This window comes from Actinophytocola sp. (assembly GCF_009379765.1).
GTDB lineage: Bacteria > Actinomycetota > Actinomycetes > Mycobacteriales > Pseudonocardiaceae > Actinophytocola.
Genome location: NZ_WHTD01000049.1, coordinates 1 through 47560 on the forward strand (window position 1 = coordinate 1; position 47560 = coordinate 47560).

The window sequence follows — 47560 nt, forward strand, 5'->3', positions numbered from 1 at the left end:
CAGCCGCGCTGTTTCTGGGGAGTGCTGTTCGGGCAGCGGTCTCCCGGACGTCTCGATGCCGGTGAAGATCAGCACGCCGGTGGCCAGGGCCAGCGGTGCGGCCGTCAGCAGTGCCGCGGTGCCGAGCAGGGGGGCGCTGGACAGGAGCAGCGGGCCGATCATCCCGCCGGCCTTGCTGGCCGCCGCGGCGACCCCGCTTCCGGTGGCGCGCAGTTCGGTGGGGTACTGCTCGGTCGAGTACGGCGACAGCATCGCGATCATTCCGGCCGACGTGGACAGCAGCAGGGCCACCAGCGCCAGGATCATCCAGTCGGCCTTGCCGACCACGGTGAAGCAGCCCAGCACCGCGACGGTGAGCACCGAGTACAGGATCATCGACCCGCGGCTGCTCCACCGGCCATACAGGTAGGCGGCCAGGAACGTGGCGGGCACCGCCGCGAGCGACGCGGTGAACAGCAGCGAGTCGGCCGAGTCGCCGTAGCCGGCATGCCGCAGGAACGTCGGCAGGAACGTGATGAAGCCCCAGTTCACGACGCCCCAGCCCAGGCCGTAGCACACTACCGAGACCGACCGTCGCAGGTAGATCCCGGCAAACAGGGTGACGAACGGCGACTGTCTGGCGACCGGCTCGGCGGCGACCGGCTCGGCGGCGGCCGACGGCTCGCTGTTCGCATCGTCGGTGACCGCGGTGATCCCGTACTTCTCCATCACCGCAACGGCTTCCTCGCCCCGACCGGTGGCCAGCAGGAAGCGCGGCGACTCCGGGATCCACCGGCACAACACCAGCAGCGCGAACCCGGAGGGCACCCCGAGCAGCCACAGCACCCGCCAGCCGAACAGCGGAATGAACAGCGCCGCCGCGCCGCTGGCCACCAGGTAGCCGAAGGTCGCACCCAGCCCGCTCTGCAACACGATCAGCGGACCACGCCGCTTCGCCGGGACGGACTCGGCGGTCAGCGCGTACACCGTCGGCAACATCCCACCGGCCGACGCCCCCATGAAAAAGCACATCACCAGGTTCCCGGTGAAGCTCGGCATGAACCCGCAGATCGAGGTGCCGATGAAGATCACCCCGGAGAACATGAGCGTGGCCCGCCTGCCGATGATGTCGGCGAGATAGCCCCACACCAGGGAACCCACCACCGTGCCGGCGATCGCGGTGAACGGGAACATCGCGGTCTGCTGGGTGCTCATCCCGTACTCCTCCGACATCCCGGGCACCACGAACCACAGCGTCGCCGGCTTCATCGTGTCGATCACCAGACCGATCGTCAGGATGGAGATCAGCACCCAGTGCGCACGGGTCAGCCGGGCGCCGTCGATCGACCGGAACCGCGCGTCTCCCAGTAGGCCGATCCGCGCGCCGGCGGGCCGCCTCGAGGGCAGCACGGCCCAGCCCGCCATGCACACGCCGACCACGATGAGCACCATCCCCACCATCATCTGGGCGGACATCCCCATACCGGCCATCATGACCATATCGCCGTGGCGCTCCGCCATCAGGAAGTCGGGGAAATGCAACAGGACACCCACCACGACGGTTAAGGCGCCCGCCCAGAACACGGTGCTCCGGCGAGTGGACATCTCTGACCGTCCTCAGTGGACCGGTGGGGTGGCGGTGGTGTCCCGGCCGTCCTGGTCGGCGAAGTAGCGCTCGCACAGCCGCTGCCGCCGGGCATCCCAGACCATGTACGTGCCGAGCAGGAGCTGGGTCAGGCCGCGCGGCACGTCTGCCCAGCGATCGCGCAGTCGCATGAGCGGCAAAGACACGGTCGGCACGCCGATCGAGGCCGACCGCGGCAGCAGCAGGCACGGGCCTCGGTTGGGCATCGACCGGGTGTGTGCCGCCGAGGAGAACAGCGCGAACCGCCGCACCGTCTCCCGGGTGACGGCACGCATCACGACCGGCGCGAGACCGCGGGCCGGGCACGCCCGGTTGGCCACGACCCCGAACGGGATGTGGTTGTAGTCCTGAGTGGACGACTCGGCCCACCGGTCCGGGTCGAACCGCTCCGGGTGCTCGTACCCGGCCTGGTGGAACTCCGGGTAGCTGAAGCACACCACCGACCCCGCGGGGATCGCGGCGCCGCCGTCGAGCTCGACGTCGGCCGAGGTGATCCGGTGCGCGATGCCGAACAGCGGCCACCGCCGCAGCGTCTCGTCGAGCACCCGGTCGAGGTAGTCCGTGGAAGGTTCCGCCACCAGCTCCGCCACCACGTTCTGCTGCACCTCCCGGTGCGTGGCCAACGCCATCAGCAGGTGCGCCATCGCCTCCGACGACTGCACCACGGCGGTGTTGAAGAACGTCCCCTGCAGGTAGTACGCCTTGTCCTGCAAGGAGAGTCCGGCCGGCAGCCGATGCGGGACCGCGCCGTCCTCGATCTTCGCGACCAGGAACCTGGTGAGCCGGTCGCGCCGGTCCATGTGCCGCAGGCCGCAGCACTTCAGCGCCGTCGCCACGTCGTCGGCGTTGTCCACGATGAGGGTCCTGGCGCCGGCTGGGCATCGCTCGCCGAACACCAGCTCGTAGTAGAACTCCGCCCAGATCGGCATCATCAGGTCACGCAGTCGAACCGTGCGCGCGCGGCGCACGCCGAGCTCGTTCAACACCCGCGCCGCGCAGTCGGTCGCCAGCCGGTGCGCCCGCGCGTGCCCGGCGGCCAGGATCCGCCGCGTGGTCCTGGCGACCTCCAGGTACCGCTCGCCTGGCTCGAGGTGTTCCTGGTGCACGTGCGGGCCGGGCGCGAGCCAGTACCAGAACAGGTCCGACAGCGCGGCGCCCCGGCTGCGCCCGTTGGTCGCCGGGTGCTCGTAGAGCCGACGGAACCGGGTGATGTCAACAAGATCACCGGGAACGGGGATACCGTCGGCGCCGTTGATCCGAGTGAAGATCCGCATCCGCAGGTTGACGACCAACCTCGGCAGCCAGTACGGCAGGCTGGCCAGCACGACCAACGCGGGCAGCGCGACAGTCACGACCACCATGGTTGCTCCGCCTTTCGGACGAGATCGGGAGTCAGCTCCCCCGGCGAGTCACACCCGCACAGCGCCAGTGCGCTGTCCAGCTCCCGGCGCAGCGTCTCCAGCACCCGGCGGACTCCCGCCTCGCCGCCGGTGGCGAGGCCCCACAGGACCGACCGGCCGACACCGACCGCACTCGCGCCCAACGCGCAGGCTTTGACCACGTCGACACCGCGCCGCACGCCGCCGTCGAGCAACACCGGCAGCGCACCGCCGACCGCGTCCGCGACCGCCGGCAACAGGTCGATGGTGGGCGCCACGGTGTCCAGCTGGCGGCCACCGTGGTTGGACACGATCAACGCGTCAGCACCGCACCCGACGGCCAGCCGCGCGTCCGCAGGGTGCAGCACGCCCTTCAGCACGATCGGCAGCTCGGTGACCGACCGGAGCCAGTCGAGGTCCGCCCAGGACAGGCCCGGATCGAACTCGATGTCCCGGGCCGGCCCCCACCCGCCGGCCGGCGAAGGCTCGCGCAGGTTCTCGCACTGGACGCCGGCCGGCAGGTCGAGAAAACCGTTGCGCAGGTCCCTTTCCCGGTGGCCGAACACCGGTGAGTCGACGGTGACCACCAGCGCCCGGCATCCGGCCGCCTGGGCCCGGCGGACGACGGACGCGGTGAACCCGCGGTCCGGCTGGATGTAGAGCTGGAACCACAGCTGCGGCGCCGGACCGGCGACCGCCTCCCGCGCCGCCTCCGCTATCCGTTCGATGGCGACGGTCGACGCCATGCTCACGATCATGACCACACCGGCCGTCGCGGCGGCCCGCGCGGTCGCCGCCTCCCCGTCCTCGCATGCGAGCCGGTGGAACGCGGTCGGTGCGAGCAGGACCGGCATCGACATCGGCGCGCCGAGGACCGTGACACCCAGCTCACGCATCCCGCCGCCGCGCAGGACGCGCGGCACCAGACCGAGCCTGGCGAACGCGGCGGTGTTCTGCCGCAGGGTCACCTCTTCGCCGGCACCACCGGCGAAGAAGTCGTACGCAGCAGGGTCGAGGTGGTCCCGAGCCTCGGCTTCCAGCTCCGTCGGGGACAGCGCGTCCATCTGCCGTCATCCGGCGGTCGCCGGCACTGCCGCCAGCACCAGTTCGCGCTCGAAGAACGCGCGTAGCGGATCGCGGTGCGCCCGTGCGGAGGTCCACTCGTTCTCCAGGTTCTCCGCGACGTGATGCTCGGCGAGCAGCGTGCCCTGCCGGAAGTGCCGGACGACCGGATGCAGGTAGGCGGCGTCGTACGCGGTCTCGGCGTCGTTCTGTGGCACCCTGTGCACCGTGATGTCGAACGGGTCGATCTTGTCGTGGTCCGGGCCGTACTCGAGGGTGACCGTGAAGTAGTCCGAGCCCGCCGTGAGGTCGCACCCGTGCGCGTAGTCCACCGCCAGCTCCTCGTAGTATGCGGCCGGGCCGTGGGGACCAACCACGACGAGGTCGCACAGGTGGCCGAACTGCTGCCACAGCGCGGAGGTCCGGTTCACCCTGGCCAGCACCGCGTCGCTCAACGCGGCCGGTTCGGCAGGCAGGCCGACGCGCGGCCAGGTCACGCCGTGGTAGCGCTGCTCGAGGATGCGGTGCAGGGACCTGACGGAGTAACGGAAACCGTGGATGAACCCGCTCGTGCCCCGCTTGAAGTCGCGTACCTGCATCAGGGTGCCCGCGAAGTACAGGCCGGGCACGGTGGTCGACTCCCACGCGGGCGTCTGTGCCGGAAAGCGGTCGTCGATCACCAGCTCCGGCCGGCAGTCCTCCGCGAAGATCGAGTGGTCGAACCGGAAACCGGTGCACACGATGACCCGGTCGTAGCGCAGGTCCTTGGTGACCTCGTCGGCCCTGGAGAAGCTGACCGTGACCAAGTACCCGTCCTCGGTCCGCTCGATGCCGAGAATGTGCCCGTCCAGCAACGCGTTCTGCGACTTGAGCTGGTAGGTGTCCAGAAAGTTGTTGTTGACCGCCCGCAGGTGGCCGACGTAGTGGCTCTGCCACGCCAACCTGATCGAGCTCGGACCGGCCACATGGATCACCGCAGCCGTCTCCACCAGGTTGTCCGCGGTCTCGAAACCCGAGTTGCCCCTGCCGATGATCAGTACCCGCTGGTTGACGAAGTCCGCGGGATCCACCGGGACCTGGTCGTAGCGCTCGGCCGTCTCGATACCGGGAATCGCTGGCAGGTAAGGCTTCGACGGCCCGGTCGCGACGACCAGCCGGAGTGCCTCGAACACCTCGCCACGCTGGTCCACCACCCGGAACAGGTCGTCGTCGCCGCGGGTGACCTCGACCGCTCGGGTGCCGTAGCGGACGCGCAGCCCGGTCGACTCGGCGAAGTCGGTGAGGTACCGGACCATCTCGTCCGCGCGTGGAAAGTACCGCTCGGAGTACCGGGTGAACAGGAGGCCGTCCTCGTCGGACAGCAGGGAGTTCCAGTCCATCCGCAGGTTGAACTCCGGATCGTCGGTGCCGGTGTACCGCTTGTTGTTCGAGATCAGCTGACGGTGCCGGGGGAAGGTCCGGAAGAACGTGCCCGCGCTCGCACCGGCCTCCATGATCAGGTAGTCACGGCCCGCGCGATCGAGCAGGTAGCCGAGTTGCAGGCCCGCCGGCCCCGCGCCGATGACCAGATAGTCCACGCTGGTGGCCAAAGCATGCCTCCCCAAGGTCGCTGGTTTCGCCAACCGGGCTTTACGCGCCGCGGGCCGGAACGGTTCACCAGTGGTCGGATCCATTTCGCGCCGGCCGTTGTGGGATGGTTCGACGGTGGAGATCCGACCTGTCGCCCACGGCGAGGGCACCCTGCTGCGCGAGTTCCGGCTGCGGGCGGTGCGGGACGCACCCGAGGCGTTCTACCTCCCGCTCGACGAGGAGGAGAAGGCGACCGTCGACGTGTGGGAGCGGTGGGCCACGAGCGGCGCGGAGACCGCCGACCGGGTCATGTTCGTCGCGGCCGAGATCGGCGACTGGCTCGGCATGGCCGGCTGCTCACTGCGATCGGACGGCAGCGGGGTGCTCGACGCGACCGGTATGTGGGTGGTGCCCACGGCACGGGGACGAGGGCTCGGAGAGCTACTCATCGACGCCATCGTCGACTGGGGCCGGCACCGGGGCGCGGTTCGGATGGAGTTCGCGGTCACCGAGTCCAACGCGGTGGCGATCCGCCTCTACCGCAGGTTGGGTTTCGAGCCGACCGGCAGGCGTCGGCGACTCGAGTCCAACTCCGGCCTCACCGGCATGTTCATGACCCGGGCGCTGTGAAGACGCTTCGCATCGGTGCTGTCCGCCGTGCACGGTCGCGGGAGCGCGGGGTCGCCGGGGTCCGCCGCGCGGAAGGTGCGGCCGGCCGGTGCGAACGGCTCGACATCGATGCTTCCTTCATGGGATGACGCTCGCTCACGTGGTCTCGGTCGGGATGACACGGATCGCGTGCCGAGACAGCGTCACGTCCACGTCGGCGCCGAGCGGTGCGGGCAGGCGATCGAGGTCGCGGTGCAGCATCAACGCGGTGATCGGCGGATTGGTGTTCAGCCGCACCCGGGCGAGGGGCAGGGTGGGCCGCACCTCGAGAACTTGGGTCCGGACGCGGAACGCGGGCGGGGAGTGGTCCGGCACGTTGACGAGGACGTCTTCGGGCCGGTAGTACGCGGTGCCGGGCGAGTCGTCGACCGTGCCCGAACTGATCGGTATGTCGCCGACGTGGACTCCGATGGTGTCGCGGTGGGTGGGACCGAGCTCGTGCCAGCCGAGCAGGCGGGCGGCGACGGCGTCGCCGGGATGCCGCATGAGCTGGGCGGCTGGGCCGGTCTGGCGCAGCGTTCCCGCGGAGATGATCGCCAGGTCGTCGGCGAGGCTGAGCGCTTCGTCGCGGTCGTGGGTGACGTGGATGGCGGGCACGGCCAGCTCGCGGAGGGTGTCTCGCAGTACCTCGCGGAGCTCTTCGCGGACGGGTTGGTCGAGGGCTGAGAGAGGTTCGTCCAAAAGCAGGGCGGCCGGCTGTGCGGCGAGTGCCCTGGCCAACGCGACCCGCTGGCGTTCCCCGCCGCTGAGCGAGCGGGGTGCCCGGTCGGCGAGGTGAGCGATCCCGAACCGGTCGAGCAGATCGTCGACCTGGGAGCCGCGGCGGCGCAGGCGCGGTGCGAAGCCGACGTTGTCGCGCACCGACAGGTGCGGGAACAGCGCGGCGTCCTGGAACACCATCCCGATCCGGCGTTGCTCCGGCGGAAGTGTGGTGATGTCCCGATCGCCGAGGCGAACGTGGCCGCGTCGCGGGGTGCGGAAACCGGCGACGGTGTCGAGCAGCATGCTCTTTCCGGCGCCGGAAGGCCCGAGCACGACGAGGACGCGACCGGCGGGCACGGTGAGGCTGAGCGGGCCCATTCGGAAGGAGCCCGCCCGGGTGAGCAGTTCGGAGACCGTGAGCACCCGGCTACCTCCGGAGGCGTTCGGCGCCGGCGAGGAGTCGCCCCGAGGCCAGCGTGCGCAGGACCAGGAACGTGGCCAGCGCGACGAGGAGCAGCAGTACCGCCGCGGACGCGGAGGCGGTGAGCCCGGACGACAGGAAGAGGTTGTAGATGGTCACCGGTGCGGTGGCGGGGTAGTAGGCGAGGATGACCACGGCGCCGAACTCGCTGATCGAGCGGGCGTAGACCAGCACGGCACCGGTCAGTACACCCCGCCAGGCCAACGGAATGCTCACCCGCCGGAACGTCTGCCCGGGTGTCGCACCGAGGCTCCGGGCGGCGCGTTCGACGTTCGGGTCGAGCGCCTCGAACGCGACCCGGGCGCTGTTGACCGCGAACGGCGCGCTGACGAACAGCATGGCCACCACGATGCCGGCGTGGTTGCCGTAGAAGGAAAGTCCGGTGGTCTCGAGGGGCGCGCCGATCCAGCCCGTGCGTCCGAAGACGAACAGCAGGGCGATCCCGGCGACGGTGTGCGGGATGGCGAGCGGCAGGTCGACCACCGCCTGGACCAGGGCGTGGCCGGGGAACCGGTGGCGAGCGAGGAGGTAGGCCAGCGGGACCCCGAGCACGGTGGCGATCGCCGCGGTGATCGCGGCGTCCTGGACGCTGACCAGCAGTGCCTGGCGGATCTCCGCGTCGGCCAGGGCGGCGTCGAGGCTGCTGGGCGAGCTCGTGGACACCAGCCCGATCACCGGCAGCAGGATGAAGGCCAGGAGCAGCCCGCTCGCCAGCCACACGGCCGCCGGGAACAGTCCGGTCGACAACCGCGTGGCGGTCCGCCGGCGCCTCGGTGGGTCGTCGACCGCGCTCCTCATTCAGCCTCCGGGCAGCGCGGCCGGGGCGGCGAGCGGCCGCAGCGAGGTGGGCAGGGACTCGCCACCGGCCACCGCCGGGTCGAGCACGGTGAACCCGTTGTCGCTCATGATCTTCTGGCCGTCGGAACTGAGGACGAACTCGACGAACCGTTGCGCCGCCGCGGTGTTGGGCGCGTTCGTGGGGATGGTGAGCGCGTAGACGATCGGCTTTCCGGTCCGGGTCCCCGAGGCCGTCGGCACACTCGCGGACTCGTAGGCGTCGGCCTGGGCGGGATCCGAGAGGTCGATCTGCGGCGGGAGGTCGATGAACCGCAGATCGTGCTGCAGCGCATCGGAGCGGTAGATCCCCAGGTAGTCGATCTGGCCCGACACCAACGCCGGCAGCAGGTGGGTCTCGGTGTCGACCATGGTCTCGCGCGGCGAGTTGGCGAGCACCTCGGCCGACAGCTTCGGCTCGTCGTAGTAGTCCTGCGCCAGCGCGAGCATCTGCAGTGTCTGGTAGCCCGACGGGTCGGTGTCCGGGTTGGACCGGCCGATGCGCACTCCCGGCCGCGACATCACCTCGCGCCAGTTGTCGGTGGTGAGCTCGGCGGCGCCGTTGCTCTGGTCGGTGTAGGCGAAGGTGATCCGGTTCGAGACGAACCCGATGTACCAGTCGGCGAACCGGGGGCCGCCGCCGGCGCCGAACATCATCTCGGGGATCAGCGAGTAGTCCGCCACTCCCAGCACATCGACGGGCATGTCCAACTCGGTGATACCGCGAACCACCTCGACGCTGCCCGCGAACCGGGACTCCACCGTCACGTCCGGGTTCCGCGTCGTGAACGCGGCGATGACCGCTTTGAACGGTCGAGCCAGCGTGCCCGCCCCGTTCACGATCAGCGTGCCCGACGCGGGCGCGTCCTCGCCGGAAGCGGGTCCGGCCGATGTGGGGGATCCGCAGGACGCCACCAGCGCGCTCACGGCCGCGAGTGCCACCCCGAACCTGGTGCCACGTCGCATCGTGACTCCTTCTGTAGTATGACAGAGTCGTACAAGGCTAACCGGCCACGCATCCTCGAGGACAGCCCGTGACCCGCTACCTCGAACTCAGCACCCACATCGCCCGAGCGGTCCTCGCCGGAGAGCTGGCACCCGGGGCCGAGCTCGCGAGCGTCCGTGACCTCGCTCACGCCCGGGCCACCACGGTCGCCACCGCCAGCCGCGCCTACCGCCACCTCGCCGAGCACGCGGTCATCCACCTCGAGCCGCGGCGCCGGGCGAGGGTTGCCTCGGACGGTCCCGTCGCCGCCCAGCGCCTGCTGGGCGGCGAGTCCGTGTTCCGACTCGCCGGCAGCGACGATCCCGCACTGGACCTCCTGCTGCGCCACATCGGCGACCCCGTCGCCGTGGTCGCGACCCGGGGCAGCCTGCACGGCCTCGCCGCCGTGGCCACGGGAAGTGCCGACGGCGCCACCGTCCACCTGCGCCACCACTCCGGCGTCTTCAACGCCCCGTTCGCCCGAGCGGTCCTGCGTGGGAGGCGTCCGGCGCTGGTCCACCTGTGGCGGCGCGAGCAGGGTCTGCTGCTGCCTTCGGGAAATCCCCGCGGCATCACCGATGTCCGGCAGCTCCGCGGCCTGCGCATCGCCAAACGCGGTTCCGGCACCGGAACCCGCGTGCTCCTGGACCACGCTCTCACCGACGCCGGACTCGAACCCGACGACCTGGCCGGCCCGGAGCTCGGCTCCCACCTGGAGGTCGCGCTCGCCGTCGCTGCCGGCGCCGTGCACGCCGGGCTCGCCGTCCGCGGCGCGGCCGCCGACCTCGACCTCGACTTCCTGCCCCTCGTCCGGGAGGACTTCGACCTCGTCCTGTCCGCCGACACGCTGGGCGCCGCCGCCCCGATCATCGAAGCCGTGCACGACTCCTCGGTCCGGGACGCCATCGCCAAGCTCGGCGGCTACGACCTGTCCCGAGCAGGTGTCGTCGACCAGCTCATCTGACTCTCTGCGTCGCCGGTGCCCGACCCGGCATGCCGCCGGGCTCGGGTCGGCACGCGGACGCATCCTCACCAGTGCGGAGCTGGACCGGGTGGCCGGGACCAACAACTACGGACGCAGCGTGCTGCGCCAGCGGCGCGAGGAAGGCCGTATTCAGCCGGTGGACAGAGACCGGGCGCAACGGGCACCCGTCTTGTTGTCGCGCCCTCGGACATAGACCTAGTGAACGTGGCGCGGCCCGCTCCACCAACCTGGGGGTCACTTGGGAGCGGGCCGCCACCGGTCAGTGTATCGCCGCACCGCCCAAACGGTCGGGTTCAGTACGGCCGTGATCTTCGCCGGATTCCGCCGTGCGGACGACAGCGCGTAGGAGTAGCCCCTCCGGATGGCGGTAGACCCCAGTCGGGCGGTTCTCCTAGATTGGTAACGAACCGCGCACGGTCGATCACTGTCGGGGTCGCTGCAGAGGGTCACGTAACGGAGGCCATGACGCAGGGTGATGTTGAGCGGCTATTGGAAGCGGGCTGGGGTGGGTTGCCGGCATGGGCTGCCGCTGGTGTGCGCCGCTCGCCCGTGCTGTGAGGGATCACCATGGGAGGAACGTCGAATGCTCGTCATGGACAACCGGTACGCGCCAGGCATGCGGAAGTGGAACCTACGGTTCGGTCTGACTTCACGCTGCAACATTCGTTGTCGGTACTGCCTGCCGGCGGGACCGCAGGGCGTTATCACCCAGCCGTCCTTTGACGAGGCCGTTGAGGTACTTCAGGCTGGCTACGACATCGGTATCCGGAGGGCGCATTACACGGGAGGTGAGCCGACCACCCGCCGTGACTTTGTCGATATCCTGCGGGCTGCGAAAGAGATCGGGTTTACTCAGCAGATCGTCACGACCAATGGCTACCGCCTACACAGGTTCATCGAGGAGGCTGTTGACGCCGGACTTACTCGGGCAATCATCAGCATCGACACACTCGACGCCCAGAAGAACATGTTCATTACTCGGGCGCATTTTCTCAATGACACGCTGCGCAGCATCGAGCGTGCCGCTGAACTCCTGCCCACGATGACGAAGCTGTCGTGCGTCACGATGCGAGACACGCTGAACGAGCTGCCTGCCTTCGTGGCGTTCGTCCAGGATCTCAACAACCGTGGGTGGCCTGGCCAACTGGCGATCAAGCTCAATCAGTTCTTCCCGTCCAACCCCGCCCAACTCTCCGATGACGGCGAGAAGTTCTGGAAAGATCAGTTTGTTGATGAGGCGACTATCCTCGATGCGCTTGCCAAGGCGGGCGAGTTGCGGCCTGTGGCGCGCGAGTCGATCGAGGGCGACAACCCGAGTTACAACTACTACGAAATCGGCGACACCGGCGTCAAGGTCGCCGTCCTTGCGATGTTCTCCTGGGATTACCCGTGTGGCGGCTGCTGAAAGCTGCGTATCAGTCCGCAAGGGCTTGCCACAATCTGTATCAGCCAAAAGAATCCGCCCGTGTTGTGGGGCATGAGTCTCGATGAGAAGCGCGAGACGTTTGCGCGGATGACCGGTTACCGGGACAGCCCACAGTTCGACATAGACTTTCCCAACCGCCGGCATTATCGGCCACAGTTGGGCGAACTTCGTTTCGACCGGGTAGTCGGCGAGCAGAAGCAGATCGCCCATTTTCGGACCATCCTCACGCGCCAACAGATGGAAGCGCAGCAGCGAGGCGTCTGAACGGTGGGCGTGGACCGGTTGTGCTTCGGTACGAGCACCTTCGTGTCCGGTCGGTTGCGTCCCGGCAAGGACCCCGCGCCGGGGATTGCCGCCCTGCGCTCGGCCGTCTCGGCTGGAGTCCGCCTGGTCCACTCCAACCCGAAGCTGGGCACCCAATGGGCTATCCGTTCTGCGCTGGACTCGGCGCGGGCCACGAGGATTCGCCATCTCGTCAAGGCCGAGTTGCCGCTTGACGCCAACGCTGCCACCGTGCGGGCAAGCGTCATGCGCGCCGTGGATCAGAGCTGCGACACGCTCGGCGTTCAGCGGCTCCACGCGGTCACCGTGGAGATCGACCTCAAGCGCACCCACGATCACGCCATGCTGATGGACTCCCAGGCGGTTGCGGCGTTCTACACGGCCGTTGCCAGGGAGGCTCTCCGGTATGGGCGGGTCGACCGGGTGATCGCCTACTGCCACTCACCAGCTCACCTGACCGCCGCTCTCCAAGCCAAGGGCCTGAGCGGTGTAGCGGCACAGTACAACGTCGCCGAGCCGTGGCCCGCGTTGTTCCTTGACCGCATCGAAGGCCGCGGGCTCCCGTTCGTGGGCATGTCTCCGCTACGCCGAGGCGCGCTCGTGCGCCCGTCCGGGCACGACGAGTCAAATTCGGCCCGGTCACTGCCGGCCGTCCGGTGGGCCGCTGCCGATCCTCGGGTGGCCACCATCGTGACCACCATGTCCTCACCGACGCACGTATCGCAGGTCATCAGTGCATTGCGGGACCCGCTACCGCTCGCGTCGGTTCGGCATCTGGCTACGGCGTGGTTGGCGGCGGCTTCCCCGCGTCCGTTACCCGAAGGAAATGGCTGGTCACCCCTGGATAGGCTGGAGCCCTTCTGTCTACCAGCCCAGGAGGGACCCTCGTGATTGACATCGCCGTGCTTCGGAACGATCCCGATCTCGTCCGGCGCTCGGTGTCGTCCCGTGGCTCCGACGTTGACGTGGACAACCTGATCGCGGTCGATGCCGACCTGCGCCAGAAGATCGCCCAAGCGGATCAGCTCCGCGCCAAACAGAAGAACCAGCCCAAGGGCGGCGACATCGACATCGACGCCGCCCGCGCGCTCAAAGACGAGCTGCGCAAGCTCACCGAAGAAGTCCGGACACTCCAGGACCGGCGCGACGACCTGTGGGCGCACCTGCCCAACCTGCTGGCCGAGGACACCCCACCCGGCGACGACGACGAGAGTAACGTCGAGCTGCGTCGTGTTGGTGACCCGGTGCCCGCCGACGAGGATCGCTCGCACGAGGTCATCGGCGGCCGGCTGGGCATCTTCGACATGAAGCGCGGCGCCGCTGTGGCCGGCTCGGGCTTCTACTACTGGCGCGGCGACGGCGCCCGCCTGGCCTGGGCGTTGTTCTCCTACACCCAAGACCTGCTGGTGCAGCGTGGGTTCACCCCGATGCTCACGCCGCTCGTGGCCCGGGAACACGTGTTCTTCGGCACCGGCTACCTGCCGTTCTTCGCCAAGGAAACGTACAAGATCGAGGACAGCGACCTGTCGCTGATCGGCACGTCCGAACAGACGCTGATCGGCTACTACGGCGACACGATCATCGATGCGGGCGACCTGCCGATCCTGGTCAGCGCGTTCTCACCGTGCTTCCGCACCGAAGCCGGCGCCGCCGGCCGCGCGAGCCGTGGCGGGTACCGGGTGCACCAGTTCCACAAGGTCGAGCAGATCGTCATCTGCGACCCCACCGAATCCGAGCACTGGTTGGACCAGTGCCAGCGCAACGCCGAAGACCTCCTGACCAGCCTGGAACTGCCCTACCGGGTCGTCCGGGTATGCGTCGGCGACCTCGGCGCACCGGCGTTCAAGAAATACGACACGGAGACCTGGTTCCCCAGCTTCGGCGCGTACCGCGAGACCCACTCCAACAGCAACCTCACCGACTACCAGGCCCGCCGGTTCAAGATTCGGTTCCGGGGCGACGGCGGGATGGTCTTCCCGCACACGATCTCCGCGACCGGCATCACCGACCGGGCCGCGCTGGCGATCCTGGAGAACAACGTCCAGCCGGACGGTTCGGTCGCCGTGCCCGAGGTGCTGCGGCCCTACCTCGGCGGCACGGACCGCATCCAGGCACCAAGCAGGTCGTGAACGCACCGGTCCTCGGCGTCAACTTCGGTACGCACGACGCGGCAGCCGCCGTTGTGGCCGAGGGCCGGGTCCTCGCCGCCGGTGAAGAAGAACGGTTCACCCGGACGAAACACACCAAGGCGTTCCCCGAACAGGCGATTAGCTACTGCCTCGCCGAGGCCGGCATGGACACGCGGGACGTGGGCACGGTGGCCCTGTTCGTCGACCCCCGCCGGCATCTGCTCCTGCCCCTGGTCAACCTCTACCACGGGTTCCCCGCGTCGTTCGGGTCGCTTGTCTCCGACATCGGCAAGTACCGACAGCGCAACGCCGCACCCCGCCGAATCCGTGCCTCCGGCCTGTTCCGCGCGGACTGCCGGGTCGTGCCCGTGGTGCACCATCGGGCGCACGCGGCCAGTGCGTACCTGCTTTCGCCATTCGATGACGCGGTGGTCGTCACCATCGACGGCCGCGGAGAGTACGAGACCGCGTGCGTCTTCGAGGGCCGCGACGGCACCCTCGTGCGGCGGCACAGCATCGTCTACCCGCACTCGATCGGCTATCTCTACAGCATGATCACGCGCTACCTGGGCTTCCGGCCGCAGCGAGACGAGTACAAGGTCATGGGCCTCGCCGCCTACGGCTCACTTGCCCAGGTCGCGAACGTCAACCGGCTGGCCCGGTTCGACGACCGGACGGGCCGGTTCCGCCTGGACCTCTCCTACTTCGACCATCACTGCCGGCCCAGCTGCAAACGCCAGCTCTACAGCCACCAGCTCGAAGCCCTGCTCGGCCCATCCCGCCGACCCGACGATGAGATCACCGACCGGCACCGCGACATCGCCTACGCGCTTCAGCAGCTCACCGAACGGCTCATCAGCGGCTACCTGGACTTCGCCCGGCGCCTGGTCCCCTCGCGCAACCTGTGCCTCGCCGGCGGTGTGGCGCTCAACGGTGTAGCCAACGCCGCCGTGCTCGACTCCGAGCGGTTCGACCAGGTGTTCATCCAACCCGCCGCCAACGACGCCGGAACCTCGGTCGGTGCCGCGCTGCTGGTCGCCAGCAGCGGCGAACGACACCGGCTAGTTGACACGTTCCTCGGCCCCAGCTACGACGAGCGCACTATCCGCGCCGCGTTGGACCAGCTTCCGCGCGACCACCGCACCCGCCGGTCCGAACACGCCCATCAGTGTGCCGCCGAGCTGGTCCATGCCGGCAAGGTGATCGGCTGGTTCCAGGGCCGTATGGAGTTCGGACCGCGAGCGCTCGGTGCCCGAAGCATCCTCGCGACCGCGACCGACGCCGGCATCGCCGACCGGATCAACGCGCTGATCAAACGTCGTGAGCTGTTCCGGCCGCTCGGCCCGGCGGTCCTGGCCGAGAACGGCGCGGACTACTTCGACATCCATAGCGCGGGCCGGTGGGTGTATCCGTTCATGCTCGCCACCGCACCCGTCAAGCCCAACAAGCGCACGATCATTCCCGCCGTCGTGCATATCGACGGCTCGGCACGGGTCCAAACGGTCGAGCGCGAGACCAACCCTCGTCTGTGGTCGGTGATCGACGCTTACCGGGCGCTGTCGGGTGTCCCGGTCGTGCTCAACACCTCGTTCAACGGGGCCGACGAACCGATCGTGTGCACTCCCGATGACGCCGTACGCACCTACCTGGCGTGTGGTCTCGACGCCCTCGTCATCGGCCCTTATGTCGTGGACCGTCCGTGACCAGGCCGGCTGACAGCGAGTTGCTCGTCATCTACAAACCGGAGGGGCTCCGCCGGGTCTGCACCGACGACGAGGCCCGCCACCTCGTGCTTGCCTGGACGTCCGTGCTGCGCTGGCTCCGGGGAGCCGATCCCGACGAGTTACCGGAGTCCGCACTCGTCGGGCACGTCGCACGCAAGGCCGCGCTTCGGATACCTCGGTTCCCCGAGTACGACGTTCGGCTGTGGGCCGAGCACGCACGCGGCCTTGCGCACCTGCCGAACGGCAACCAGGCTGCTGGCCCGCTCGCCGGGGTCGTAGCCGGATTGCTGACGAGCATCCACCTTCAGCGGACATGCCAGGAGCGGTGCTGGCTCAACCGCGTGGCGATCGAACACCTGTACGGCGGGGTCGCTTCATTCGAACCGCACCGCCAAGTCCTCATTCCCCGACTGCTCGACGGGCCGGTGTCGATCGAACGGTGGACCGGTCAGCGCCTCGAACTCGCGCTGGCCAGCAAGTTCCTCGTTCGCCGTGCTCTGTCGGCGGAAGCGGTCACCAACCTGGTCCACGTCGAGATCACCACGGCGGACCGTGCCGCCAACCTCCTGAAGGCCGTTGAGATCCCGGCCATGCTCGTGGACGAGTCGGGCTGCATGCGGTGAGGGCGTGCTGCGCCTACCGGTCGAGCTGCCCTTCCCGGATGACGCTCACGAACCGACGAAGGTCAACTCCCAGGGTCGGGCCCTCGGGGTTCTTGGAGTCACGGACGGCCGCAAGATCGTGCGACACCTCGACGCACGCGCTGCCGTTGCTGCTGAAGCTCGCCTTCCGCCACGACACCTCGACGCAGTTGGCGCCGTTGCTGCTGAAGCTCGACGTCCGCCACCGGGGGGGACGCGGTGCGGTGTCCATGGGTCGTTCCTTCCACGATCAATCGAGCGCCGCCAGCCGCGCGGTGATCGCGTCCACGGACCGCGGCTGCGGCAGCGCTACGGAGCGCAAGAGTTCCGCGCTCCCAGTGTACTTCTCGACCTGGTGCTGATCTTGAATGTAGACCGAGTCATCGGGGATTCCGACGTAGCCGATGGACTGCGCCTGCTTGTGGCCCTCCGTGTCGAGGAAGTGCAACACAGTGAACTCACCCTCCAGGCCGTCGTGGCGTCCGATGGCGGTCGGCAAGACCAGGATCTCGACATTGTCCCGCTCGGACAGGTCGAGGAGGTGGCGGAGCTGGCCGCGCATGACGGCAGGGGCGTCGTCGCCGCCGATCGGACGGTCGAGGATCGACTCCTCGATCAGGGCCATGAGCTGGAGCGGCCGGTCCTCGGCGAACAGCCGTTCCTGGCGCTCCATGCGCAAGCCGACCAGCCGCTGCTGCTGGTCAGGCCGCACCCGAGCGCTCGGTGCGGTGACGCCGGCCGCGTACTCTCTGGTCTGCACCAGGGCCGGTAGCACCAGCGGCATGTAGTAGATGACATGTGAGGCCAAGCCTTCGAGGCCGACATAGGTTCTGAGCCAGTCGGGGATGATGTCGTTCCAGCGCGCCAGCCAACTGCTCTGGTCGGCGCGGCCGGCGAGCACGGACAGGCGCTCGACGTCGTGGTGCGGTGCGCCGTACAACTCCAGCAGTCGGGTGATCTGCTCCGGGGCCGGGAAGTACCGACCGACCTCGTAGTGGCCGATCATGCCCGACGAGATGCCGAGCGCCTTGGCGGCCGCGGACTGGGATACGCCGGACTGCTTGCGGTAGTTGGTCAGCTCCACGCCGATCAGCCAGCGCAGCGCCGGAGGATCGCTTCGTTCCGCCACTGACCTGCCTCCTTCGTCCGATGCCCGGATCGATCACGGGCCCACAGTCTGCCGGGTGATCACGGCTGGTGACACGTGCCTTCACCCAAATTGATTATCGCGCAAGCTAGTGTCATAGCCGTGACGTGTGCTGTACTGCTCGTACAGAAGGCAGCTAGATGAGACAACACGATACGGCACGAGGTGAGCACGGCGGCCGGAGGCCCCGACTCCTCCGGCCGCATCGGCTAACCGACAGCGGGAAGGACCATCGGCATGCCTTGCGCCACGACAGGCGACGCCACCACGACCCGCATCCCCTGCACGGACGGCTTCGACCGGGTGCGCTCGGTTGGCGTGTGGAGTGCGCCGAGTCGGGGACGAGTCGTGCTCGTCGCCCCACCTGCTGAAACGACATTGCTGACGCCCGATCAAGCTCGCCCGCAGGCCATGCCGGTCCGGCATGGGTCTGAGCCGTGGACGCGGAAGCTCGATCCGCGAGCTTGCCGAGGCTCACAAGCTGGCCTTCGGCACCGTACGCACGCTGTTGATCGAGACCGGCGTGACCTTGCGATCGCGAGGCGGACCGAACCGGGCGCAACAAAAACCGAGGCAGGAGCCGCGGACATGACGATTCAGCCGACCCGCGGCGTATGAAGCGTGGCGCCCGGTGCAGTGACTTGGAACTCCGGCACCGGGCGCCAACCACCTATCCCCGTAGATGAGGAGAGATGCACTGTGAGTGTACGTAACACGCTGTCAACAGACCCGGTCATCGTGACGAGCAGGACGGCGGGCGACGACTTGGCCCTGTTCGCGTCTGGGGCCGTGGATGCCCTGGTGGCGATGACACTGCACCAGCGGGCACCGGATGACGATGCCGTCTCGATCCTGTTCGGCAAGGAGCGGGTCACCCTGGAGTTCTATGACGTCGAGAGTCTGGAACGGCTGCGGGACCTCGCGGACGAGGGAGCCCGGCGGCTGGGGGCGGCAATCGAGGCGAACGCCCGAGCGAGCGCCACCGGGGACGATGCGGTGGCTGCCGACCGGTCCGGCGAGCTGGTCGGAGGTGGCGTCCGGTGAGCTGGACATCGGGAAGCTATGACGTGGACACCACGACCAGCCTGACGGTCGGACGCGAGGTCGAGATCGGGTTCCTCCTGAATCCGCTCTGTCCGAACAGCATCACGCTCGTGATCGGCGAGTCCATCGCTGAGGTCAGTTTCGACCCGTCAACGGTCGAGACCCTGCGCGACAAGGCGGACAAGGCGCTCCGCGAGCTGAGGGAAGCGGTCGCCAAGCGCAAGGCCGACGCAGCCGCTCAGCGTGAGCCAGCCGCGCTGCTAGGCGCGGCCGGAGTCGTCCCGTGAAGTTGCCGGATGGCCAGCGAGGTTGACCGTGATGGCGACATCCGATTCACCGTATGTAGCTCTGTCAACGAGGCCGACATCGTGTGTGAACCGGCCGCGCTGCACCGGTTCGCGCAACTCGCCTCGGGAAACGGGCAGGTGTCGGCGGCGTCGCCCGCCGGGGCGTGGCCGCCGCGACGGGTATCGATCGGTCTCTGTGACCGCGCTGGCCTAGCATTGCCGGGGTGCAGACTGCGGCGGGCGTCGTGCTTGCGGGCGGGCGTTCCACTCGGATGGGCGAGCCGAAGGCCGGACTCGAATGGCATGGCTCGACCCTGCTGTACCGCGCCTCGGCGATCCTGGCCCGGACGGTCGACGGCCCGGTGATCGTGGTGGCCGCGCCGGGGCAGGAGCTGCCGGAGCTGCCCGCCGGGGTCGCGGTGGTGGAGGATCCCGTCGAGGGGCTGGGCCCGATGCAGGGGCTGGCCGCCGGGCTCGCCGCCGTGGCCGACCGGGCCGGCGTGGCGTTCGTCTGCTCCACCGACATGCCGTTCCTGCACCCGGCCTTCGTCCGGCGGGTGCTGCGCGGGTTGACCGGCGGGGTCGACGTGGTCCTGCCGGTGGCGCGGGGCTTCCGGCAGCCGTTGGCGGCCGGGTACCGGACCGGGCTGGCCGGGTTGGTCTCGGATCTCCTCGCGAAGGGCAACCAGCGGCCGGGCATGATCTTCAAGCACTGTGCCGTCGTGCAGCTCGACGACGCGCAGCTGCTCGACGACGCCGCGCTGGCCAGGCTCGATCCGGGGCTGGAGTCGGTGGTGAACGTCAACACTCCCGAGGACTACGCGGCGGCGCGGCACCAGAAGCCGCCGGAGGTCGTGGTCGAGCGGTTCGGCGCGCTGGCCAAGGGCGGCGGGCACCGGCCGCACGGCGTGCGGGCCGCGACGATCGGGGAGGCCGCGGAGGCGGTCGGACTCACCCTGGACCGGCACGTCGTGGCCGCGCTCAACGGCGACCAGGTCACCAAGGACGGGCGGTTGCCGCTCGTCGCGGGGGACACCGTCGCCTTCCTGTCGGCGGACGCCGGCGGCTGAGGCCTACAGTCGGGATATGGCGCCTGGTGGTTTCTTCGGACGAGCGCTGGTCGTCGACGTCGGCGGTCGGGCGGCGACGGGCACCCCGTTCGAGCTCGGCGAACGGGTACTGCGGTCCTACCTCGGCGGCGTCGGCCTGGGCACCTGGCTCATGCACCGGCTCGCCCCACCGCGGGTGGACCCGTTGGCGCCGGAGGCCCCGCTGGCGTTCGTGTTCTCCTCGCAGGTCGGGACTCCGCTGACCACCAGCGCCAAGTTCGCGGTCGTGGCCAAGTCGCCGTTGACGGGGTTGCTCACCGACGCGCTCGCGTCCAGCCAGTTCGCCATCTCCGGCAAGCTCACCGGGCACGACGCGATCGTGATCCGCGGCCGCGCCGACGAGCTGTCGGTGCTGCTCATCGACGGTGACGGCGTGCGCCTCGAACCCGCTCCGGAGCTGGCCGGGCTGCCCGCCGCGGACGCGGAAACCGCGGCCAGGCAACGGTTCGGACGCGGCTGGCGCACCGCGGCCATCGGCCCGGCCGGCGAGCGTGGCGTACGGTACGCGACCATCAGTCACGACGGTCGGCACGCGGGGCGGGGCGGGCTCGGTGCCGTGCTGGGTGCGAAGAACATCAAGGCCGTGCTGGTCAAGGCGGCGACCAAGGTCGGCGTCGCCGACCAGGCCGGTGTCCTCGCCGCCGCCCGTGACCTGCGCAAGCGCAGCTTCGGCCCGGCCACCGCCAAGTACCGGGAGCTGGGGACGCTCGCGAACCTGTTGGCGTTCAACGCGGTCAGCACCCTGCCCACGCGCAACTTCACCGCCGCCACGTTCGACGGCGCGCCCCGGCTCGCGGCCGAGGAGCTGCACGAGCTGCGCGGCGTGGCCCGCAACAGCTGCGCCTCCTGCTCCATCGGCTGCGAGCACATCTACGCGCGCAAGGGTGGCGGCAGCCAGCGCATGGAGTACGAGAACGTCTTCGCCCTTGGCCCGTTGTGCGGGGTGTCCGACCCGGACGACGTGTTCGCCGCGAGTGCGCGCTGCGACGAGCTCGGGATCGACACCATCTCCGCGGGGGGCACGATCGCGTGGGCCATGGAGTGCGTCGAGCGCGGCCTCATCGACGAACCGTGGCTGAGGTTCGGCGACGGCGCGTCGCTGCTGCGGGCGCTGAACGAGATCGGCGGCCGGACGCCGGGGCTGGGGGAGCTGCTGGCCCAGGGGTCGCGCCACGCGGCCGGCGCGGTCGGCCACGGCTCGATCGACTTCGCGCCGCAGGTCAAGGGCATGGAGATGCCGGGCTACGAGCCACGCAGCCTGCAGTCGATGGCGCTCGGGCTCGCGGTGAACGCACGCGGCGCGGACCACAACCGGTCCGGCGCCTACGAGGCCGACCTGTCCGGTGACCTGGACCGGTTCGACGGCGGCTCGGCCCATGTCGCCGCCGCGGTCGACACCGAGGACCGCGCCGCGGTCATGGACTCGATGATCTTGTGCAAGTTCCTGCGCGGCGTGTTCGCCGACCCCTTCACCGAGTGGGCCGGTTTGCTCGGTCTGGTCACCGGGTGGCAGCTCGACGCCGACGAGCTCCGGGTCGCCGCGCGGCGGATCGTGCGCGCGAAAAGAGCCTTCAACCTGCGGGAAGGTGCGACCGCCGCGGACGACACGCTCCCGGCGCGGATGTTGGCGACGCCGCTGGAGCTGGGCTCCGGCCGCAGCGCCACGCTCAGCGCCGACCGGCTGCGTTCCATGATCGCCGGCTACTACCGGGCGCGGGATTTGGACGAGGGCGGCAAGGTCGCCCCGGAGGATCTGGCGGATCTCCTGCTGGACGCCTAGCGTCGGCGCTGCGACGCGCGGTCGTGTGACTGAGAAGTGTATGTTGTATGTGGTATACCACTCGAGTGACGGGACTGAGATGACGACTCTCGAGGAGCCTGTCACGTCCGTACGGACCGTGACGGCCGAGATCGACGGCCAGCCGGTGACCGTGCCGGACGGCACCACCATCTACGACGCGGCGAGACAGGTCGGCGTCGACATTCCGGTGCTGTGCCACAACGAGCGCTACGACCCGGTCGGCGTGTGCCGGATGTGCGTGGTCGACACCGGCGGGCGAGTGTTCGCGGCCGCCTGCGTGCGCCCGTGCGAGGACGGCATGGAGGTCAGGACCAGCACTCCGGAGCTCGAACGCAACCGAGCCACGTTGACCGAGCTGCTGATCTCCGACCAGCCGCCGCGCGCCGAGGACCCGAAGCAGACGACCACCGGCGACAACATGCTGCTGGACCTCGCCGACCGGTTCGACGTGGCTCGCGAGACCACCGATCTGCCGTGCGGCTCCGGCCGGGGCCACGACTCGTCGAACCCGGTCATCGAGGTCAACCACGACGCCTGCATCCTGTGCGACCGCTGCGTCCGGGCGTGCGACGACATCCAGGGCAACGACGTCATCGGCCGTTCCGGCAAGGGGTACGCGACCACGATCGCGTTCGACCTCAACGACCCGATGGGCGCCAGCTCCTGTGTGACCTGCGGTGAGTGCGTGCAGGCCTGCCCCACCGGCGCGCTGACCAACAAGGCGATCAACAACATCCCGATCCAGCCGCGCGAGCAGCTCGACGCGGTCGACAGCGTGTGCCCGTACTGCGGCGTCGGCTGCGCGCTCACCTACTACGTGGACCGGTCGCGGGACGCGATCGCGTTCGCTGAGGGCCGCGACCAGCCGGGGTCGAAGAGCCGGCTGTGCGTCAAGGGCCGCTACGGCTGGGACTACGCGGCCTCCCCGCAGCGGCTCACCATGCCGCTGATCCGCATCGACTCGGCCTACCCGAAGGGCCCGCTGTCCGCGGACGTGCGCGGGGACACCAGGGGAGACACCGAGAACGACCGCGGTCGGGGCGGCGCCGGCGGCAACCGCAGCGGTGGCGGGCGGAGCGAGAAGAAGAAGGGCCGCGACGGGCGCCGCAAGCCCGGCGGGCTCGTCGACTACGACGAGGTCATGCCCTACTTCCGGGAGGCCACCTGGGAGGAGGCGCTCGACCTCGTCGCCCGGCGGCTCAAGGAGATCCACGCGACGGGCGGGCCCGGCGCGATCGCCGGCTTCGGCTCGGCGAAGTGCTCGAACGAGGAGGCCTACCTCTTCCAGAAGCTGATCCGGGCCGGGTTCGGCACGAACAACGTCGACCACTGCACCCGGCTGTGCCACGCCTCGTCGGTCGCGGCCCTGTTCGAGGGCGTCGGCTCCGGCGCGGTCTCCACCACGTACGGCGACGTCGCCAACGCCGACGTCGTGATCATCACCGGGTCCAACCCGACCGCGAACCACCCGGTGGCGAGCTCGTTCTTCAAGCAGGCCCGCCGGCTCGGCACGAAGATCATCTATGTCGACCCGCGGGCCAGCACGGTCGCCGAGCACGCCGACTACCACTGCCAGGTCAAGCCGGGCACCGATGTGGCGTTCTACAACGCGATCATGCACGAGGTGATCCGGCTCGGGCTGATCGACCGGGACTTCATCGCGGCCCGCGTGTCGAACTACGAGGAGTTGGCCCGCACGGTCGCCGACTACCCGCCGGAGCGGGCCGCGCAGATCACCGGCGTGGCCGCCGACGAGATCCGCGAGGTCGCCCGGGTGTGGGGCGAGGCGAAGAGCGGCGTCATCTACTGGGGGATGGGCATCTCCCAGCACACCACCGGCACCGACAACGCCCGCTGTCTGATCGCGCTGTGCTCGATCACCGGCAACGTCGGCCGGCCCGGCACGGGACTGCACCCGCTGCGTGGGCAGAACAACGTGCAGGGCGCCTCCGACGCCGGGCTGATCCCCATGTTCTACCCCGACTACCAGGGCGTGGACGCGGACGCGACCCGGCAGCGGTTCGAGCGGGCGTGGGGCGCTCGGCTGGACCCGAACCGTGGCCTGACCGTCACCGAGATCATCGGCTCGGTGCTCAAGCCCGGTGGTGTGCGCGGCATGTACATGCTGGGGGAGAACCCGTTCCTGTCCGACCCCAACATCAACAAGGTGCGCAAGGCGTTGGCGGCGCTGGACTTCCTGGTGGTGCAGGACATCTTCCTCACCGAGACCGCCGAGTTCGCCGACGTGATCCTGCCGGCGTCGTCGTACCTGGAGAAGGACGGGAGCTACACCAACACCGACCGCCGGGTGCAGTTGGGCCGCAAGGTCATGGACCCGCCCGGTCAGGCGCGGGTCGACTGGGAGATCGTCCAGGACATCGCGCGGCGGATCGGGCTGGACTGGTCCTACTCCTCGCCGAGCGAGGTGTTCGACGAGATGGTCGCGCTCATGCCGTCGTACGAGAACCTGCGCCACGACAACCTCGGGCTGTCCGGAAAGCTCTACCCCAACGCCGATCCCGAGCACTCCGACGGGACCGTGGTCCTGTTCGACGAGCGGTTCAACACCGACGACGGCTTGGCGCACCTCGTGGCGGCGCAGTGGCTCCCGGCCAAGGAGCTGCCGGACGCGGAGTACCCGCTGGTGCTCAACACCGGCCGGCTGCTCGAGCACTGGCACACCGGCTCGATGACTCGGCGGTCCTTCGCACTGGACACGATCGCGCCGATCGCCGAGGTGTACATGCACCCGAAGGACGCCGCCGACCGCGGCCTCGCGCACGGCGAGCTGGTCCGGGTGCGGTCCCGGCGTGGCGTCATCGACCTGAAGGTGCGCATCTCCCATCGCGAGCAGCTGGGCAACGTCTTCATCCCGTTCCACTTCCGGGAGGCGGCGGCCAACCTGCTGACGATCGACGAGATCGACCCCGTCGGCAAGATCCCCGAGTTCAAGTTCTGCGCGGTCGAGGTCGAGGCGCCGGGCGCGGCGCACGCGAGGTCAACGGCAACGCTGGGAGCGGCGGAATGACCCTGAGTTCTGAGCGGGCCGCGCAGGTGCCGGCCCGCCGGGTGCCCGGTGTGGAGGCGCGGAACGGGAAGTTCCCCGGGCCGTCGCTGATCCCGGCGCTCAACGCGATCCAGGCCCGGCTGGGGTGGCTGCCTCGCGAGGAGCTGGAGGAGCTCGCGCGCGACGTGCGGCGGCCGCGGTACGAGATCGAGGGTCTCATCTCGTTCTACCCGCACTTCCGCACGACGCCGCCCACGAAGGTCGCGGTGCACGTGTGCCACGACCTGTCGTGCTGGGCGAGGTCCGCGGACGACCGGATCGCCGAGGCGAAGGCCCGCTACGGGGACGACGCCGATGTCGAGCTGGTCGAGGTGTCCTGCCTCGGGCGCTGCGACGTCGCGCCGGCCGCCGCGGTCAACGAGCACCCGGCCCCGGTGTCCGATGTGGACTCCCTGGTGGCGGCGGCGCGGGCGGACGGGGTCGGCGAGGCCACCGTGTCGGGTCGGACCGAGCCTTGGCCGAACGACCCGTACCCCGCTGACTCGGGGGTCGCGGGGCGGTACACGTCGTTGCGGGCGTTGCTGGCCGGCGAGCTGAGCGCCGACGCCGTGGTGGCCACGCTCTCGGAGTCGGGGCTGCGTGGCATGGGCGGCGCAGGGTTCCCCACGGGCAAGAAGTGGGAGCTGGTCGCCGGTACCGACGATCCCGTCAAGTACGCGATCTGCAACGCCGACGAGTCCGAGCCCGGCACGTTCAAGGACCGCCAGATCCTCGCCGACCAGCCGCACCTGGTCCTCGAGGGGCTGCTGCTCGGCATGGCCGTCGTGGGCGCCGAGCAGGGCTGGGTGTTCATCCGGCACGAGTACGGCCCGGAGGAACGCGTGCTGCGCGCGGAGATCGACGCGCTGCGCGAAGCCGGCGTGGTCGGCCCGGACGCCTGCGGCAGCGGGCGCCGGCTCGACCTGGACGTCTTCGTCTCGCCGGGTGGCTACATCCTCGGCGAGGAGACCGCGCTGCTCGAGTGCATGGAGGGCCACCGTGGCGAGCCGCGGAACAAGCCGCCGTTCCCCGGCACCTACGGGCTGCACGGCCGTCCGACGCTGATCAACTCGGTGGAGACGTTCGCCGACGTGCCGGTGATCCTGCAGCGCGGCCCGGGCTGGTGGGCCGAGCAGGGGCGCGGCGAGTCGGTCGGATGGAAGTTCTTCGCCGTGTCCGGGCACGTCGAGCGTCCCGCGGTGTACTGCGTGCCGATGGGCACCACCGTGCGGGAGCTGATCGACCTCGCCGGCGGCGTGCTCGACGGCGCCGCGGTCGGCGCGGTGCAGCCGGGTGGGGCGTCGTCGAACTTCATCGGCCCGGACCAGCTCGACCTGGCGCTGGACTTCGGCACGCTCGCCAAGGCCGGCACCATGCTCGGCTCCGGCGCGCTGGTGGTGCTCGCCGAGGGCACCGACCTGCTGGCCGCGTCGACGAACGTGCTGCGCTTCTTCCGCAACGAGTCCTGCGGCAAATGTGTGCCGTGCCGGGTAGGGTCCACCAAGGCCCACGAGCTGCTGCGCGGGGTGCTGGACGCCGGCACGTCGTCCCTCGACGAGGCGCAGCACGGGCGGATACTGCAGCTGGAGGAGGCCATGCGCAAGACCTCGATCTGCGGCCTCGGCCAGGTCGCGCTCGGACCGGTGGTCTCGGTGCTGGGACTGGACAAGGGCGCCGCCGCGGCCCGCCCGCAGCCCCGGCCGCAGGGCTCGGCGGAACAGCCGGACCGGTGACCGGGCGGGAGTTCTTCACGGCCCGCACCGTCGCCGAGGCCCTTGCGGGGTTCCGGCCCGCGCACCGCACGTCCGCGGCGGACGTCCCGCTGTCCGCCGCATTGCACCGGGTGCCCGCAGGCGCCGTGCCCGCGCCGGCCGCGCTGCCCGGGTTCGTTCGCTCCACTGTGGACGGGTTCGCGGTCCGCGCGGCCGACACCTACGGCGCCTCCGACGGGCTGCCGTCCTATTTGGACCTGCTCGGGGCGGTGCGGATGGGTGCGGCGCCGGCGGTAGCGGTCCGGCCGGGCGGGTGTGTCGCGATGCCGACCGGGGGCGTGCTGCCCGACGGTGCCGACGCGGTGGTGATGGTCGAGTACACAGCCGAGACGATGCCCGGCACCATCGAGGTCACCCGGCCCGTCGCGCCGGGCGGCGGGGTCGTGCGTGCCGACGAGGACGTCGCCGCCGGCGCGGAGCTGGTGCCCGGTGGTCGCCCACTGCGCGCGCCCGACCTCGGACTGCTCGCCGCCGCGGGGGTCACCACGGTGTCGGTGCACGCCCGGCCGCGGGTCGCGATCATCTCGACGGGCGACGAGGTGGTGCCGCCGGACACGGCGTCGCTCGCCCCGGGCCAGGTGCGGGACGCGACGGCGTCGGCGCTGGCCGGGCTGGTGGCCGACGCCGGCGGCGAGCCGGTCGTCGCCGGCATCGTCGACGACGAGCCGGGCGCGCTGAAGAACCGGCTGGCCGAGGTGCTGCCGTCGGCCGACCTGGTGGTGGTCTCGGCGGGCTCGTCGGTCGGCGCGCGGGACGAGACCGCGGGTGCGGTGGCCGCCGTCGGCGACATCTGGTGCCACGGGCTCGCCATCAAGCCCGGCAAGCCCACGCTGCTGGCCGACTGCGGTGGCACCCCGCTCATCGGGCTGCCCGGCAACCCGTTGTCGGCGTTGGTCGTGTTCGGTCAGGTCGGCGTGCCGCTGGTGTGGCGGCTGGCCGGCTGCGACTCGCCGCCGCCGTCGCCCGGTGTCCGGGCCCGGCTCTCGCGTGACCTCGCCTCGGCCGCCGGCCGGCTCGACGTCGTCCAGGTGCGGGTGCGCGACGGCGTGGCCGAGCCGCTGTTCGGGCCGTCCGCGCTGCTGTCGGTGCTCACCCGCGCCGACGGGTACCTGGTCGTCCCGGAGCCGGCCACCGGGCTGGACGCGGGCAGCGACGTCGAGGTCGTCCTGTACCCATGAGCCCTGTACCGATGGGTCCGGCGAGCCCCTTCGTCTCCGACGTCCCCGCGGCGCAGGCCCTCGCCGCCTGGCGGGAGTCGCGGGCGGCGGCGGGCTGCCCCGCCCGCGTCGACGCGGTCCGCGTGCCGGTGGGGCAGGCGGTGGGGCGGGTGACGGCCGAACCGGTGTGGGCCGCGCGATCCTCGCCCGCGTTCGACTCGGCCGGCATGGACGGGATCGCGGTCCGCGCCGCCGGCACCGTGGGCGCGGCCGAGACCACCCCGGTCCTGCTCGGCGCCGAGGACTTCGAGGTCGTCGACACCGGTGACCCGCTGCCGGCCGGCTACGACGCCGTGGTGATGCGCGAGCACGTGCACCACACCGGTGACGGCAGGGCCGAGCTGCGCGCGGCCGTCCCGCCCTACCAGCACGTCCGGTCGATCGGCGAGGACATCAGCGCGGCCGAGCTGCTGCTGCCGGAAGGCCACCGGCTGCGCCCGGTCGACGTCGCCGCCTGCGCCGCCGCCGGCGCCACGGAGCTGGCCGTCCGGCGTGCCCCCGTCGTGGTGATCGTGCCGACCGGCGACGAGATCCGGCCGATCGGCGCCGAGCTCGGGCCCGGCGACATCCTCGACACGAACTCGATGATGCTGGCCGCCCAGGCCCGTGAGGCCGGCGGCGACGCCCGGGTCACCGACATCGTCCCGGACGACCCGGCGGCCATCACCGCCGTGCTGTGCGCGGCCGCCGCCGAGGCCGACCTGGTGCTGCTCGTCGCGGGCTCGAGCGCCGGCCGCGACGACTACACCGCCCGCGTGGTCGCCGCCGCCGGCTCGGTCGCGGTGCACGGGGTCGCCGTGCGCCCCGGCCACCCCGTCGTGCTCGGCACGGTCGAGGCGACGCCCGTCGTCGGCGTGCCCGGCTACCCGGTCTCGGCCGCGCTCACCTTCGACATCTTCGCCGCCCCGGTGCTCGCCGAGCTGGAGGGCGCCGCGCCCCGCGAACGCCCGTCGACCACCGCGCGGCTGGCGCGGAAGCTGCCGTCCGTCGTCGGCATGGACGACTGGGTCCGGGTCCGCCTCGGCCGGGTGCGGGACCAGATCGTCGCCACCCCGCTGCCGCGCGGCGCCGGCGTGCTCACCTCGCTGGTGCTCGCTGACGGGCTGCTCGTCGTACCGTCCGGAGTGGAGGGTCAGCACGCCGGCGCCGACGTGCGGGTGGAACTGCTGCGCGGCCTGGGCGAGATCGGTCGCACCATCGTGGCGATCGGCTCGCACGACCTGGTGCTCGACCTCGCCGCGTCCGCGCTGCGCGCCGCCGACCCCCTGATCACGCTCGCGTCGTCGAACGTCGGGTCGCTGGGTGGACTCGTGGCTCTGCGCGACGGCCTGTGCCACGTCGCCGGCTCGCACCTGCTGGACCCCTCGACCGGTGAGTACACGCTGCCCTATGTGGACAAGCTGCTGGGGGACGCCGACATCGCCGTGATCCGGTTGGTCCACCGCGACCAGGGCCTCATCGTCGCTCCCGGCAACCCGTTGGGCCTCACCGAGGTCGGCGACCTGACCCGGCCGGGCCTGCACTACGTCAACCGCCAGCGCGGCGCGGGCACCCGAGCCCTGCTCGACCACGAGCTCACCCGCCGCGGCATCGACGCCACGGAGATCCTCGGCTACTCGCGTGAGGAACACACCCACCTCGCGGTGGCCGCGGCGGTGGCCGCGGGCCGCGCCGACGCCGGTATGGGCATCCTGGCCGCCGCGCGCGCGTTCGGCCTGGACTTCGTCGCGGTGGCCCAGGAGCCCTACGACCTGGTTCTGCGCACCGACACCTGGTCCGACGAGCTGCTCGCCCCGCTGTGGGCCCTGCTCGAGCGCGCCGACTTCCGAGCCGGCGTGGAAGCACTGGGCGGCTACTCCTGCACCGAGACCGGTCGCCGCATCCGATGAGCCTCGACCTGGTTGAGAGAACTGCGCAGGATCAGCTCCGGACTGAGGTACGCGTGCGCGCCAGCCGGAGTCTCCCGCGGGTTCCGATGGTTGATCTCCCGGCCGGCCGGTCAGCGGCCGAGCGCGGCACCCAACCGGCGAATCACCTCGGACTCGCCGACCTCGCCGGGGCCGCCGGAGGGCGCATGCTCCGTGATGGCCGCACCGACCACGTTGTCCAGCCGGGAGACCAGGTCGACCAGCCGTTGCGACGGCACCCCGTCCGGTACGGGATAGCAGGTCGAGCCGAACTCCGAGGGGTCGAGGACGTCCAGATCGATGTGGACGTACACCGGGCCGGTGAGACCGTCGAGCACTCTGTCGAGGTCCTCGACGCCGCGCGTTCGGAGGCCGGCCCTCTCGATGTACTCGTACTCCGTCGCGTCGCCGGTCCGGAGTCCCGCGAGGATCACCTGCTCCGGCGCCAACGGCCGCTCCGGAACGAGCGGTGCCGCCCCGTCGCCGAGCAGGGTACGCAGCACCATTCCGTGGAACGAGCCGGACGGCAAGGTCTGCGGGGTGTACACGTCCGGGTGCGCGTCGATCCACAGGACCGTCAGCCGGTCGCCGTGCCGCTTGCGGGCGGCGGCGATCGGTGCCAGGTCCACCCCGCAGTCCCCGCCGGCGGTGATCACCACGTCGTCGATGCCGGCCAGGGCCTCGTGAGTCAGCCGCAGGTTCTCGAGCAGCACGTCGAGCGCGCGCACCCCGGCCTTCATCTCCCCATCCGCGTCGAGCACCGGGACCGTGACCCGGGCGTCGGCCGGGATCAGCTCGGCGGTCCGCCGGGCGCCGGCCACGAGCCGGGGCGCTCCGCTCGAACCAGACCCTTGCCACTGGGGCACGCACAGCACCGTCGTCACGCGACAGCTACAAGCCGCGACAGCCACACCGCCAACGGTTTCACGCGTGGACAGAACGCGAGCCGGCAGACGTTGGCCATCCGGGGTTGGGATACCCTCCACCGAGGCTAATGGCCATTAGCCACATGAGGGAGGCGTCATGGCAACGCCGGGGCTCGACCTCGCCGCGCTCGCCGGGTACGTGCCGTCGGCCGGGCCGCTGCGCGCGCGGCTCATCGCCGGCGGCAGGTCCAACCTCACCTACGAGGTCACCGACGGCACCGGCACCTGGATCGTCCGGCGGCCGCCACTCGGCGAGGTGCTCGCCTCCGCACACGACATGGGTCGCGAGTACCGGGTGCTGACCGCGTTGCGTGACACAGCGGTGCCGGTGCCACGCACCTACGCGTTCTGCGCCGACCCCGGGGTGATCGGCGCCCCGTTCTACGTGATGGCCAAGGCCGAGGGGGTGCCGTTCCGCACCGCCGCCGAGCTCGCCCCGCGCGGGCGGGCCAGGGTCCGCCGGATCAGCGAGGCGATGGTCGACACCCTCGCCACGCTGCATGCCGTGGACCCCGACGCCGTGGGGCTCCACGGGTTCGGCAGGCCCGAGGGCTTTCTCGCGCGGCAGGTCCACCGCTGGCGCGTCCAGCTGGAGCACAGCCCCGATCGGGCGGCGGCCGACCAACTGCACGCCCGGCTCGCCGCCGCCGTACCCGCGGAGTCCCGGCACTCGGTGGTGCACGGCGACTTCCGGCTCGACAACCTGCTGGTGGACGAGCACGACCGGATCACCGCGCTGCTCGACTGGGAGATGGCCACGCTCGGCGACCCGCTCACCGACCTCGCCCTCCTGCACGCCTACGACTGGATCGCGCGCAACGACCGCGCCGGCGCTCTCGGTGACGCCCCGGCCGCCCCGGGGTTCCTCGACCCGCACCGGATCGCCGCGAGGTACGGCTGCGACCGGGACCTCGGCTGGTACCACGGGCTCGCGTTCCTCAAGCTGGCCGCCGTCTTCGCGGGCATCCACCACCGCTACGTCAACGGCCAGACCGTCGGCGACGGCTTCGCGACCGCGGGCACGCTCGTGCCCGGCCTCCTGGCGGCGGGCCTCGACGTGGTCAGCGCGCCGCGCGGCCGCCGCTGATGTCGTGGACCGCGCCGGTGGAGAAGCCGCACTTCTCCGAGGCCGGCCAGGCGGCCAGCTCCGCGACCTCCTCCGGCCGGCCGAGCCGCGCCATCGGGATCCGCTCCACGAGGTACTCGACCACGGCGTCGTCGGTGGCCCGGCCATCGGCGACGCGACCACGGTCGGCGCGATCGCGTTGACCAGCACGCCGGTGGTGGCGAGCTCCTTGCCCAGCGACTTGATCATTCCGATCCCGCCGACGGTGCCGCCGCCTGCGTAGTGACCACTGTGGACCGTGGCCGAGTTGGCCTGGTGGTACCGGCGGTCGCGAAAGCCTTGGCGCGGGCCGATCTGGCGTTGTCCGATGTGGACCTGATCGAGCTGAACGAGGCCGTCACCGCCAGGTCCTGGCGGTGACGGCCGAGTGGCGGCTGACCCCGGCCGACTTCGACCGTCTCACGTGAACGGCTCGGGCATCTCGCGGGGGCACCCGATCGGCGCGACCATCCTGGCTACCCTGCTCCGCGAGCTGGACCGCAGCGGCGGCCGATCCGCCGTGGAGACGATGTGCATCGGCGGTGGCCAGGGGTCAGCCGGCGGCGTCCACCATCCGCAAGGCCAGATCGCCGTAATGCCAGGCGATCTCGTCCTCGGAGAGCTCACCGTCCTCGCGGTACCAAGCGGCGACACCCATGCCGAGGTCGAGAATGGCGTAGGACGTGAGCCGGACCGAGGGCACGTCGAACCGTCCGGCGCGCACACCGTCTTCCACCAGTGTGCGGAACCGGTGCTCGTAGTCGGCGCGGCTGGCCAGGACCGCCGTGCGGTGCGGCTCGTCGAGGCTGCGGATCTCGCGGTTGCCGACGAACGCCTCCGGACGGTGCCTGGCGTGGTAGCGCACATGCGCCTCCGCCGCCCGGCGCAGCCGCACGGCGGGATCGGTGCTGCCCCGTACCGCCACCTGGTGTGCCTCGCGCAGTTCGGTCATGGTGTCGAGCATGATCCCGGCCAGCAGGTCCTGTTTGGACGCGACATGCTTGTACAGGCTCGGGCCGCGTATCCCCACGGCGGCGCCGATGTCGGCCATCGTGGTCGCCTGGAAGCCGTTGTGCGCGAACAGTTCCAGGGCGGCGTCGCGGATCGCCGCGAACCGCGACGTGGTGCCCGCTTCACCGGCCATGTCCCTCTCCTCGCACTGTGAGCTATCCAACGGTAGCCGCACGAGCACTCTACTGCCGGGATGTGCGTCACTGAGCTAACCTCGAGCAAGCTAATGATTATTAGCCGCAGCGGCTCGAGGAGGTCAACGGCGATCGACCTGCGGCACGGCCAGGAGGTCGATGAGCTCGCGCGGCGGACCGAGGACCTCGTTCGGGACACGGTGGTTCCGGTGGAGGAGCACCACGGTTGGGGTGATCGCCGACGGAGGAGGTGCGAGCCGAGCCGCGGCAGGCGGCGAAGGACGCCGGGGTCTTCGCGCCGCACGCGCCACGCGCGTACGGCGGGCACGGGTTGGGGATGTGCGACCGAGCACCGGTGTTCGAGGCGGCGGGCTACTCGCTGTTCGGGCCGCTCGCGCTGAACATCGCCGCGCCGGACGAGGGCTTCGCCTACGCGCAGGTGCGGCTCGGCCCGGCCAGGATGACCCATTGCATGCGGTGGCTCGGCGTGGCCCGGCGCGCGCAGGGCATCGCCGCGGGACACGCCGCGCGGCGACGGCTGTTCGGCTCCAGGCTCGCGGAGCTCGGCATGGTGCAGCAGATGATCGCCGACAACGAGACCGACATCGAGGCGTCCCGCGCGCTCATCCTGCGCGCCTGCTGGGAGCGCAGATATGCGGTGCGCTCGGCATCTCCCACGACGTGCTACTGGCCCGGTTCCTGGGGGAGGTCCGACCGTTCCGGATCTACGACGGCCCCTCGGAGACCCACCGGTGGGCGATCGCCCGCCGGGTGGTCGGCCGTCATCTCGCCGCGAACGCCGCGAACGCCGCGAACGCCGCGGAGAGCCGCTGATGCCGAACCAGTGACGGGTCAGGGGCTCGCGGTCCCCGAGCGTCCCTGTCGCGAATGTTCAGGTCCGTGCGGATGGTTCGGTAATCCTCGCGGCATGCCGTCGTGGCGTCCCGCTCCGCGGAAGAGTGCCCATCCGTCAGCGGCGCAGCAGTCTCGCGGTCAAGCTGAGGACTGCGAACAGCGGTCCTTGTATCCACGGCGGCGGATTCGTGAAACGGACCTCCGCGGCGTGCGTGCGTGCTACCGGGACGAGGTCGAGCAGCGAGCCGCCGCGGTTGTGCGCCGCGTCCATGGCGGCGAAGAACCGCTCTGTGTGCATTGCGGGGCGGGTCTGCCAGATGGCGCGTGCTCCGTCGTGCGTTGCGGTCATGGCGTGCACGGTGCCGCGGGGGATGTCCAGCACGTCACCGGGTCCTAGCAGGCGTTCTTCGCCGTCGAGGAGTACGCGCAGTTGGCCGTCGACGACCTCGAAGTGCTCGTCCTGGGCAGGGTGGAAATGCGCGGGTGGCAGCGGACCGCCACCAGCCCACGTCGCCTCGACCTCGAGCAACTCGCCCCCGGTGTCGGCGCTCGATCTCCTGACTGTGAGGGTCTGTTGCGGAGACAGGCGGTAGGTAGCGTCGTTCATGGGCGCACACGATCACAGGCGGCCGCCGGGGCCGCAAGCCGTTGCTGGACGGTGGCGACGTACACCTGTAGCTCCAGCAACGAGCAAGCCGACCGACGTTGCGACGGTGAGCGGACGGCCGTGGAATCGCACGTCACCCGGGGCCAGGTACTCCTCGACGCGACGGTTGCTTTCGAGGTGCCGGAACGCCGCCGGTGCATTCGCCTCCGCGGACCGACTTGTGGACGACGTGCGGAACGCCCGCGGTCGTGGCGTTGCCGACGATCGTCCACTTGGGACTGTCCACGGGTTTGGTCGATGCGTGTGATGGCCGTCGTCCTCGCGGACGGGACAACCTTCAGGTGACTAGCGCGATACACCGGCTCCAGCGCTGCGAGACTTCCTGGATGTTTGCGGGTTCTTCCGGGTGGTCAGGTTGTGGCCGGTGTGGGTGCGCTGGGCCGGTGGGCGGGTTGGAACAGCTCGATCAGGTTGTCAGCGGGGTCGGCGAGCAGGATCTGACGCCCGCCGGGGCCGGCGACCGCGTCGCCGCGGAAGGACAGACCGGCGTCGCGGAGCCGGGCGATCTCAGCGTCCAGGTCGTCGACGACGAGGTGGATGCGGTTGCGGGGGACGGCACGTCGGGCGTCGTCGGGGGTGGCGCGGGTGCCGGAGCTGGCGGGGCCCGACAGCAGGAGCCGCAGCGGGCCGCGTACCACGTCGGCGAAGGCGGGTGCGGCGCTGGTGTTCAGGGTGAAGCCGAGGTGGGTGATGTAGAAGTCGATGGCTGCCTGTACGTCGTTGACGAGGTATCGGACGCTGGCGTACTGGTCGGGCGCGGTCACGGCTGAGCTCCTTGGCGGTGGGTGGTGGTGAGGACGGGCAGCAGGTGCCGAACGCGGGTGTCGATGTCGGCCGCGGCGCGATGGAAGGCGGAATAGCCGGCCTGGTCGGTGTCGCTCGCGGTAGCCGGGTCTGGGATGCTCCAGTGGATCCGCCGCGGATGGTGGGGGAACTCGGGGCAGGCTTCGCGGGCCTTGTCGCACAGCGTGATCACATGGTCGAACCGGCGGCGGGCGAGGGTGTCGAGGTGCCGCGGGTCTTGGCCGGCGATGTCGATGCCGAACTCCTCGCGCAGAACCCGCACGGCGTGGGGGTGCAGCTGGGGCTTGGGGCGGCTGCCGGCGCTTGTCACGGTTACCCGGCCGGCGGTGTGGTGGCGCAACAGCGCTTCGGCGACGGGTGAGCGGGCGCTGTTGCCGGTGCACACGAACAGCACAGCGATACGTCGGGGCCGTTGGTGGCCGACCGGGAGGGTCGGTGATGTGGCGTCCCGGTGCAGCGTCGGGTGCAGCGCGGCGCCGGCCTCGGCCAGCGCCGCCGCGCAGCGCTCCAGATCCAGGTGATAGTAGCTGTCACGGCCGTCGAAGCTGCTACGCGCGGCAGTGACCAGGCCGCCGCCGCGCAGTAGCCGCAGGTGGTAGGAGACCAGGTTCTGTGGCTGGCCCACCCGGGTGACGAGTTCGCGGACCCGGTAGTCGCTGTCGGCGAGTGCGGTCAGCAGGTTCCAGCGCAGCGGGTGGGCGGCCAGCCGGACGAACGCCGGTGGCACAGCGACTTGCTCTGAGGGCACCACGAGCGAAGAATACATCAAACACGTTTGATGGACCATCGTGGTGGTGAGGTTGGCGGTGCCTCCCAACCACGGCCCGCGACGTGGTCCGAGCGCCCGGCGATCGAAATCCGGACACACCGATCGGCGCAAGACCACGAGTGCGCGTAGGGCGCACCAAACGCGGAGGGAGCGGGCACAGCTTGTCGGATGGTTCCCGCACCTGCGGGAGACGAGGCCCTGGCCGTTGTCGGGCGGCGATATCCGCTCACGAGAGATATCGCGTGCCGAGTGCACTGGGAGCCGGGGACGCGATTGACATGACGCATTCGAGGTACTCAAGTCCGATGATGTCTGGTGTCGCGTGACCCTGAAACCTTTACGCCGCTGCGGCCAACGCGGCCCGTGGCCGCGTTGGAGAAAAGCCCAAGTACATCCAGTACGAGCGACTTTCCGCCGCCTTGCCAGGAGCCACGTTGATCCACAGCGGACGCAAAGGAACAGGATCACGCGACACTGGTTCGCCTTCGAGATCCTCATAGATCACGACGCGGTCGTCGGTCATCGCTCCGACCTGTTGGATCGGGCCGCGCCTGGTACGAGGGCACCTTCCTGCCCCGCGTCGGGCCGATCACCTGTACGGCCTGCTGGCCTACTTCGCCATCATGTGGGCCGGTGCCTACGCCCTCGGCCGCGCCTCCGGACTGAGCTACCCGCGCACCACCATCCTCGCGTTCACCGCCGCCGGCAACAACTTCGAGCTGGCCATCGCCCCCGCGATCGGCGTCTTCGGCGGCACCTCCGGCCAAGCCCTCGCCGGCGTCGTCGGCCCGCTCATCGAGGTGCCGGTCCTCGTCGCGCTCGGCTACGTCAGCCTGTCGTTACGCCGCCGCTGGGCGAGTCAGGATGACAGCGGGACACGCTGAACCGGCCACGAGCGCCAACGCTGACGATTCGCAGGCCGAGGCGCTGAGCCCCGCGGTGCGCCTTCGGCGACTCGCGCCACCCGCTATGGGATTGGGTGGGTCAGGCGGCGGTCGTGCGCCGGTAGCGCAGGACCGCGGCGGGGACGGTGACGGCCAACAGGCCGGCGATCACGGCGAGGGCCTGCCACACGTGGGTTGCGGTGGGGCCGCCCAGGCACAGCGCTCTCAGGGCGTCCACGGTGAGGGTGATCGGGTTGATCTTCGCGAAGGCTTGGAGCCAGCCGGGCATGGTGGCGACCGGGACGAAGGTAGAGCTGGTGAAGATGAGCGGGATGACCGCGAGCAGCCCACCGAGGCCGGCCGATTCGGGATCCCGCACCAGCAGTCCCAGGAGGGCGAAGATCCAGGAGAACACGAACCCGATCGCCAGCGCCAGGCCGATCGCGGCCAGGGCGGCGCCCGGGCCGGCGTGGAAGCGGAACCCGACTAGTGAGCCGACGCCGGTCATCAACGCGAGCACGAACAGGTTGCGGATCGCGTCGGCGGCTGTGCGGCCGGCGAGGACGGCGGAGCGGGCCATGGGCAGGGCGCGGAATCGGTCGATCATGCCGGTGGTGAGGTCGTCGGCGGTCGCGACGGCAGTCTGGGAGGCGCCGAAGGCGATGGCGAGCACGAAGATCCCGGGCAGCAGGTAGTCGATGTAGTGCGCCACGCCGGGTGCGTGGACGGCGCCGCCCCAGGCGTAGGTGAACAGCAGCACGAACAGCACCGGCTGCACGGTGGCGAACGCGATGAGGGTCGGCACCCGCACCAACCGGCGCAGGTTGCGGCCGGTGACCGTGCCGATGTCGGACACGAGCCCCGGCGCGGTCATGCCGACCTCCCGGCCGGTTGACCGGTCAGGGTGAGGAACACGTCGTCGAGACTCGGCCTTCGCACGGCGAGGTCGGTCACTCGCAGGCCGGTAGCGGCCAGGCGCGCGGCTACCTCCGGCAGGATCGCCGGTCCGTCGGTGACCGGCAGCACCACCTGGCCGGTCTCGGGGTCGACGACCGGCGCGCCACTGCCCAACCCGGCCAGGGCGTTCGCCAACGCGGCGGGATCCGCTCCGGGGTCGGCGTGCAGTTCGAGGCGGTCGCCACCAACCTGGGCCTTGAGCTCCTCGGCGCTGCCGGCGGCGACGACCCGGCCGGCGTCCAGCACGACGATCCGGTCTGCCAGCCGGTCCGCCTCCTCGAGGTACTGCGTGGTCAGCAACAGCGTGGCGCCCTGACCGGTCAGCTCCTCGAGCAGCCGCCACAGCCCGAATCGGCCGCGCGGGTCGAGGCCGGTCGTCGGTTCGTCCAGGAACAACACCGCCGGCGCGGCGACCAGGCTGGCCGCGACGTCCAGCCGCCGGCGCATCCCACCCGAGTAGGTGCGGACCGTTCGATCACCGGCGGCCGTGAGCTCGAACAGTTCCAGCAACTCGTCGGCGCGGCGGACCGCGGCTCGGCCCAGTCTCGACAGCCGGCCGATCATCCGCAGGTTCTCCCGGCCGGTCAGGTAGCCGTCGACCGCGGCGTACTGGCCGGACAGTCCCATCAACCGTCGTACCGTGGCGGCCTGGCTCGTCACGTCGTGCCCGGCCACCCATGCCCGCCCGGCGTCCGGCGCCAGCAATGTGGCCAGGATCCGCACCATGGTGGTCTTTCCCGCGCCGTTCGGACCCAGCAGCCCGAGCACCGTGCCGGCCGGCGCCTCCAGGTCCACGCCCGCGAGTGCGTGGATCGCGCCGAAGCGTTTGGTCAGGCCTTCGGCGACGATCGCCGGCCGTTCATCCATGCCAAACCTCCGAACGCTATAGGTAGCGTTGCTACTTATCCAGCTACGGTAGCATAGCTACTCATGACGTCCAGGCACGCGGCGGCGCAGGCTCTCAAGGGGCATCTCGACGTGTTGTTGCTGGCGACGTTGGCGGACGGGCCGCGCCACGGTTACGCGGTGAAGGAGGCGCTCCGGAACGGCAGTGACGGCCGGTTCGACCTGCCCACCGGCACGATCTACCCGGCGCTGCACCGGCTGGAGCGTGCCGGGCTGATCACCGGGGCCTGGTCGGTCGTGGACGGCCGGCGGCGGCGCAGCTACCAGCTCACCGCCACCGGACAGGAGCGGCTGACCAGGGAGCGGTCCAACTGGCGCGAGTTCGCCGGCGCCGTCACCTCGCTGTTGGAGCGGGCGCCGTGGCCGGCCACGCCCTGATCGAACAGCACCTCGTGGCGCTGGCCCGCGGGCTCCCCTCCGCGGTGTTGGACGAGCTGGCCGACGGCCTCATCGAGACCTACGAGCAGCACCTCGCACGCGGTCTCGATCCGGCTGCGGCTGCCGAGGCGGCGGTGGCTGAGTTCGGCGATGCCGGCCAGATCGTGGCCAGCTTCGCCCGTCAGGCTCCCGGACGCCGGACTGCGGTTACCTTGCTGGCCACCGGACCGGTCTTCGCCGCCTGCTGGGGACCGTCCCTGCTCCTCGGGCACGCCTGGCGCTGGCCGATTCCGGTCGCCGCCATAATCCTGTTCGGGCTGGCGCTGCTCGGCGTCGTCGCGACCCTGGCGGTGGCAGCGGGCAGCCGTCGCGACTACCACCGCACCCGGCTCGCCCTGCCGGGCGGGATCGGACTCGTCCTTGTCGACATCGCGATGCTGGTCGCCGTGCTGTTCGCCGCACCGGCGCTGGTCTGGCCGATGGCCGTCGCGATCCCGGCCAGCCTGGCGCGCATCGGCTTGACGGTCTGGTCGATGCCGCAGGTTCTGGCGAACTGACGGGCGCCGCGCTGTGCGGCCGGATCGGGTCAGCCGAGGCGGATGATTCCTTTGTCGAGGGCGGTGGCGACGGCGGCGGTGCGGTCCTCGACGCCGAGTTTGGTGTAGATATGCAGCAGGTGGGTTTTCACGGTGGCCTCGCTGACGTGGAGTGCCTTGGCGATCTGCTTGTTGGCTTGGCCGCGGGCGGCCGCGGTGAGGACCTCGATCTCCCGGCTGGACAGGGCGGGGCCGTGCTCGCCGCGCATTCGGCTGAGCACCTTGGCCGCGACGGCGGGGGAGAGGGCGGAGGTGCCGTTCGAGGCGGCGCGGATCGCGGCGCAGAGCTGGTCGCGGTCGGCGTCCTTGAGGAGGTAGCCGACTGCGCCGGCCTCGATCGCGGCGATGATGTCGGCGTCGGTGTCGTAGCTGGTCAGCACCACCACTCGGGTCCGTGGGTGGTGTTCCCGGATTGCCGCGGTGGTGGCGATGCCGTCGAGGTCGGGCAGTTGCAGGTCCATGAGCACGACGTCGGGTTGCTGGGCGGCGACCTCGCGTAGGGCGGCGCTGCTCGTGCCGGCGGCACCGACCACCTGGAGGTCGGGTTGGGTGGCGAGGACGGCGGCGAGGCCGTCGCGGACGACCGGGTGGTCGTCGACGATCAGGATCGTGATCATGTGGTGGCCACCGGTACGGACAGGGCGATCGTGGTGCCGTCGCAGGGCGCGCTCTCCACGGCCAGCGTGCCGGCGAGGCTGTCGACCCGTTCCCGCATCCCGGCCAGCCCGACACCGTGGGCCGGCGCGTCGATACCAGTGGGGATGCCGATGCCGTCGTCCTGCACGTCGATCACGAGCATGTCGTCCACATAGGACAGCGTGACGGTGACCTCGGTGGCGGCGGCGTGCCGGCGCACGTTGGTCAGGGCCTCCTGGACCACGCGCAGCAGCTGGGTTTCGGCGGTGTCGCTGAGCGGCACCGGGTCGCCGGTGATCACGGTATGGGCGTCCACAGTGGTCTCTTCGGTCAGGCGGTCGGTGAGCTGCCGGACCGCGTAGGGCAGCCGGGCGCCGTCCAGTTGGGCGGGTCGGAGTGCGTTGATCAGGCGGCGGCTCTCGACCAGGTTCTCCCGGGCGGTGCGCAACGCCTGCTCGACCCGCCGGGCCGCCGGCCCGCCGGTCGGCAGGTCGTCGCGCGCGGCGTCGAGCACGAGCGCGATGCTGGCGAAGCCCTGGGTGAGCGTGTCGTGGATGTCGCGGGCCAGCCGCTGCCGCTCGGCCAGGGTGCCGGCCCACCGCTCGGTGGCGGCGAGCTCGGCGTGGGCGGCGGCCAGCTCGTCCAGCAGCCGCTGGCGGTGTCGCCCTTCGCGGTCGAGCGTGGCGATGTAGCCGACCACCGCGACCGCGGCCAGCACGCCCAGCCCGCAGGCCAGCACGGTGGATCCGGTCACCGCGCCGCCGGTGAGCGCGCGGTGCGCCAGCCATGCGGCGGTCAGCAGGAGGAACGCGGTGGCCGCCCACGGTGGACGGTGGATGCAGTACGGGACCAGCACGGCCACCCCGACTCCGAGCAGCCCCGGGTCCGCCGCCGTCGCGAGCGCCCACAGCGCAGCAGCGCCGATCAGGTAGGCCAGGTGCGGCGGGACGGCGCCGCGGCGGACGACGAACCAGTAGCCGTACCAGGCGGCCAGCGTCGCCACGACGCTCAGCCCGGCAGCCGGGTGGCCGGCGGCGGGGACCGCGCCGAGGGTGGGTAACGCCAGGGCGACGGCGAACAGCGCGTGCTGCCACACCAGCGTCCGCCGGGTCCACGGCTGGTCAGGTGCCATGGTCACCCACGATAGGCGCTCACCCGGCAGTCCGGGATCGGTGAACCGGCCAGCCCGGCATCCACCGGACGGCGCGCCGGGATCGGCCCGCCGGTCGATGCCGCCGACGCTGCCGCCGGCCACGATCGACCGGTGATCGAGATCGCCGACCTGACCAAGACCTACGGATCCGGCAGTCGGACCATTGTCGCGGTCGACTCGTTGAGCTTCCATGTCAAACCCGGGCTGGCGACCGGCTTCCTCGGACCCAACGGGGCCGGCAAGTCCACCACCATGCGGATGGTCCTCGGGCTGGACCGGCCCGACGCCGGCACCGCGCTGCTCGGCCTCGGCTGCGGGCTGCTCGTCCGGTACACCGCCGGCGCGGTCACCACCCTGCTCGTCGTCCTGCTCGGCCTGCCCATCGTCGGCCAGTTCCTGCCGGACAGCTGGCAGCGCGTCACCCGCTACCTGCCCCCGGAACCCGGCTGGGCCATGTTCACCCCCGCCGACTCCTCGCTCGCGCTCGGACCCGCCACCGCCGTGTTCGCCGCATGGGTCGCCGCCGCGCTGGGAGCCGCCGCGATCACCTTCCACCACCGCGACGCGTGATGCTCACCATGGCGATCCCCGCGTCGGTCCTCGCGTCGATTCCGAGCCCGACTCAGGGTGTCTGGCACCTCGGGCCGGTCCCCGTCCGCGCCTACGCGCTGTGCCTGCTGGCCGGCATCCTGCTCGCCGTCTGGATCGGGAACCGCCGCTGGGCCGCCCGCGGCGGCCGGCCAGGGACCGTTGGAGGCGTTGTGGACGTGGCGGTGTGGGCAGTGCCGTTCGGGATCGTCGGCGCCCGCCTGTACCACGTGGCCACCGACTGGCAGCGCTACTTCGGCCCGGGCCGCAACCCGCTGGACGCCGTGCGGATCTGGGACGGCGGCATCGGCATCTGGGGCGCGATCGCCATGGGTGCGCTCGGCGCGTGGATCGCCTGCCGCCGCCACGGGATCGCACTGCCGGCCATGGCCGATGCCCTCGCCCCGGGGATCGCGCTCGGCCAGGCTGTCGGCCGGTGGGGCAACTGGTTCAACCAGGAGCTCTACGGCCGGCCGACCAGCCTGCCGTGGGCGTTGGAGATCGACCGAGCCCACCGCCCGGCCGGGCTCGCCGAGGTCGCCACCTACCACCCGACGTTCCTCTACGAGTCCCTGTGGAACCTCGCCGTGGCCGTGGCCGTGGTCCTGGTGCTGGCCGAGCGCCGGTTCCGGCTCGGTGGCGGCCGTGTCTTCGCGTTGTACGTGGCCCTCTACACGCTCGGCCGCGCCGGGATCGAGGCGCTGCGGATCGACCCGGCCCACCACATCCTCGGGCTACGGTGGAACGACTGGGTCGCCGCGCTGGTCTTCCTCACCGCGATCGGCTGGCTGTGGGCGACCCGACGACGCCCTGGCCTGACTGACACTGTCCCGATTGGAGACCACCGGTGAGTACGCCGATCGAGCAGCCGGCGTGGCGGGTGCTGTTGGGCTATGTCCGGCCGTTCCGTCGGGCTCTGGTCGCCGGCGGTGCGTTGAGCCTGGCCACCGCGGCGACCGGGTTGGCGCTGCCGCTGGTGGTGCGTGAGCTGATCGGCAGGCTCGGCGGCGACGGCGGTGGTGGTGGCTCGGTCGTGGGCCTGCTGGGGTTGATGACGGTGCTGGTGCTGACCAACGCGGCCATCGGCGCGGTCGGTTCGTTCCTGCTGGAGCGCACCGCGGAGTCGGTCGTGCTCGTCGCCCGGCGGCGGCTGGTCGACCGGCTGCTGTGGCTGCGCGTGCCCGCGCTGGACACCACCGAGCCGGGCGATCTGATGTCCCGGGTGAGCGCGGACACCACGCTGCTGCGCGAGGTGAGTACCCAGTCGGTGGTCTCGGCGGTCACCGGCGCGCTGACGCTGCTGGCCACGGTCACGATGATGATCCTGCTCGACCCGCTGCTGCTGGCGGTCACCCTCACCGCGCTCGTGCTGGCACAGGTGGTGGTCGGCGTGGTGGTGCCGCGCATCTCCCGCGCCGCCAAGCAGGCCCAGGAGTCCGTCGGCACGATGAGCGCCGCGCTGGAACGCGCGCTGGGCAACCTGCGCACCGTCAAGGCCTCCGGCGCCGAAGCCCGCGAACGCGACCGGCTGCACGATGCGGCATTCCAGGCGTGGCGAGGCGGCGTGCGGGCCGCCGTGTGGCAGGCGGTCGCCGGCAACACCGGCGGGCTCGCCATCCAGCTGTCCTTCATCGTGGTACTCGGCCTCGGCGGAGCCCGCGTCGTCTCCGGCGCCATCGACGTCGGCACCCTCGTCGCGTTCCTGCTCTACCTGTACTACCTGATGCCACCCATGCGGGACCTCGCGCACGTGGCCGCCCAGTACCAGGTCGGCGCCGCCGCGATCGCCCGCATCCGCGAGGTCGAGACCCTCCCCACCGAACCCGCGAGTCCACCTGGTCCACATGCGACAGTGAATGGGCAGGCCGCCGACCCGGCGTCGGTCGCGTTCACCGACGTGCGCTTCCGGTATCGCCCGGAGCTTCCCGAGGTCCACCACGGCGTCACCTTCACGGTGCCGCCCGGCGGTATGACCGCGTTCGTCGGCCCGTCCGGCGCGGGCAAGACCACCGTCTTCTCGCTCATCGAGCGGTTCTACGACGCGGACTCCGGGCACGTGCGCCTCGACGGTGTCGACGTCGGGGACTGGCCGCTCGCCGAACTCCGCGCCGCGATCGGCTACGTCGAGCAGGACGCCCCCGTGCTGTCCGGCACCCTGCGCGACAACCTCCTCTTCGCCGCCCCGCACACCACCGACACCGAGCTGCGCGACGCGCTGGCCACCACCCGCCTCGACGGTATGATCGCCCGGCTGCCCGACGGCCTGGACACCCCGGTCGGCCACCGCGGCATCAAACTCTCCGGCGGCGAACGCCAACGGGTCGCCATCGCCCGCGCCCTGCTGCGCCGCCCGCGGCTGCTGCTGCTCGACGAGGTCACCTCCCAACTCGACGCGGTCAACGAGGCCGCGCTGCGGGAGACCATCGCCGACGCGGCAACCACCACCACCGTCCTCGTCGTCGCCCACCGACTCTCCACCGTCACCGCGGCCGACCGCATCGTCGTCATGGACACCGGCCGGGTGCGCGCCACCGGCACCCACACCGAACTCGTCGCCACCGACCCCCTCTACGCCGAGCTGGCCGCCACCCAGCTCCTCACGACTTGAGGCGGTACCCGGGTACCGGGTTTACCGTGGGTGCATGCTTACCGCGGAGGTCGCGCGGCGGGCCGGGGTGAACACGCAGACGCTGCGGTACTACGAGCGTCGCGGGTTGCTGCCCGACCCCGGCCGCCGCTGCGGCTGTTCCGGTCCCGCGGACGCGGTGCGGATCGGGCGGTTCGTCAAGCGCCCTCAGGACTTGGGGTTCACCCTCACCGAGATCGAGGCGCTGCTCGACCTCGCCGAGGGCGGCCCGGACAGCTGCCACGCGGCACGTGACCTCGCCGGCGAGAAGATCACCCAGCTGGACGGCAAGATCGCCAGCCTGGTCGCCATGCGCGACTCGCTGCACCGGCTCCGCGACACCTGCACCCGGCCCCGCGCGGATCGGGAGTGCCCGCTGCTGCACAGCCTCGACCCGACCTTCGACAACGCGGCGGACGGTGCGCGGCGTTGACCATCGCGCCGGTCGGCGGCTCAGGCGCCCGTCGGGAGCACGACGCCGGCCTTGGCGAGGGTGGTGTTCGTGACCCGGCGCCAGAACTCGTGGAACTCGGCGACGGTGAACAGCCGCCCGCCGGGGTGGGTGGCCAAACCCACGCCGCCGACCTGGCCGAGTTCGACCGGGGCTGGCTGGACGTGATGGAGCAGACGCCGTTCGTGCGGCTGGTCAGCGGGCTGGTCGGACTCACCAGACTGGGGGAGTGTCCCGCTCGGCTCGAACGGCTCGCGTCCATTGTAGATCAGCCGGTGACGGAGACCGGGGCGCTGGTGCGGGAGAACACCTGCGCGGCCACCGGCACCCCGATCCGGATCGACTTCGTCCCCGACGGCTACGAGCGGGCGGACCCGCCGGAGGTGGTCACGGTGCTGCTCCCGCTCGGCACTCACCGCCACTATCACCGAGCTCCGCGCCGAAATGCAGCAACTCCGCCAACAGAACTCGCTGTTGCTCGGCCGACTCCGGGAACACACAACGGGGGCACATCGCTGATGGGCACCACACACCACCGACGCGACCATCAAACATCCCGGTCCACCTCATACAAGGCGACCGCTTGCAACGGACTCCCGGTGAACGCACTCGAGTGCTGACGTCACACCTGCGCGATGGCGATCAGAGCGTCCCGAGCATCCATCCGGGACAGACGCTCGTGCAACGCATCCGAGTGGAGCCAGTCGCGGATCGGTGCAGCCGCGTCCTCGGGATACCACCACAGCATCGGCTCACCGCCAACCGCGAGGTCATCAGCCCAATAGCGCGCCAGACGTGCAATCCCCGCGTCCGCATCGGCACTGGTCAGCGTGTCGAGATAGCTCAACCAGGGCGTCAGGTCGCGGTCGACGTGGGCAGCGGCGCAGACCAACTGCCCAACGTCGTACTGGTTCATGCCGCCGGTGACGGCACGCGCCACCATCGCGCGCAGCGTGTCGCGCACCGCCGCCTGCTCCTTGTCCGGCCACGTGGAGAAGCGGGCGAAGACCAGACCATGCAAAAGGCGCTCATCGGGCAAGGCTTCCAACAAGCCGAGGATCCGAGGTGCGAGTCCACGCCACACCAAATCGTACTGCTCCTCAGACCAGTGGTCGGTGACCTCACGCGCGAACGACCCGACCAGGTCGTCCGGCACCAGCGCGGGGTCGCCACCGAGCAGTTCCAGATCGGACCGCGCATAGCAGTAGGTACAACCGTCCACCACACCGACGCGGGGCACGCCGGCGAAGACACGACCGAGATCCATGTCCTACACGCTACGGCGGCGCGTCGACCCAATTACACGCTCGCCGCCTCCCACCATGCGCATCCTCGCGTGGCCGGACTTCTCGGTTTCCCGCGTCCCAAGCGGGTTCCACGAGGTGTGTACGTCGAGCAAGCCATCGCACGTTCCACAAAGGCAAGTTGCTTGAGCGGCCGGTCGACCTCACGTCCAAGACCTCGCCTGCCGCTTCATCTGCCGCCATCGAGGAGGTCGCATGACCCGCCTTGGTTGATCGGGGTTGGACGAACCACCAGCCGCCGGACACACTGGCGCCGTGCCGACCGTATACAAGAACCCACGTGGTCAACGCGCGGTGCGGCAATGGTGTTCGGAAGCCTTGGCGCGAGCGGACTTCCCACTCACCAACGCGACCTTGGACACCAGCGTCGGCCGAGTGGAACTCACCTCCGCCGGAACTGGACGGCCGCGGGTCGTCATGGTGCCCGGGACCGGCTTCAACGCTGTGGTGGCTCTGCCGTGGCTGCAGGCGCTGTCGGTCCACTGGGCGACCACAGTGGTGGATCTGCCGGGTCAGCCCGGACTCAGCGATCCGCGTCGGCCTCGCCGGGCCCGGCTGGCCTGGTACGGCCGAGCGCTGGATGAGATTCTGGCGGCTATGGATGCCGACGGGGTTGTGTTGGTGGGCAACTCACTGGGCGCCGCCGTGGCCCTGGCCGCCAACTCGCCCCGAATCGCGGCGCGGGCGCTGGTCTCACCCGCCGGCTTCATCCGTCTCACAGTGGACCCGAAACTGGCGCTGGCTTCGGCCGTTTGGCTGCTGCGTCCCACAGCCGAACACACCCGCCGCATGCTCCGGCTGTTCGTCGCCCCCGGCGCGGACCCGCCCGAGACCGAGGTGGAGTGGATGGCCCTCATGGCCACCTGGTGCCGCACGACTCTGGCCCCTCCGCCCCTGTCCGCCGAACTACTGGCCCGTCGCGCCGAGCGGCCGTGTGTAGTCGGGGTCGGAGAACATGACCGGTTCCTGCCACCCCATCGACTGGCAC

46 protein-coding genes and 4 pseudogenes are annotated in these 47560 nt (G+C 70.7%); 28 read left to right on the top strand and 22 right to left on the bottom strand.

The genetic code is table 11. From position 1 onward, the window contains the following. The 4 genes from GEV28_RS16790 to GEV28_RS16805 all read right to left on the bottom strand — a co-directional run. Positions 1 to 1584, bottom strand: a 1584-nt coding sequence (locus GEV28_RS16790) for an MFS transporter (protein ID WP_291413012.1), incomplete at its 3' end; no start/stop codon positions are given. A gap of 12 nt (positions 1585 to 1596) precedes the next feature. After that, entirely contained in the window at positions 1597 to 2985 is a 1389-nt protein-coding gene (locus GEV28_RS16795; protein WP_291413013.1) for a cytochrome P450, read from the bottom strand. After that, the gene (locus GEV28_RS16800) at positions 2973 to 4067 is read right to left on the bottom strand and encodes an alpha-hydroxy acid oxidase (RefSeq protein WP_291413014.1); all 1095 of its coding nucleotides are present in this window, start codon (positions 4065 to 4067) and stop codon (positions 2973 to 2975) included. The genes GEV28_RS16795 and GEV28_RS16800 overlap by 13 nt, the downstream gene beginning before the upstream one ends. Before the next feature lie 6 nt (positions 4068 to 4073). After that, positions 4074 to 5654, bottom strand: a complete 1581-nt coding sequence (locus GEV28_RS16805; protein ID WP_291413015.1) for an NAD(P)-binding domain-containing protein — start codon at positions 5652 to 5654, stop codon at positions 4074 to 4076. 115 nt (positions 5655 to 5769) lie between these two features. Here GEV28_RS16805 and GEV28_RS16810 point away from each other — a divergent pair, with 115 nt between their 5' ends. Continuing rightward, positions 5770 to 6264 (top strand): GNAT family N-acetyltransferase, encoded by a 495-nt coding sequence (locus GEV28_RS16810; RefSeq protein WP_291413016.1) that lies wholly within the window; start codon positions 5770 to 5772, stop codon positions 6262 to 6264. 135 nt (positions 6265 to 6399) lie between these two features. On the opposite strand, the gene GEV28_RS16815 is transcribed toward GEV28_RS16810, so the two are convergent. From GEV28_RS16815 to GEV28_RS16825, 3 genes are read right to left on the bottom strand one after another with little or no spacing between them, the layout of a single operon-like run. Then, positions 6400 to 7428, bottom strand: a complete 1029-nt coding sequence (locus GEV28_RS16815; RefSeq protein ID WP_291413017.1) for an ABC transporter ATP-binding protein — start codon at positions 7426 to 7428, stop codon at positions 6400 to 6402. Between the two features lie 4 nt (positions 7429 to 7432). After that, entirely contained in the window at positions 7433 to 8284 is an 852-nt protein-coding gene (locus tag GEV28_RS16820) for an ABC transporter permease (RefSeq protein WP_291413018.1), read from the bottom strand. Next, positions 8285 to 9286 (bottom strand): extracellular solute-binding protein, encoded by a 1002-nt coding sequence (locus tag GEV28_RS16825; protein ID WP_291413019.1) that lies wholly within the window; start codon positions 9284 to 9286, stop codon positions 8285 to 8287. Between the two features lie 68 nt (positions 9287 to 9354). Between GEV28_RS16825 and GEV28_RS16830 the strand changes: the two genes are divergently transcribed. The 7 genes from GEV28_RS16830 (at position 9355) to GEV28_RS16860 (ending at position 16474) form a co-directional block, all read left to right on the top strand. Further along, complete coding sequence (locus GEV28_RS16830) at positions 9355 to 10269, top strand: substrate-binding domain-containing protein (protein WP_291413020.1); 915 nt, start codon at positions 9355 to 9357, stop codon at positions 10267 to 10269. Between the two features lie 604 nt (positions 10270 to 10873). Beyond that, positions 10874 to 11695: a radical SAM protein gene (locus GEV28_RS16835; RefSeq protein ID WP_291413021.1), complete on the top strand. Its 822-nt coding sequence runs from the start codon at positions 10874 to 10876 to the stop codon at positions 11693 to 11695. 72 nt (positions 11696 to 11767) lie between these two features. Beyond that, entirely contained in the window at positions 11768 to 11980 is a 213-nt protein-coding gene (locus tag GEV28_RS16840) for a hypothetical protein (protein WP_291413022.1), read from the top strand. Between the two features lie 3 nt (positions 11981 to 11983). Next, positions 11984 to 12889 carry a hypothetical protein gene (locus tag GEV28_RS16845; protein ID WP_291413023.1) on the top strand — a complete coding sequence of 302 codons (906 nt, stop codon included), beginning with the start codon at positions 11984 to 11986 and terminating at the stop codon, positions 12887 to 12889. After that, positions 12886 to 14127: a serine--tRNA ligase gene (serS, locus tag GEV28_RS16850; RefSeq protein ID WP_291413024.1), complete on the top strand. Its 1242-nt coding sequence runs from the start codon at positions 12886 to 12888 to the stop codon at positions 14125 to 14127. The genes GEV28_RS16845 and serS overlap by 4 nt, the downstream gene beginning before the upstream one ends. Continuing rightward, entirely contained in the window at positions 14124 to 15830 is a 1707-nt protein-coding gene (locus GEV28_RS16855) for a carbamoyltransferase C-terminal domain-containing protein (protein WP_291413025.1), read from the top strand. The genes serS and GEV28_RS16855 overlap by 4 nt, the downstream gene beginning before the upstream one ends. Beyond that, on the top strand, positions 15827 to 16474 hold the full coding sequence (locus GEV28_RS16860) for a hypothetical protein (RefSeq protein WP_291413026.1): 648 nt from the start codon (positions 15827 to 15829) through the stop codon (positions 16472 to 16474). Before GEV28_RS16855 ends, GEV28_RS16860 begins: the two co-directional genes overlap by 4 nt. Positions 16475 to 16487: 13 nt before the next feature. Here the strand turns inward: GEV28_RS16860 and GEV28_RS16865 are convergent, their stop codons facing one another. After that, positions 16488 to 16724: a DUF397 domain-containing protein gene (locus GEV28_RS16865; protein WP_291413027.1), complete on the bottom strand. Its 237-nt coding sequence runs from the start codon at positions 16722 to 16724 to the stop codon at positions 16488 to 16490. Between the two features lie 18 nt (positions 16725 to 16742). Continuing rightward, positions 16743 to 17621, bottom strand: coding sequence for a helix-turn-helix transcriptional regulator (locus tag GEV28_RS16870; RefSeq protein WP_291413028.1), 879 nt, complete (start codon positions 17619 to 17621; stop codon positions 16743 to 16745). A gap of 442 nt (positions 17622 to 18063) precedes the next feature. Here GEV28_RS16870 and GEV28_RS42370 point away from each other — a divergent pair, with 442 nt between their 5' ends. The 9 genes from GEV28_RS42370 (at position 18064) to GEV28_RS16910 (ending at position 29804) form a co-directional block, all read left to right on the top strand. Further along, the gene (locus tag GEV28_RS42370; protein ID WP_367115115.1) at positions 18064 to 18231 is read left to right on the top strand and encodes a helix-turn-helix domain-containing protein; all 168 of its coding nucleotides are present in this window, start codon (positions 18064 to 18066) and stop codon (positions 18229 to 18231) included. 215 nt (positions 18232 to 18446) lie between these two features. Beyond that, positions 18447 to 18683: a hypothetical protein gene (locus tag GEV28_RS16875; RefSeq protein WP_291413029.1), complete on the top strand. Its 237-nt coding sequence runs from the start codon at positions 18447 to 18449 to the stop codon at positions 18681 to 18683. After that, positions 18680 to 18970 carry a hypothetical protein gene (locus GEV28_RS16880; RefSeq protein ID WP_291413030.1) on the top strand — a complete coding sequence of 97 codons (291 nt, stop codon included), beginning with the start codon at positions 18680 to 18682 and terminating at the stop codon, positions 18968 to 18970. The genes GEV28_RS16875 and GEV28_RS16880 overlap by 4 nt, the downstream gene beginning before the upstream one ends. A gap of 224 nt (positions 18971 to 19194) precedes the next feature. Beyond that, positions 19195 to 20040 (top strand): molybdenum cofactor guanylyltransferase, encoded by an 846-nt coding sequence (locus GEV28_RS16885; protein ID WP_291413031.1) that lies wholly within the window; start codon positions 19195 to 19197, stop codon positions 20038 to 20040. Positions 20041 to 20056: 16 nt separating this feature from the next. Further along, complete coding sequence (locus GEV28_RS16890) at positions 20057 to 21859, top strand: aldehyde ferredoxin oxidoreductase family protein (RefSeq protein WP_291413032.1); 1803 nt, start codon at positions 20057 to 20059, stop codon at positions 21857 to 21859. Between the two features lie 118 nt (positions 21860 to 21977). Continuing rightward, the gene (gene fdhF / locus GEV28_RS16895) at positions 21978 to 24908 is read left to right on the top strand and encodes a formate dehydrogenase subunit alpha (protein WP_291413033.1); all 2931 of its coding nucleotides are present in this window, start codon (positions 21978 to 21980) and stop codon (positions 24906 to 24908) included. Next, positions 24905 to 26659: an NAD(P)H-dependent oxidoreductase subunit E gene (locus tag GEV28_RS16900; RefSeq protein WP_291413034.1), complete on the top strand. Its 1755-nt coding sequence runs from the start codon at positions 24905 to 24907 to the stop codon at positions 26657 to 26659. Before fdhF ends, GEV28_RS16900 begins: the two co-directional genes overlap by 4 nt. After that, a complete protein-coding gene (glp, locus tag GEV28_RS16905) occupies positions 26656 to 27876 on the top strand; it encodes a gephyrin-like molybdotransferase Glp (protein WP_291413035.1) in 1221 nt (406 codons plus the stop codon). The genes GEV28_RS16900 and glp overlap by 4 nt, the downstream gene beginning before the upstream one ends. Beyond that, positions 27873 to 29804 (top strand): molybdopterin biosynthesis protein, encoded by a 1932-nt coding sequence (locus tag GEV28_RS16910; protein WP_291413036.1) that lies wholly within the window; start codon positions 27873 to 27875, stop codon positions 29802 to 29804. The genes glp and GEV28_RS16910 overlap by 4 nt, the downstream gene beginning before the upstream one ends. 110 nt (positions 29805 to 29914) lie before the next feature. On the opposite strand, the gene GEV28_RS16915 is transcribed toward GEV28_RS16910, so the two are convergent. Then, positions 29915 to 30688, bottom strand: coding sequence for an arginase family protein (locus GEV28_RS16915; RefSeq protein WP_291413037.1), 774 nt, complete (start codon positions 30686 to 30688; stop codon positions 29915 to 29917). 157 nt (positions 30689 to 30845) lie between these two features. On the opposite strand from GEV28_RS16915, the gene GEV28_RS16920 reads away from it, so the two are divergent. After that, positions 30846 to 31835, top strand: a complete 990-nt coding sequence (locus GEV28_RS16920) for a phosphotransferase family protein (protein WP_291413038.1) — start codon at positions 30846 to 30848, stop codon at positions 31833 to 31835. Here GEV28_RS16920 and GEV28_RS16925 read toward each other — a convergent pair. Beyond that, positions 31810 to 31959 (bottom strand): SDR family oxidoreductase, encoded by a 150-nt coding sequence (locus GEV28_RS16925; protein WP_291413039.1) that lies wholly within the window; start codon positions 31957 to 31959, stop codon positions 31810 to 31812. The genes GEV28_RS16920 and GEV28_RS16925 overlap by 26 nt on opposite strands. A gap of 173 nt (positions 31960 to 32132) precedes the next feature. On the opposite strand from GEV28_RS16925, the pseudogene GEV28_RS16930 reads away from it, so the two are divergent. Next, positions 32133 to 32412, top strand: a pseudogene (locus GEV28_RS16930) (acetyl-CoA C-acyltransferase); the annotation flags it as partial. On the opposite strand, the gene GEV28_RS16935 reads toward GEV28_RS16930, so the two are convergent. After that, the gene (locus GEV28_RS16935) at positions 32407 to 32997 is read right to left on the bottom strand and encodes a TetR/AcrR family transcriptional regulator (protein WP_291413040.1); all 591 of its coding nucleotides are present in this window, start codon (positions 32995 to 32997) and stop codon (positions 32407 to 32409) included. The pseudogene GEV28_RS16930 and the gene GEV28_RS16935 overlap by 6 nt on opposite strands. Before the next feature lie 473 nt (positions 32998 to 33470). On the opposite strand from GEV28_RS16935, the pseudogene GEV28_RS16940 reads away from it, so the two are divergent. Continuing rightward, positions 33471 to 33832, top strand: a pseudogene (locus tag GEV28_RS16940) (acyl-CoA dehydrogenase family protein). Between the two features lie 136 nt (positions 33833 to 33968). On the opposite strand, the gene GEV28_RS16945 reads toward GEV28_RS16940, so the two are convergent. The 4 genes from GEV28_RS16945 to GEV28_RS16960 all read right to left on the bottom strand — a co-directional run bounded on the left by GEV28_RS16945 (position 33969) and on the right by GEV28_RS16960 (position 36616). Beyond that, complete coding sequence (locus tag GEV28_RS16945) at positions 33969 to 34460, bottom strand: cupin domain-containing protein (protein WP_291413041.1); 492 nt, start codon at positions 34458 to 34460, stop codon at positions 33969 to 33971. 410 nt (positions 34461 to 34870) lie between these two features. Further along, positions 34871 to 35284 carry a VOC family protein gene (locus GEV28_RS16950; RefSeq protein WP_291413042.1) on the bottom strand — a complete coding sequence of 138 codons (414 nt, stop codon included), beginning with the start codon at positions 35282 to 35284 and terminating at the stop codon, positions 34871 to 34873. Beyond that, the gene (locus GEV28_RS16955) at positions 35281 to 36090 is read right to left on the bottom strand and encodes an ArsR family transcriptional regulator (RefSeq protein WP_291413043.1); all 810 of its coding nucleotides are present in this window, start codon (positions 36088 to 36090) and stop codon (positions 35281 to 35283) included. The genes GEV28_RS16950 and GEV28_RS16955 overlap by 4 nt, the downstream gene beginning before the upstream one ends. Positions 36091 to 36430: 340 nt before the next feature. After that, positions 36431 to 36616, bottom strand: coding sequence for a hypothetical protein (locus GEV28_RS16960; protein WP_291413044.1), 186 nt, complete (start codon positions 36614 to 36616; stop codon positions 36431 to 36433). 20 nt (positions 36617 to 36636) lie between these two features. On the opposite strand from GEV28_RS16960, the pseudogene GEV28_RS16965 reads away from it, so the two are divergent. Further along, positions 36637 to 36977 (top strand): annotated as a pseudogene (locus GEV28_RS16965) (arsenic resistance protein); the annotation flags it as partial. Between the two features lie 100 nt (positions 36978 to 37077). On the opposite strand, the gene GEV28_RS16970 reads toward GEV28_RS16965, so the two are convergent. Together GEV28_RS16970 and GEV28_RS16975 are read right to left on the bottom strand one after the other, a co-directional pair. After that, positions 37078 to 37851, bottom strand: a complete 774-nt coding sequence (locus tag GEV28_RS16970) for an ABC transporter permease (RefSeq protein ID WP_291413045.1) — start codon at positions 37849 to 37851, stop codon at positions 37078 to 37080. Beyond that, positions 37848 to 38801 carry an ATP-binding cassette domain-containing protein gene (locus GEV28_RS16975; RefSeq protein WP_291413046.1) on the bottom strand — a complete coding sequence of 318 codons (954 nt, stop codon included), beginning with the start codon at positions 38799 to 38801 and terminating at the stop codon, positions 37848 to 37850. The genes GEV28_RS16970 and GEV28_RS16975 overlap by 4 nt, the downstream gene beginning before the upstream one ends. 63 nt (positions 38802 to 38864) lie before the next feature. On the opposite strand from GEV28_RS16975, the gene GEV28_RS16980 reads away from it, so the two are divergent. Beyond that, entirely contained in the window at positions 38865 to 39218 is a 354-nt protein-coding gene (locus GEV28_RS16980; RefSeq protein WP_291413047.1) for a PadR family transcriptional regulator, read from the top strand. Beyond that, positions 39200 to 39775 (top strand): permease prefix domain 1-containing protein, encoded by a 576-nt coding sequence (locus tag GEV28_RS16985; RefSeq protein WP_291413048.1) that lies wholly within the window; start codon positions 39200 to 39202, stop codon positions 39773 to 39775. The genes GEV28_RS16980 and GEV28_RS16985 overlap by 19 nt, the downstream gene beginning before the upstream one ends. A 29-nt stretch (positions 39776 to 39804) precedes the next feature. Here GEV28_RS16985 and GEV28_RS16990 read toward each other — a convergent pair whose 3' ends face one another. Both GEV28_RS16990 and GEV28_RS16995 read right to left on the bottom strand, forming a co-directional pair. Then, complete coding sequence (locus GEV28_RS16990) at positions 39805 to 40431, bottom strand: response regulator transcription factor (protein WP_291413049.1); 627 nt, start codon at positions 40429 to 40431, stop codon at positions 39805 to 39807. Then, positions 40428 to 41582 (bottom strand): sensor histidine kinase, encoded by a 1155-nt coding sequence (locus GEV28_RS16995; RefSeq protein WP_291413050.1) that lies wholly within the window; start codon positions 41580 to 41582, stop codon positions 40428 to 40430. The genes GEV28_RS16990 and GEV28_RS16995 overlap by 4 nt, the downstream gene beginning before the upstream one ends. A 132-nt stretch (positions 41583 to 41714) precedes the next feature. On the opposite strand from GEV28_RS16995, the pseudogene GEV28_RS17000 reads away from it, so the two are divergent. From GEV28_RS17000 to GEV28_RS17015, 4 genes and pseudogenes are all read left to right on the top strand, one after another. After that, positions 41715 to 41906: pseudogene (locus tag GEV28_RS17000) on the top strand (ATP-binding cassette domain-containing protein); the annotation flags it as partial. 266 nt (positions 41907 to 42172) lie between these two features. After that, on the top strand, positions 42173 to 43042 hold the full coding sequence (gene lgt, locus GEV28_RS17005) for a prolipoprotein diacylglyceryl transferase (RefSeq protein ID WP_291413056.1): 870 nt from the start codon (positions 42173 to 42175) through the stop codon (positions 43040 to 43042). Continuing rightward, positions 43039 to 44799 carry an ABC transporter ATP-binding protein gene (locus GEV28_RS17010; protein ID WP_291413051.1) on the top strand — a complete coding sequence of 587 codons (1761 nt, stop codon included), beginning with the start codon at positions 43039 to 43041 and terminating at the stop codon, positions 44797 to 44799. Before lgt ends, GEV28_RS17010 begins: the two co-directional genes overlap by 4 nt. Before the next feature lie 34 nt (positions 44800 to 44833). Next, the gene (locus tag GEV28_RS17015; protein ID WP_291413052.1) at positions 44834 to 45250 is read left to right on the top strand and encodes a MerR family DNA-binding protein; all 417 of its coding nucleotides are present in this window, start codon (positions 44834 to 44836) and stop codon (positions 45248 to 45250) included. 20 nt (positions 45251 to 45270) lie between these two features. On the opposite strand, the gene GEV28_RS17020 is transcribed toward GEV28_RS17015, so the two are convergent. Both GEV28_RS17020 and GEV28_RS17025 read right to left on the bottom strand, forming a co-directional pair. Continuing rightward, entirely contained in the window at positions 45271 to 45393 is a 123-nt protein-coding gene (locus tag GEV28_RS17020) for a hypothetical protein (protein ID WP_291413053.1), read from the bottom strand. A gap of 497 nt (positions 45394 to 45890) precedes the next feature. Beyond that, entirely contained in the window at positions 45891 to 46535 is a 645-nt protein-coding gene (locus tag GEV28_RS17025; RefSeq protein ID WP_291413054.1) for a hypothetical protein, read from the bottom strand. A gap of 412 nt (positions 46536 to 46947) precedes the next feature. On the opposite strand from GEV28_RS17025, the gene GEV28_RS17030 reads away from it, so the two are divergent. After that, the coding region (locus tag GEV28_RS17030) for an alpha/beta hydrolase (protein ID WP_291413055.1) at positions 46948 to 47560 on the top strand (613 nt) is incomplete at its 3' end.

Bases quoted from the DNA above. Each gene is read 5' to 3' on its own strand.
- GEV28_RS16795 (WP_291413013.1), bottom strand. From the start codon at position 2,985: ATGGTGGTCGTGACTGTCGCGCTGCCCGCGTTGGTCGTGCTGGCCAGC.
- GEV28_RS16800 (WP_291413014.1), bottom strand. From the start codon at position 4,067: ATGGACGCGCTGTCCCCGACGGAGCTGGAAGCCGAGGCTCGGGACCAC.
- GEV28_RS16820 (WP_291413018.1), bottom strand. From the start codon at position 8,284: ATGAGGAGCGCGGTCGACGACCCACCGAGGCGCCGGCGGACCGCCACG.
- GEV28_RS16825 (WP_291413019.1), bottom strand. From the start codon at position 9,286: ATGCGACGTGGCACCAGGTTCGGGGTGGCACTCGCGGCCGTGAGCGCG.
- GEV28_RS16835 (WP_291413021.1), top strand. From the start codon at position 10,874: ATGCTCGTCATGGACAACCGGTACGCGCCAGGCATGCGGAAGTGGAAC.
- GEV28_RS16840 (WP_291413022.1), top strand. From the start codon at position 11,768: ATGAGTCTCGATGAGAAGCGCGAGACGTTTGCGCGGATGACCGGTTAC.
- GEV28_RS16865 (WP_291413027.1), bottom strand. From the start codon at position 16,724: ATGGACACCGCACCGCGTCCCCCCCGGTGGCGGACGTCGAGCTTCAGC.
- GEV28_RS42370 (WP_367115115.1), top strand. From the start codon at position 18,064: ATGGGTCTGAGCCGTGGACGCGGAAGCTCGATCCGCGAGCTTGCCGAG.
- GEV28_RS16875 (WP_291413029.1), top strand. From the start codon at position 18,447: ATGACACTGCACCAGCGGGCACCGGATGACGATGCCGTCTCGATCCTG.
- GEV28_RS16890 (WP_291413032.1), top strand. From the start codon at position 20,057: ATGGCGCCTGGTGGTTTCTTCGGACGAGCGCTGGTCGTCGACGTCGGC.
- GEV28_RS16900 (WP_291413034.1), top strand. From the start codon at position 24,905: ATGACCCTGAGTTCTGAGCGGGCCGCGCAGGTGCCGGCCCGCCGGGTG.
- GEV28_RS16910 (WP_291413036.1), top strand. From the start codon at position 27,873: ATGAGCCCTGTACCGATGGGTCCGGCGAGCCCCTTCGTCTCCGACGTC.
- GEV28_RS16920 (WP_291413038.1), top strand. From the start codon at position 30,846: ATGGCAACGCCGGGGCTCGACCTCGCCGCGCTCGCCGGGTACGTGCCG.
- GEV28_RS16935 (WP_291413040.1), bottom strand. From the start codon at position 32,997: ATGGCCGGTGAAGCGGGCACCACGTCGCGGTTCGCGGCGATCCGCGAC.
- GEV28_RS16945 (WP_291413041.1), bottom strand. From the start codon at position 34,460: ATGAACGACGCTACCTACCGCCTGTCTCCGCAACAGACCCTCACAGTC.
- GEV28_RS16955 (WP_291413043.1), bottom strand. From the start codon at position 36,090: ATGTATTCTTCGCTCGTGGTGCCCTCAGAGCAAGTCGCTGTGCCACCG.
- GEV28_RS16960 (WP_291413044.1), bottom strand. From the start codon at position 36,616: ATGACCGACGACCGCGTCGTGATCTATGAGGATCTCGAAGGCGAACCA.
- GEV28_RS16970 (WP_291413045.1), bottom strand. From the start codon at position 37,851: ATGACCGCGCCGGGGCTCGTGTCCGACATCGGCACGGTCACCGGCCGC.
- GEV28_RS16975 (WP_291413046.1), bottom strand. From the start codon at position 38,801: ATGGATGAACGGCCGGCGATCGTCGCCGAAGGCCTGACCAAACGCTTC.
- GEV28_RS16980 (WP_291413047.1), top strand. From the start codon at position 38,865: ATGACGTCCAGGCACGCGGCGGCGCAGGCTCTCAAGGGGCATCTCGAC.
- GEV28_RS16990 (WP_291413049.1), bottom strand. From the start codon at position 40,431: ATGATCACGATCCTGATCGTCGACGACCACCCGGTCGTCCGCGACGGC.
- GEV28_RS16995 (WP_291413050.1), bottom strand. From the start codon at position 41,582: ATGGCACCTGACCAGCCGTGGACCCGGCGGACGCTGGTGTGGCAGCAC.
- lgt (WP_291413056.1), top strand. From the start codon at position 42,173: ATGCTCACCATGGCGATCCCCGCGTCGGTCCTCGCGTCGATTCCGAGC.
- GEV28_RS17015 (WP_291413052.1), top strand. From the start codon at position 44,834: ATGCTTACCGCGGAGGTCGCGCGGCGGGCCGGGGTGAACACGCAGACG.
- GEV28_RS17025 (WP_291413054.1), bottom strand. From the start codon at position 46,535: ATGGATCTCGGTCGTGTCTTCGCCGGCGTGCCCCGCGTCGGTGTGGTG.